Origin of the sequence: Phreatobacter oligotrophus, from assembly GCF_003046185.1 — a bacterium.
Taxonomy (GTDB): domain Bacteria; phylum Pseudomonadota; class Alphaproteobacteria; order Rhizobiales; family Phreatobacteraceae; genus Phreatobacter; species Phreatobacter oligotrophus.
Genome location: NZ_PZZL01000009.1, coordinates 53,902 through 109,551, shown reverse-complemented (window position 1 = coordinate 109,551; position 55,650 = coordinate 53,902). Strand labels below are relative to the sequence as shown.

General features: G+C 68.6%; 55 protein-coding genes and 1 pseudogene (2 of these 56 cut by a window edge). 35 read left to right on the top strand and 21 right to left on the bottom strand.

Annotation, left to right across the window (positions count from 1 at the left end; genetic code table 11):
• A protein-coding gene (locus C8P69_RS18505) for a PAS domain-containing protein (protein WP_108178924.1) crosses the window boundary here: on the bottom strand, positions 1–483 show its start. Its footprint begins 1,965 nt before the window's first position; only the first 483 of its 2,448 coding nucleotides appear in the window; it begins with the start codon at positions 481–483; its stop codon lies off the left edge, out of view.
• Between the two features lie 333 nt (positions 484–816).
• On the opposite strand from C8P69_RS18505, the gene C8P69_RS18500 reads away from it, so the two are divergent.
• The 3 genes from C8P69_RS18500 to C8P69_RS18490 all read left to right on the top strand — a co-directional run bounded on the left by C8P69_RS18500 (position 817) and on the right by C8P69_RS18490 (position 3,657).
• On the top strand, positions 817–990 hold the full coding sequence (locus tag C8P69_RS18500; protein ID WP_108178923.1) for a DUF1328 domain-containing protein: 174 nt from the start codon (positions 817–819) through the stop codon (positions 988–990).
• 145 nt (positions 991–1,135) lie between these two features.
• The gene (locus C8P69_RS18495) at positions 1,136–2,170 is read left to right on the top strand and encodes a sensor histidine kinase (protein ID WP_108178922.1); all 1,035 of its coding nucleotides are present in this window, start codon (positions 1,136–1,138) and stop codon (positions 2,168–2,170) included.
• Positions 2,167–3,657: a sensor histidine kinase gene (locus C8P69_RS18490; protein ID WP_108178921.1), complete on the top strand. Its 1,491-nt coding sequence runs from the start codon at positions 2,167–2,169 to the stop codon at positions 3,655–3,657. The genes C8P69_RS18495 and C8P69_RS18490 overlap by 4 nt, the downstream gene beginning before the upstream one ends.
• 173 nt (positions 3,658–3,830) lie before the next feature.
• Here C8P69_RS18490 and mtaB read toward each other — a convergent pair whose 3' ends face one another.
• Together mtaB and dapF are read right to left on the bottom strand one after the other, a co-directional pair.
• Positions 3,831–5,120, bottom strand: coding sequence for a tRNA (N(6)-L-threonylcarbamoyladenosine(37)-C(2))-methylthiotransferase MtaB (gene mtaB / locus C8P69_RS18485; protein ID WP_108178920.1), 1,290 nt, complete (start codon positions 5,118–5,120; stop codon positions 3,831–3,833).
• A gap of 5 nt (positions 5,121–5,125) precedes the next feature.
• Positions 5,126–5,992 (bottom strand): diaminopimelate epimerase, encoded by an 867-nt coding sequence (dapF, locus tag C8P69_RS18480; RefSeq protein ID WP_108178919.1) that lies wholly within the window; start codon positions 5,990–5,992, stop codon positions 5,126–5,128.
• A gap of 129 nt (positions 5,993–6,121) precedes the next feature.
• Between dapF and C8P69_RS23590 the strand changes: the two genes are divergently transcribed.
• The gene (locus tag C8P69_RS23590) at positions 6,122–6,958 is read left to right on the top strand and encodes a GyrI-like domain-containing protein (protein WP_146167376.1); all 837 of its coding nucleotides are present in this window, start codon (positions 6,122–6,124) and stop codon (positions 6,956–6,958) included.
• Positions 6,959–7,030: 72 nt separating this feature from the next.
• On the opposite strand, the gene C8P69_RS18465 is transcribed toward C8P69_RS23590, so the two are convergent.
• Both C8P69_RS18465 and C8P69_RS18460 read right to left on the bottom strand, forming a co-directional pair.
• On the bottom strand, positions 7,031–7,267 hold the full coding sequence (locus C8P69_RS18465) for a hypothetical protein (protein ID WP_108178916.1): 237 nt from the start codon (positions 7,265–7,267) through the stop codon (positions 7,031–7,033).
• Complete coding sequence (locus C8P69_RS18460; RefSeq protein ID WP_170118295.1) at positions 7,264–8,319, bottom strand: GNAT family N-acetyltransferase; 1,056 nt, start codon at positions 8,317–8,319, stop codon at positions 7,264–7,266. Before C8P69_RS18460 ends, C8P69_RS18465 begins: the two co-directional genes overlap by 4 nt.
• A gap of 198 nt (positions 8,320–8,517) precedes the next feature.
• Between C8P69_RS18460 and C8P69_RS18455 the strand changes: the two genes are divergently transcribed.
• The 3 genes from C8P69_RS18455 to C8P69_RS18445 all read left to right on the top strand — a co-directional run bounded on the left by C8P69_RS18455 (position 8,518) and on the right by C8P69_RS18445 (position 11,257).
• On the top strand, positions 8,518–9,549 hold the full coding sequence (locus C8P69_RS18455; protein ID WP_108178914.1) for a LysR family transcriptional regulator: 1,032 nt from the start codon (positions 8,518–8,520) through the stop codon (positions 9,547–9,549).
• Between the two features lie 109 nt (positions 9,550–9,658).
• Entirely contained in the window at positions 9,659–10,588 is a 930-nt protein-coding gene (locus tag C8P69_RS18450; protein WP_211353845.1) for a ring-cleaving dioxygenase, read from the top strand.
• Between the two features lie 51 nt (positions 10,589–10,639).
• Positions 10,640–11,257, top strand: a complete 618-nt coding sequence (locus tag C8P69_RS18445; protein ID WP_108178913.1) for an alpha/beta hydrolase — start codon at positions 10,640–10,642, stop codon at positions 11,255–11,257.
• Positions 11,258–11,314: 57 nt separating this feature from the next.
• Here the strand turns inward: C8P69_RS18445 and C8P69_RS18440 are convergent, their stop codons facing one another.
• Positions 11,315–11,845, bottom strand: a complete 531-nt coding sequence (locus C8P69_RS18440) for a L,D-transpeptidase (protein ID WP_108178912.1) — start codon at positions 11,843–11,845, stop codon at positions 11,315–11,317.
• A 295-nt stretch (positions 11,846–12,140) separates the two neighbouring features.
• Between C8P69_RS18440 and C8P69_RS18435 the strand changes: the two genes are divergently transcribed.
• Entirely contained in the window at positions 12,141–12,953 is an 813-nt protein-coding gene (locus C8P69_RS18435) for a hypothetical protein (protein WP_146167375.1), read from the top strand.
• A 104-nt stretch (positions 12,954–13,057) separates the two neighbouring features.
• A complete protein-coding gene (locus C8P69_RS18430; RefSeq protein WP_108178910.1) occupies positions 13,058–13,315 on the top strand; it encodes a hypothetical protein in 258 nt (85 codons plus the stop codon).
• Positions 13,316–13,357: 42 nt separating this feature from the next.
• Here the strand turns inward: C8P69_RS18430 and leuB are convergent, their stop codons facing one another.
• The 4 genes from leuB to C8P69_RS18410 all read right to left on the bottom strand — a co-directional run bounded on the left by leuB (position 13,358) and on the right by C8P69_RS18410 (position 17,836).
• Positions 13,358–14,470 carry a 3-isopropylmalate dehydrogenase gene (gene leuB / locus C8P69_RS18425; protein WP_108178909.1) on the bottom strand — a complete coding sequence of 371 codons (1,113 nt, stop codon included), beginning with the start codon at positions 14,468–14,470 and terminating at the stop codon, positions 13,358–13,360.
• Between the two features lie 122 nt (positions 14,471–14,592).
• Entirely contained in the window at positions 14,593–15,693 is a 1,101-nt protein-coding gene (locus C8P69_RS18420; protein ID WP_211353844.1) for a DUF4167 domain-containing protein, read from the bottom strand.
• 382 nt (positions 15,694–16,075) lie between these two features.
• Positions 16,076–17,131: an aldo/keto reductase gene (locus C8P69_RS18415; RefSeq protein ID WP_108178908.1), complete on the bottom strand. Its 1,056-nt coding sequence runs from the start codon at positions 17,129–17,131 to the stop codon at positions 16,076–16,078.
• 54 nt (positions 17,132–17,185) lie between these two features.
• Entirely contained in the window at positions 17,186–17,836 is a 651-nt protein-coding gene (locus tag C8P69_RS18410) for an arylesterase (RefSeq protein WP_245902125.1), read from the bottom strand.
• 93 nt (positions 17,837–17,929) lie between these two features.
• On the opposite strand from C8P69_RS18410, the gene C8P69_RS18405 reads away from it, so the two are divergent.
• The 4 genes from C8P69_RS18405 (at position 17,930) to C8P69_RS18390 (ending at position 23,255) form a co-directional block, all read left to right on the top strand.
• The gene (locus C8P69_RS18405) at positions 17,930–18,652 is read left to right on the top strand and encodes an ABC transporter ATP-binding protein (RefSeq protein ID WP_108178906.1); all 723 of its coding nucleotides are present in this window, start codon (positions 17,930–17,932) and stop codon (positions 18,650–18,652) included.
• Positions 18,649–21,228 carry an ABC transporter permease gene (locus tag C8P69_RS18400; RefSeq protein ID WP_108178905.1) on the top strand — a complete coding sequence of 860 codons (2,580 nt, stop codon included), beginning with the start codon at positions 18,649–18,651 and terminating at the stop codon, positions 21,226–21,228. The genes C8P69_RS18405 and C8P69_RS18400 overlap by 4 nt, the downstream gene beginning before the upstream one ends.
• A gap of 161 nt (positions 21,229–21,389) precedes the next feature.
• Positions 21,390–22,235 carry a Bax inhibitor-1/YccA family protein gene (locus C8P69_RS18395; protein WP_108178904.1) on the top strand — a complete coding sequence of 282 codons (846 nt, stop codon included), beginning with the start codon at positions 21,390–21,392 and terminating at the stop codon, positions 22,233–22,235.
• A 168-nt stretch (positions 22,236–22,403) separates the two neighbouring features.
• Entirely contained in the window at positions 22,404–23,255 is an 852-nt protein-coding gene (locus C8P69_RS18390) for a hypothetical protein (protein WP_108178903.1), read from the top strand.
• A 3-nt stretch (positions 23,256–23,258) separates the two neighbouring features.
• Here C8P69_RS18390 and prmC read toward each other — a convergent pair whose 3' ends face one another.
• The 4 genes from prmC to C8P69_RS18370 all read right to left on the bottom strand — a co-directional run bounded on the left by prmC (position 23,259) and on the right by C8P69_RS18370 (position 28,859).
• Positions 23,259–24,116, bottom strand: coding sequence for a peptide chain release factor N(5)-glutamine methyltransferase (gene prmC, locus C8P69_RS18385; RefSeq protein ID WP_245902124.1), 858 nt, complete (start codon positions 24,114–24,116; stop codon positions 23,259–23,261).
• Positions 24,113–25,186: a peptide chain release factor 1 gene (prfA, locus tag C8P69_RS18380; RefSeq protein ID WP_108178902.1), complete on the bottom strand. Its 1,074-nt coding sequence runs from the start codon at positions 25,184–25,186 to the stop codon at positions 24,113–24,115. The genes prmC and prfA overlap by 4 nt, the downstream gene beginning before the upstream one ends.
• The gene (gene ptsP, locus C8P69_RS18375; protein ID WP_108179017.1) at positions 25,186–27,450 is read right to left on the bottom strand and encodes a phosphoenolpyruvate--protein phosphotransferase; all 2,265 of its coding nucleotides are present in this window, start codon (positions 27,448–27,450) and stop codon (positions 25,186–25,188) included. Before ptsP ends, prfA begins: the two co-directional genes overlap by 1 nt.
• Before the next feature lie 170 nt (positions 27,451–27,620).
• Positions 27,621–28,859 carry an aspartate kinase gene (locus C8P69_RS18370; RefSeq protein WP_108178901.1) on the bottom strand — a complete coding sequence of 413 codons (1,239 nt, stop codon included), beginning with the start codon at positions 28,857–28,859 and terminating at the stop codon, positions 27,621–27,623.
• A 126-nt stretch (positions 28,860–28,985) separates the two neighbouring features.
• On the opposite strand from C8P69_RS18370, the gene ubiG reads away from it, so the two are divergent.
• The 4 genes from ubiG to C8P69_RS18355 all read left to right on the top strand — a co-directional run bounded on the left by ubiG (position 28,986) and on the right by C8P69_RS18355 (position 32,042).
• A complete protein-coding gene (gene ubiG, locus C8P69_RS18365) occupies positions 28,986–29,801 on the top strand; it encodes a bifunctional 2-polyprenyl-6-hydroxyphenol methylase/3-demethylubiquinol 3-O-methyltransferase UbiG (protein ID WP_108178900.1) in 816 nt (271 codons plus the stop codon).
• 282 nt (positions 29,802–30,083) lie between these two features.
• The gene (locus tag C8P69_RS23585) at positions 30,084–30,299 is read left to right on the top strand and encodes a hypothetical protein (protein WP_146167374.1); all 216 of its coding nucleotides are present in this window, start codon (positions 30,084–30,086) and stop codon (positions 30,297–30,299) included.
• 64 nt (positions 30,300–30,363) lie between these two features.
• A complete protein-coding gene (locus tag C8P69_RS18360; RefSeq protein WP_108178899.1) occupies positions 30,364–30,579 on the top strand; it encodes a cold-shock protein in 216 nt (71 codons plus the stop codon).
• A gap of 224 nt (positions 30,580–30,803) precedes the next feature.
• Positions 30,804–32,042 (top strand): ubiquinone biosynthesis hydroxylase, encoded by a 1,239-nt coding sequence (locus tag C8P69_RS18355; protein ID WP_108178898.1) that lies wholly within the window; start codon positions 30,804–30,806, stop codon positions 32,040–32,042.
• Here the strand turns inward: C8P69_RS18355 and C8P69_RS18350 are convergent, their stop codons facing one another.
• Positions 32,043–32,576: a gamma-glutamylcyclotransferase gene (locus C8P69_RS18350; RefSeq protein WP_108178897.1), complete on the bottom strand. Its 534-nt coding sequence runs from the start codon at positions 32,574–32,576 to the stop codon at positions 32,043–32,045.
• 84 nt (positions 32,577–32,660) lie between these two features.
• Between C8P69_RS18350 and C8P69_RS18345 the strand changes: the two genes are divergently transcribed.
• The 7 genes and pseudogenes from C8P69_RS18345 to C8P69_RS18315 all read left to right on the top strand — a co-directional run bounded on the left by C8P69_RS18345 (position 32,661) and on the right by C8P69_RS18315 (position 40,011).
• A complete protein-coding gene (locus C8P69_RS18345; protein WP_108178896.1) occupies positions 32,661–33,650 on the top strand; it encodes a DUF2125 domain-containing protein in 990 nt (329 codons plus the stop codon).
• Positions 33,650–34,333, top strand: coding sequence for a GntR family transcriptional regulator (locus C8P69_RS18340; RefSeq protein ID WP_425440768.1), 684 nt, complete (start codon positions 33,650–33,652; stop codon positions 34,331–34,333). Before C8P69_RS18345 ends, C8P69_RS18340 begins: the two co-directional genes overlap by 1 nt.
• A gap of 228 nt (positions 34,334–34,561) precedes the next feature.
• Positions 34,562–36,404, top strand: a pseudogene (gene atzF / locus C8P69_RS18335) (allophanate hydrolase).
• Between the two features lie 86 nt (positions 36,405–36,490).
• Complete coding sequence (locus C8P69_RS18330; protein ID WP_108178894.1) at positions 36,491–37,447, top strand: ABC transporter substrate-binding protein; 957 nt, start codon at positions 36,491–36,493, stop codon at positions 37,445–37,447.
• Between the two features lie 66 nt (positions 37,448–37,513).
• Complete coding sequence (locus C8P69_RS18325) at positions 37,514–38,365, top strand: ABC transporter permease (protein ID WP_108178893.1); 852 nt, start codon at positions 37,514–37,516, stop codon at positions 38,363–38,365.
• Positions 38,358–39,137, top strand: coding sequence for an ABC transporter ATP-binding protein (locus tag C8P69_RS18320; protein WP_108178892.1), 780 nt, complete (start codon positions 38,358–38,360; stop codon positions 39,135–39,137). The genes C8P69_RS18325 and C8P69_RS18320 overlap by 8 nt, the downstream gene beginning before the upstream one ends.
• Before the next feature lie 97 nt (positions 39,138–39,234).
• Complete coding sequence (locus tag C8P69_RS18315; protein WP_108178891.1) at positions 39,235–40,011, top strand: SDR family NAD(P)-dependent oxidoreductase; 777 nt, start codon at positions 39,235–39,237, stop codon at positions 40,009–40,011.
• Positions 40,012–40,017: 6 nt separating this feature from the next.
• Here the strand turns inward: C8P69_RS18315 and C8P69_RS18310 are convergent, their stop codons facing one another.
• The gene (locus C8P69_RS18310) at positions 40,018–40,566 is read right to left on the bottom strand and encodes a CAP domain-containing protein (RefSeq protein WP_245902123.1); all 549 of its coding nucleotides are present in this window, start codon (positions 40,564–40,566) and stop codon (positions 40,018–40,020) included.
• 218 nt (positions 40,567–40,784) lie between these two features.
• On the opposite strand from C8P69_RS18310, the gene C8P69_RS23935 reads away from it, so the two are divergent.
• Positions 40,785–40,961 (top strand): hypothetical protein, encoded by a 177-nt coding sequence (locus tag C8P69_RS23935; RefSeq protein WP_170118294.1) that lies wholly within the window; start codon positions 40,785–40,787, stop codon positions 40,959–40,961.
• 43 nt (positions 40,962–41,004) lie between these two features.
• Here the strand turns inward: C8P69_RS23935 and C8P69_RS18300 are convergent, their stop codons facing one another.
• The gene (locus C8P69_RS18300) at positions 41,005–41,772 is read right to left on the bottom strand and encodes a DUF1223 domain-containing protein (RefSeq protein WP_108178889.1); all 768 of its coding nucleotides are present in this window, start codon (positions 41,770–41,772) and stop codon (positions 41,005–41,007) included.
• A gap of 182 nt (positions 41,773–41,954) precedes the next feature.
• A complete protein-coding gene (gene acnA / locus C8P69_RS18295; protein WP_108178888.1) occupies positions 41,955–44,675 on the bottom strand; it encodes an aconitate hydratase AcnA in 2,721 nt (906 codons plus the stop codon).
• A gap of 181 nt (positions 44,676–44,856) precedes the next feature.
• On the opposite strand from acnA, the gene ccmA reads away from it, so the two are divergent.
• Both ccmA and ccmB read left to right on the top strand, forming a co-directional pair.
• Positions 44,857–45,480, top strand: coding sequence for a heme ABC exporter ATP-binding protein CcmA (gene ccmA / locus C8P69_RS18290; RefSeq protein WP_108179015.1), 624 nt, complete (start codon positions 44,857–44,859; stop codon positions 45,478–45,480).
• Positions 45,477–46,148, top strand: a complete 672-nt coding sequence (gene ccmB, locus C8P69_RS18285; protein ID WP_108178887.1) for a heme exporter protein CcmB — start codon at positions 45,477–45,479, stop codon at positions 46,146–46,148. Before ccmA ends, ccmB begins: the two co-directional genes overlap by 4 nt.
• A gap of 31 nt (positions 46,149–46,179) precedes the next feature.
• Here the strand turns inward: ccmB and C8P69_RS18280 are convergent, their stop codons facing one another.
• On the bottom strand, positions 46,180–46,788 hold the full coding sequence (locus C8P69_RS18280) for a glutathione S-transferase family protein (protein ID WP_108178886.1): 609 nt from the start codon (positions 46,786–46,788) through the stop codon (positions 46,180–46,182).
• Positions 46,789–46,945: 157 nt separating this feature from the next.
• On the opposite strand from C8P69_RS18280, the gene C8P69_RS18275 reads away from it, so the two are divergent.
• The 6 genes from C8P69_RS18275 to rpmF all read left to right on the top strand — a co-directional run bounded on the left by C8P69_RS18275 (position 46,946) and on the right by rpmF (position 52,469).
• On the top strand, positions 46,946–47,596 hold the full coding sequence (locus C8P69_RS18275; RefSeq protein ID WP_108178885.1) for a J domain-containing protein: 651 nt from the start codon (positions 46,946–46,948) through the stop codon (positions 47,594–47,596).
• A 151-nt stretch (positions 47,597–47,747) separates the two neighbouring features.
• Positions 47,748–48,737 carry a cobaltochelatase subunit CobS gene (cobS, locus tag C8P69_RS18270; RefSeq protein WP_108178884.1) on the top strand — a complete coding sequence of 330 codons (990 nt, stop codon included), beginning with the start codon at positions 47,748–47,750 and terminating at the stop codon, positions 48,735–48,737.
• A gap of 20 nt (positions 48,738–48,757) precedes the next feature.
• Complete coding sequence (locus C8P69_RS18265; RefSeq protein WP_108178883.1) at positions 48,758–49,201, top strand: GNAT family N-acetyltransferase; 444 nt, start codon at positions 48,758–48,760, stop codon at positions 49,199–49,201.
• A complete protein-coding gene (cobT, locus tag C8P69_RS18260) occupies positions 49,198–51,096 on the top strand; it encodes a cobaltochelatase subunit CobT (protein ID WP_108178882.1) in 1,899 nt (632 codons plus the stop codon). The genes C8P69_RS18265 and cobT overlap by 4 nt, the downstream gene beginning before the upstream one ends.
• Positions 51,096–52,127: an esterase-like activity of phytase family protein gene (locus tag C8P69_RS18255; RefSeq protein ID WP_108178881.1), complete on the top strand. Its 1,032-nt coding sequence runs from the start codon at positions 51,096–51,098 to the stop codon at positions 52,125–52,127. Before cobT ends, C8P69_RS18255 begins: the two co-directional genes overlap by 1 nt.
• A gap of 150 nt (positions 52,128–52,277) precedes the next feature.
• A complete protein-coding gene (rpmF, locus tag C8P69_RS18250; RefSeq protein WP_106750512.1) occupies positions 52,278–52,469 on the top strand; it encodes a 50S ribosomal protein L32 in 192 nt (63 codons plus the stop codon).
• A gap of 74 nt (positions 52,470–52,543) precedes the next feature.
• On the opposite strand, the gene C8P69_RS18245 is transcribed toward rpmF, so the two are convergent.
• Positions 52,544–52,975 carry a GlcG/HbpS family heme-binding protein gene (locus C8P69_RS18245; RefSeq protein ID WP_108178880.1) on the bottom strand — a complete coding sequence of 144 codons (432 nt, stop codon included), beginning with the start codon at positions 52,973–52,975 and terminating at the stop codon, positions 52,544–52,546.
• 222 nt (positions 52,976–53,197) lie between these two features.
• Between C8P69_RS18245 and ggt the strand changes: the two genes are divergently transcribed.
• Positions 53,198–54,787, top strand: coding sequence for a gamma-glutamyltransferase (gene ggt / locus C8P69_RS18240; RefSeq protein WP_342750207.1), 1,590 nt, complete (start codon positions 53,198–53,200; stop codon positions 54,785–54,787).
• A 3-nt stretch (positions 54,788–54,790) separates the two neighbouring features.
• On the opposite strand, the gene C8P69_RS18235 is transcribed toward ggt, so the two are convergent.
• Entirely contained in the window at positions 54,791–55,132 is a 342-nt protein-coding gene (locus tag C8P69_RS18235) for a hypothetical protein (protein ID WP_108178879.1), read from the bottom strand.
• Positions 55,133–55,363: 231 nt separating this feature from the next.
• Here C8P69_RS18235 and C8P69_RS18230 point away from each other — a divergent pair, with 231 nt between their 5' ends.
• On the top strand, positions 55,364–55,650 hold the 5' portion of the coding sequence (locus C8P69_RS18230; protein WP_245902122.1) for an EAL domain-containing protein. 1,444 nt of this gene lie beyond the right edge of the window; 287 of the gene's 1,731 nt are visible here — the first part of the coding sequence; the start codon lies at positions 55,364–55,366; the stop codon falls past the right edge of the window.

Genomic DNA, 55,650 nt, shown 5'->3' with positions numbered 1-55,650 from the left:
CCCCCGGAAGAGCGGGGAGATGGCCATGCGGTCGCTCGCCAGCGCCTCGCGGGCAATGGCGCCCCCGGCTGTTTCGGTGAGGGCGACACCGCCCTCGCCGAGGCTGAAATAGGTGTTGAGGATGCGCCGGCCTTCGGCATCGAGGATGGCCACGAAAGTGCCGGGGCGGGTGGAGCGCCGGGCCTGCTGGTAGAGCGCCAGCCAATCCCCGGCGGCGAGGGACGGCGAGGCCGCGACAGCCCGCAGATAGACCTCGGCATTGCTGAACTGACTGTCGACGGCGGAGGCCAGCGTACGCGCCTGATCGACGAGCCGGCCTTCCATGCGTGTGCGCTCGGAGCGGTTGGCCTGCCACACCGCGCCCATGGCAAGCACCATCAACGGCACGCTGATGCCGATGACCAGCAGGACGAGCCGCCGCCGGAGCATGGACAGCCGGCGCCGATCGTCGGTCTCCGCGATGGTGGCGGTGGCGGCTGTCACGCGCGGAGGGCCCCGGTCCTTGCAGGCTGCGCCGGTCGTGACGGGCTCAGCGGGCTTACGCGACGCGGGGTCCTCTCGATATCGCGCACCAGCCACTCCCTCGGCGCCACCGCTCGTCCGGACCGGCCGCCCATATGGCGGTCCGATCCGGAGACACGCTTCCGCGACCACAACGCCGCGCGTCCGAAAAAGTTCCTTCGCAGGCCAAACCGGTTGCGATGCCTACCATTGTACAGGTGCGGCGGAACCCGGAGGCCCATCGCCGGTTTGTTCGCTGACATCTCGATGTCGCCGGCCCATGCGGGCCCAAGCATCATTGTTCAGGAGCCAACCATGGGTAATCTTCTCTACTGGGCCGTCGTCTTCCTCATCGTGGCGGTGGTTGCCGCCTTCCTCGGCTTCGGCGGCGTCGCCGGCACGGCCATGAGCGGCGCGCAGCTGCTGTTCTGGGTCGCCATCGTGCTCTTCGTCGTCTCGGTTGTCGCCGGCCTGATACGGCGCGCCTGACCGACGCGGGGACCAGGGGACCCGCGGTTGACCGCGGGTCCGGACGAGGTCCGCGGCTTGCCGCGGGCTTCGCCCTTGCGTCTTTTGACATGTCCTCTCGGCGGTCTGATGGTACAGAGAGCTGGGGTAGCGTTACCGGAATGTCATGACGCAGGGTCATCTCGTCCAGCGGTTTGCGTTGGGTGTCGGGCTGTTCGCCGCGGCCCTGGGATTGCGCTTGGCCGCTGAACCGCTCCTCCCTCCGGGCTTTCCCTTTCTGACCTTTTTCCCGGCTGTGATCATCACAGCCTTTGTCGCGGGCGCGGGGCCGGCCATCCTCTGCGCTACGCTCAGCGGCATCGCGGCGCTGTATTTCTTCATCCCACCCGAGCGGTCCTTCGCCCTGGACCTGCAATCCGGCGTCGCCATTTCCTTCTTCGCGATCATCTGCGCCGTCGACATCCTCATCATCGACCGGCTGACCACGGCCCTCGCAGCTCTGCGGGCAGAGCGGGAGAAGGCCCTGCACCATGCCGGCCAGCGGGATACCCTGTTCAAGGAACTGCAGCACCGGATCGGCAACAATCTCCAGTCCGTCTCGGCTCTGCTCAACGTGCAGATGCGCGCCGTCTCCGATCCGGCGGCGAAACGCGCGCTGGCTGACGCCGTGCAGCGCGTCGGCATCATCGCCGACATCCACCGCATGTTCCACGATCCGGCGCATGCGGATGGCCGCATCGACGAGGACTTCGTGCGCGAGCTGGCGGAACGTTGCATCGCCGCAGCGGGAGCGGGCGACAAGGTCTCGCTGGTGACCTCGATCACCCCCATCGCCCTGCCGCAGGACAAATTCCTGCCCGTGGCGCTGATCATGACCGAGTGCATCAACAATGCGCTGGAGCACGGGCTCGGCGCGCGCGACCACGCCACCATCGAGGTGATGCTCAGCCGCACTGGCACGGATTGCGACCTGACGGTGCGGGATGACGGTCCCGGACTTGCCCCCGGCTTCGATGTCGCGACCGCCCGCAGCATCGGCATGACGGTCCTGCGGGCCTTTGCCAGCCAGCTCGACGGGCGTTTCAGCATGACGTCCGAAGGTGGCACAGTATGCCGCCTCACCTTCCGCGCGCCGGTCATTGAGGACCGCATGGAGGTCGCCTGGTCAGCTTCCGGATTGAAAGCAGCTCAGCCCTCATGACCCCTTCCAGCGACTGGGCCGGCCGATTGGCGAGCCGCGGCGGTGAAATGGGCCGCGCCATCGCCGACCATGACTGGGCCGCCACGCCGCTGGGGCCCATCGAGGGCTGGTCGACGACCCTCAAGGCGATCGTGAAGCTGATCATCGGCTCGCCCGTACCGCAGGCGCTGCTGGTCGGACCCAACGGTATCCTCATCTACAATGCCGGCTATGCGCAGATCTGCGGCGCACGCCATCCCGCGGTCCTCGGCACGCCCGTCTGCGAGGCCTGGGCGGAGGCCGCCGCCTTCAACCGCAATGTGCTCGACACGGTGCTCGCCGGCGCGACGCAGACCTATTCGGAACAGGCCTTCGTGCTCTACCGCAACGGCGGTCCGGAGGACGTCTGGTTCGACCTGAGCTACAGCCCCATCATCGAGGAAGACGGCGAGCGCATCGGCGTCCACGCCATCGTGGTCGAGACGACGGACCGGGTCCGTTCCCAGCGCGAGCTGGCCCGCAGCCGGGAGCGCCTCGCCTTCGCGCTGAACTCCGCGGGGATGATCGGCACCTGGGACTGGCACATCGGTTCGAACCTGTTCTTTCCCGATACACGGCTGGCAGAACTCTTCGTTTCAGACGTCGTGTCGCCGGAAGACGGCATGCCGGTGGAGCGCTATCTCGAGGCGATCCATCCCGAGGACCTGCCGCGGGTTCAGGCGGCCTTCCGGGAGGCGATCGCCGAGAAGGACAAGTATTCCGAGGAATACCGGCTGCGGGGGCGCGACGGCTCCTGGCGCTGGGTCATCGCCCGCGGCGAATGCCTCTACAACCACGCGGGGCGGCCGGCGCGCTTTCCCGGCGCCATCGTCGACATCACCGAGCTCAAGGAGTCGGAGGAAGCGCGGTCGATCCTGCTGCGCGAGCTCAATCACCGCGTGAAGAACATCTTCGCGGTGGTCTCAGGCCTCGTCTCGATGACGGCGCGAACGGCGACGACGCCGCGGGACATGGCGGAGGCCCTGCGGGGTCGCCTCGCCGCGCTCTCGGCAGCACACGACCTCATCCGCTCTGCCGTGCTCGGCACCGAGGCGGGCCAAGAAACGACGCCGCTCGCGGATCTCGTCAGGCGGATCCTGGCCCCGCATGTGGAGCAGGACGACCGGGTCTCCGTGTCGGGGCCGGCCATCCTGCTGGGGCCGACCGCGGCGACGAGCCTCGCTCTCGTTTTCCACGAACTGGCGACCAATGCCGCCAAGTACGGCGCGCTGTCGGGGGAAGCCGGAACGTTGCGGGTGGAGTGGGTGATCACAGCCGCCGACGTGGCTCTCACCTGGGCGGAGCAGGCGCCGGGCGGCCTTGTCTCGGCGCCCAGCCATCGCGGCTTCGGCAGCCAGCTCATCGAGATGAGCGTGCAGCGCCAGTTGAAGGGCGCGCTGACCCATGACTGGTCAGGCGGCGGGCTCACCGCCATGCTGGTCGTGCCAGCGGACCACCTCGCCCGCTGACACGCAGGCGATCGAGACCTCAGCGCCAGAACAGCGCGAGGAGGATGATGATCGGCAGCGGTACGCCGACAAGCCAAAGCAGTGCGCCGCGTCCCAGTCCCATGATGCGTCTCCTGTGTTCGGGTTCGAACCGGATAACGCCGGGGTTTTCGTGGGGTTCCGAAGGTGAGGGCTCAGGCGGCGAGGGCCTCGCGGCCGTCATGGCCACTCACCGTGACGGTGAGGATCGAGCCCGGCGCGACATCGCGGCGAAGGCGCACTGGCGTGAAATGGCCGGTGCGGGCAACGCGGTCCGTCTCGGCGAGCACGGAGAAGGCGCGGCCCACCATGCCATCGAGATGTGCGGCGAGGGCTGCCTCTCCCTTGGCCCGCAGGCGCTTCGCCCGCTCCTTCACGACGTCGCGCGCCACCTGCGGCATCCGCGCCGCGGGAGTGCCGGGCCGCGGCGAGAAGGGGAAGACATGGAGGTGGGTGAGCCCGCAATCGTCGACGATGGCGAGGGAGCGGGCGAACATCTCCTCCGTCTCGGTGGGGAAGCCGGCGATGATGTCGGCACCGAAGACCATGTCGGGGCGCAGCCGGCGCACCTCCTCGCAGAAGCGGATCGCGTCGTCCCGCAGATGCCGGCGCTTCATGCGCTTCAGCACCATGTCGTCGCCGGCCTGCAGCGAGAGGTGGAGATGCGGCATGAACCGCTCCTCCTCGGCGATCACCGCCATGAGGTCCGGATCGGCCTCGACGGAATCGATGGAGGAAATGCGCAGGCGCTCCAGCTCCGGCACATGGCGGAGGATCGCCCGAACCAGCGCGCCGAGCTTCGGCTCACCGGGAAGGCCCTGGCCGTAGCTGGTGATGTCGACCCCGGTCAGCACCACCTCGCGGTAGCCGTTCTCGACGAGCTTGCGCACCTGCGCCACGACCTCGCCCATCGGCACAGAACGGCTGTTGCCGCGGCCGAACGGGATGATGCAGAAGGTGCAGCGATGGTCGCAGCCGTTCTGCACCTGGACGAAGGCGCGGGAGCGGCCGGTGAGCCCGTCGACAAGGTGCAGCGCCTGTTCGCGCACCGCCATGATGTCGTTGACCGCGACCTTTTCGGAAGCGGCGATGCCGAAGTCCGGGCCCTGCGACAGGGCGCGCCGGGTCTCGCCCCAGGCCTCGGCCTTCATCTTCTCGTCATTGCCGATGACGCGGTCGACCTCGGCCATCTCGGCGAAGACCTCGGGCTCCGTCTGGGCGGCGCAGCCGGTGACGATGATGCGGGCGGCCGGGTTCTCGCGCTTCAGCCGGCGGATCGCCTGCCGCGCCTGTCGCGTCGCCTCGCCAGTGACGGCGCAGGTGTTGACGACAATGGCATCGGAGAGGCCCGCTTCGGCGGCGAGGCGCTGCATGACCTCGGATTCCGACGTGTTGAGCCGGCAGCCGAAGGTCACGACCTCGACGGAGGGGCGAGCAGCGGACATGAGCGTCAGGCGGCTGTCGCGAAGAGAGCCGGGTCGAAGCGGCCTTCGTGCTCCACCTCGGTCGGGCCGGTCATGACGACATGGTTGTCGTCGCGCCATTCGATGTGGAGGTCGCCGCCCGGAAGCGAGACGGTGGCGGCGCGCCCTGTCCGCTTGGTGCGGGCGGCCGCGACGAGCGCGGCGCAGGCGGCCGAGCCGCAGGCGCGGGTGATGCCGACGCCGCGCTCCCAGACCCAGAGCACGATGTGGTCGCGGCTCTTCACGCCGGCAAGCGAGATATTGGCCCGCTCCGGGAAGATCGGGTGGTTCTCCAGCATCGGCCCGATCTTCGGCAGGTCGTAGGCATAGGGATCGTCGACCCAGAAGATGGCGTGCGGATTGCCCATGGAGACGACCGAGGGCGAATGCAGGATCGGCGCGTCGATCGGACCGATCTGCAGCTCGATGGCCCGGGTGTCGCGAAACTCCTCGGCCAGCGGGATGTCCTGCCAACCGAACTTCGGCTCGCCCATGTCCACCGAGAAGGCGGCGGGGCCGACGCGACGGCAGGCGAGGATGCCAGCGACCGTCTCGACGAGGAAGCTCTCCGTGCCGTCCTCCTCGGACAGCACCCAGGCGACGCAGCGCGTGCCGTTGCCACAGGCCCCGGCAAAGGAGCCGTCGGTGTTGTAGATGCGGATGAAGCAACGGGTGCCGGGGGTGCGCGGCTTGTGCAGCACCATCATCTGGTCGAAGCGGGAGCGTTCGTCCGCCGCGATGGCACGCGCCTCCGCCGCGGTCACGACATGCGCGGAGGCGCGCAGATCGACCACGACGATCTCGTTGCCGGCGCCGTTCATCTTCCAGAACGGATGGTTGGCGAGCGGGCTCATACCTGAAGGACCGGGTCGGATGGCGTTGTGAGGGGCCTGTGACGACGGGGACACATTGCGTTGGGCCTATATAGGCTATCCTCGCGTTTGTCGAAATGCCCGGGGCGCATGACCCCGCGGAGGGGTGCCATGAGGACCAGCGCGATCATCACGACGGGCAACGTGGGACTGGTGGGCGGCGGGGGGCGGACCATGGCGGGAGCCGCGGCGTGGCTGGCGCTTGGTCTCGCCGCGGCTATGGCGCAGCCAGCGCCGAGCACCAATCCGCCGGCGGCCAGCGCCCCTGCCAGCGTGGCGCCCGGGCCCACAGCCCCGGCAACCGCCGCCGCGCCGAGCGCCGAGGCGCCAGCGCCTGCCGCTACCGCGCCGGCGGCTGCCCCCGCTACTCCTGCCGCCGCTCCGCCGCCTGCCACGGCGGCCCCCGTGACGCCCGCGCCCGCGGCACCCGCCGCCTCGGTCCTACCGACCGACGAGGCCATTGCCGCGGCGGGCTTCGCCGACGAGGTGATGCTGGAGGCAAAGCCCGCACTGGTGCGCAGCGGAAAGACCGTCTGGGATGACCTCTTCGGCGCCTTCCGCCGCACCATCGCCGAACTGAAGGCCGTGGCTGCGCGAGAGGGGGCCGAGATCACCGGGCCTCCCATGGTGCGCTTCCTGTCATCCTCCGACGACGCGGTGGATTTCGAGGCGATCCTTCCGGTGAAGGATACGGCCAAGCCGGCGGCCGCCTATGCGCCCGCCGCGCCTGGAACGACGCCGGCCGGCAAGACCCTGCGCTTCGTCCATCACGGCGGCTATGACACCATGGAACAGACCTACGACGAGATCGCCAACCATCTCGACGAGCGCAACATCCTGGCCGAGGACGCCTTCGTCGAGGAATATGTGAGGGATCCCGACACCACGCCGGAAACCGCCATGGCGATCTTCATCTACGTCTTCCCCAAGGCCACGCCGACACGCTGAGCCCAGCCGGCCGACAAGCGAGGGCCGGCGCCGCGGTTGCGACGCCGGCCTCCCATGCCCAAGCGGGAAGCGTCAGGCCTGATCTTGCGTCGGGCGCGTCGGGAAGATCTTCACGACGTTGCCGTTGCGCGACTGCCACTCCTTCTCAAGCTCCAGCACACCCATCTCCAGGCAAAAGGTGGCGGTGGCGCTGAAGCCCTTCGCCTCGTAGGCGACGGCTCGCGCTGCGCCGATGAGCGCCAGCAGCGCATCATCGGACGTAGTCGCATCGCCATTGAGGGGCGTGACGGGCTTGCGGTTCGTTCTCACGTATCGATCCTCCCTTCCAGATGTGACGGCTCGTGCCAGCGCCCCTCCGGCCGGATCAGCACGGCAGGGCCGGACTGCGGCGTCAGGGCGTCGGGTTTCGCGGAGACGATCAGGTCGCCCTCGAAATAGGTGGTGTCGGTGAGGTAGCGGATGCCCTCGCCGGAACGGCGGACGAAGCCGAAGCGCTCCCAGAGCGGCGCCACGTCAGCGGCGGCATGGCCATAGAAATGGGTGTAGCCCTTGGCCCGGCCGAGATCGATGGCCGCCTGCACCAGCTTGAAGGCGAGGCGGGTGCGACGGAAGCGCGGCAGGACCGCGAGCCGCTCGACCTTCGCGAAGCCGGCAAACCACCTGATGCGGATGCAGCCCGCCGGCTCGTCGCCGACATAGCCGATGAGGTGGGTGGCGCTGAGATCGTTGCCGTCCACATCCTCGCGATAGGGGATGCCCTGCTCGCCGATATAGGCGGCGGCGCGCATGGCGAGCACCATGGTGAGCTCGGAGAGGTCGTGGACCACCTTGATCCCGATCGCCGAGTCCTCGGCGCCGGGCACGTAGCTGTCGTAGCTCGCCACCGGCGGCGCCTGCATGGGCAGGTGCATGAGGTCCTTCAGGTAGTGGCGCTTGAAGCTGGCGCCCTGGACGAAGCCGATGTTGAGGAAGAACTGCAGCGCGCGCTCGTTGGCGGCGCGGCAATACATCGGCAAGCCACGGTACTTCGCCGAGGTCATGCGCTCGAAGACATGGGCGATGCCACCGGCCGTCTCCGGTCCGTTCATGACGCCCCAATGATAGACCGCCGCCGGGCGCTCATGTTGCCGGCAGATGAACTGCAGGTCCGGATCGCCCGTATCCAGGCGGCCGTCAAACAGCGCGGCATGGCCGTCCGCGGTCAGCGGCAGGAAGGCGAGGAACCCCATCGCATTGCCTGTGGTATCGTCGGTGTAGCCACCGCGCGCGAAGACGGAGATGCATTCGGGATTGTGGCGGAAGATCTCGAGGACCTTCTCGGTACTGGCGAGGCCCTCGATGCTGGTCCTCGCCTTGGCCATCAATTCTTCAATGATCGTAGGAGTTGGGGTGAAAGCGACGATGGAGCGAGCGTAAACAGCCGGCTGGAGACTGCGGGCATTCCTGCTGCGGTTGCGATTGCGGCTGGATGAGATAGGCTCTTTACTCTGGAACATGGCAGATACCCCTGGGTTACGCGGGAACAACACAGGGATGTTCGCAAATGAGGTTGTAGCTGCATGTCCTCAAAACGCGCCGACGTGGCCCATGAACGAGACCACATCGACACGGCCTTCAACTGGGACGATGTCCGCCTCTTCCTGATTCTCGCGCGGACCGGGAGCCTGCGGAGGGCTGCCGCGGAGGCCGCAATGTCGCGTAGCGCCTTGATGCGCCACATCGTTCACCTGGAACAGCGGACCAATTGCGTCCTCTTCCGCCGCACCAAGCAGGGAATGGTGCTGACCGAGGAGGGCGAGAAGGTTCGCACCGCCGGAGAGGCCATGCTGCAACAGGCGCGGCTGCTGAGCCACGTCTCGCAAAGGGCGAAACCCGGGTTGCGCTCGACGGTGAAGCTCGGGATCACCGAAGGGCTCGGGACCTTCTGGCTGGTGCCGCGCATCCTCGACTTCTCGCTGGCGGAACCGACCGTGCAGGTCAGCATCAAATGCGACATGCGCCCCCCCGATATCGAGGGGCTGGAGGTCGACTTCGCCGTGCAGCTGGAGCGACCGGCGGCCTCCGACCTCATCGTCACGCGGCTGGGCTGGCTGCACATCGCCTTTTTCGCCTCAGAGCGCTATGTGCGCAGCTACGGCGCGCCGGAGACGCGGGCGGATATCGCCGCCCATCCGTTCATCGAACTGGTCGCCAACCAGATCCCGAGCCAGGCACTGCAGGCGGACGTGACGCGGGAGGACCACCGCGCCTTCGTGGGCCTGCGCGTGAACACCAGCTCCGCCCAGGTGCTGGCCGTGACCAGCGGGGCGGGCGTGACGGCGCTGCCGACCTACGCGCGCGCGCTGGCGCCGAGCCTCGTCCACGTCGCCCGCGACTTCCACATCCCCCGCGACATCTGGCTCGTCTACCATCCGCGCGCGGCGGACCTGCCGCATGTGCGCAAGGCGATCGAGTGGGTGAAACGCTCCTTCGACCCGCAGCGCTATCCCTGGTTCGGCGAGGCCTATATCGAGCCCGACAAGATGCATCTGCTCGCAGCCGAACGCGGCTCGCTCTTCTCGGACTTTCAGGCGGCCGAAGCCTTTCGTTAGCCTCGCACGTCCCGCTTGCGGCGCTGCAAGCCGATTGCTGTGGCGGCGCCGGGGCCTACGCCTATCTTGGCCTCACGATACGCGGACACCGCGTCACCAGGAGGCCATCATGTCCCTCGGCATTCACCACGTCACCGCCATTTCCGGTCCCGCCCGCCGGACCCTCGCCTTCTACGGCGAGGTCCTTGGCCTGCGCCTCGTCAAGAAGACCGTCAATTTTGACGATCCCGGCACCTATCACCTCTATTTCGGCGACGAGGCCGGCAGCCCTGGCACCATCCTGACCTTCTTTCCCTGGGAGAATGCCGGTCCCGGCCGGCTCGGCATTGGCCAGACCCAGGAGACGGTGTTCCGCGTGCCCGCCGAGTCGCTGGGCTGGTGGACGCATCGCTTCGTCGAGAAGGGCGTGCCGCACGAGGCGATCGAGAAGCGCTTCGGCCGCTCCACCCTCGCTTTCCGCGACCCGGACGGCATGCGCCTCGCCCTCGTCGGCGTGACGGAGGCGGCGAGCGAGCCCGCATGGGCCGCCGGCCCCGTGCCGGCCGAGGCCGCAATCCGCGGCTTCGACGGCGTGTCACTGCTGGTCGAGAAGGGCGAGAAGACGGCGGCGATCCTCACCGACGTCTTCGGCTTCGAGCCGGCCGGCACGGAGGGCACCACGACGCGCTACATCGCGCCGGGCGTCGCCATGGGCGGAACCGTGGACATCCGCGTGGCCGGCGGGTTCCTGCCCGGCCGCGAGGGTGCGGGCTCGGTCCATCACATCGCCTTCCGCGCAGCGGACGACGCCGCGCAGGAGGCCATGGTGAAGCGCCTGCGGGAGGGCCACGGCCAACGGGTCACGGAGCAGCGGGACCGGAACTACTTCCGCTCCGTCTATTTCCGCGAGCCGGGCGGCGTGCTCTTCGAGATCGCCACGGACGTTCCCGGCTTCGCTGTCGACGAGCCGGCCGCGACCCTCGGCGAGGCCCTCAAGCTGCCCGCTGGCCTCGAGCCTATGCGCGCTCGCATCGAGGCGGTCCTCCCCGCCCTCACCTGACAGCCCAGCGGGGCCGCGCTTCCGCGGCCCCGCCTTCCGGGAGAGATCACCATGACCACCACCGCGACCGACTTCATCCACCGCTTCGTGCCCGGCACCACGGCCGGAGCGGCCCCGCTCCTGCTGCTGCACGGCACCGGCGGCGACGAGACCGACCTGCTGCCGCTTGGCCAGATGATCGCACCGGGTGCTGCCCTGCTGTCGCCGCGCGGCAAGGTGCTGGAGCACGGCATGCCGCGCTTCTTCCGCCGCCTGGCCGAGGGCGTCTTCGACCATGAGGACGTGGTCCGGCGCGCCCACGAACTCGCCGATTTCGTGGCCGCCGCCGGGGAACGTCACGGGCTCGGGAAGCCGGTCGCGGTCGGCTTCTCCAACGGCGCCAACATCGCGGCGGCGATGCTCCAGCTGCGGCCCGATGCCCTGGCCGGCGCCGTTCTGATCCGGGCCATGGTGCCTCTGCCGGTCGCTCCGGCGTCCGACCTCGCGGGCAAGCCGGTGCTGATCCTGTCGGGCGCCATGGACCCGATCATCCCGGAGGCCAATGCCGCCGAGCTCGCCCGGCAGCTGTCGGCGGCCGGGGCAGCCGTGACCCATGAGGTGCTGCCCGCCGGCCACCAGCTGACCCAGTGCGACATCACCCTGGCGCGGGACTTCCTCGCCGGTCGCTGAAACGAGGAGGGGCCGCCCCGGCGGAGCGGCCCCTCGAACTCTGACGAGCGGTTTGACTCAGCGGGTGACGACCACCTGCGTACCAACGCTGACGCGGTTCATAAGGTCGACCACGTCCTCGTTCAGCATGCGGAAACAGCCGAAGGACGCGGCCGTGCCGACGGAACGGCGCATGCCCTCCGTGGTGCCATGGATGGCATATTCGCCACCGGCCAGGGTCAGCGCGCCCTCACCCATCGGATTGTTCGGGGCACCGCCGGGGATGACATCCGGCAGGTTCGGATTGGCGCGGCGGACGACGGCCGGCGGCGACCAGGCGGGGCGCACGTGGCGGCCATTGACGACGGTGCGGCCCTCCCACTGCTCCGAGGCCCGGCCGACCGCGACGCGATAGCGGATCGCCATGCCGTTCTCTTTGATGAGATACAGGCGCCGCTCGGAATTGCGGATGACAATGGTGCCGGGTTCGGCATTGAAATTGACCCGGACGATCTCCCGGGCTTCGGCCTGATGCGGTGCCGAGATACCGGCCAACGCGCACAGAGAGAAAACAGCGGCCAGCAGAGGCCGCTTCCAGACAGTTCCCATGACCCACTCCCAAGCCGCCCTTTCCACCCGGCGGCACGCGCCGAGGAAGACGGGCGATCGGTTTCTCTTCCCTTGTCGAGAGAGGAAAAATCGCGGCGAGAGTCAACGAGTCCTTGCGCTCCTGACATGTCGTGGCGGCGACTCTGTTGCATAGCCGCAACGCTGCCGCGGCCAGCGGCGTGAACGGTCATAAACCATTCACCACACAACACATTCACCGACGGTCAACCATGTCCTTCAACCGCCCGCTGAAGGCTGGTCCGCCATGGTCTGCACAAGGCTGGAGGACGGGTCGGTGTACAGCGCCGTAGAGCCCAGACTGAAGATCCAGGACAGGCGGACGACATCCGCGCTGCTGGCCCTGTGCGGCTTCGTGGTCCTCGCCTGCCTGCCCATCGCGCTGTTCTGGTCGATCGCCGCCGGCGACGTCACCCCATCGGCCACCATCCGCCCGACGCTCGCACCGCCGCCCGTCGCCAGCGAGCCGCTGGAGCCGACCTGGCGCACCGTGGCGAACCGCCATGCCGGGTTCGACGTGGACGCGCCGCGCTGGCGCTCGCTTGGTCAGGAGACGCTTCTCCAGCGCCGCTCCGACGGCCTGTCGCGGGAGGTTTTCCAGTTCGGGAATGCCAGCGACTTCCGCCGCCACGCGGCCATCGTCATCGATCGCGGCGAGATCGATGCCGTCAGCCCGCTGGCGGGCCTCACCGCCATGTTCGCCGATCTCGGCGTGCCGGCAACGCGCGTCATCGCCAATCCGCTCCCACTCGTCACCAAGTTCGGCCCCATGGCCACTGCCGACATGGCGATCGAGACCGAGGACAACGGCAAGTCTTGTCTCGCCTTCGCCCTGCGGGAGGCGGAGGCCGGCATCGCCATCGCCGGATGGGTCTGCAATGGCGGGCCCGAACTGGTCAGCCGGCAGGAGGCGAGCTGCTTCGTCGACCGCGTCTTCTCCGTCGGCGTCCGCGACCAGCAGGTGGCGGCCATCTTCGCCAAGGCCGAGCTTGCCCGTCAGCCCTGCCCCGCGCCGCCCGCCGGAGCCCAGCCCGCGCCCGTCTCCGAGCGCAACGGCCGGCCGGCACCGCTCCGCCTCAACCGGCTCTGAGCCGTTTCGCGGCAAGCCAGTGCGTTAACGATTCGCTCACCGTTAACCACGCCTTAACCATAAAAATTGCAGGATCGCCGCCAACGCGACACGAGGAGGCGGCGATGGCTGTCGGATCGATCGGAACAGCAGGGACGGGCACGACGGGTGCTGCGGGCGATCGCGCCGGCGGCTCCAATGCCAGCGCCGTGCGCCCGGCCGAGACCGCTCCGAAGACGCGCGTCGCCAACGTCACCGTGACCCTTTCGCCGGAAGCCCGCCAGCACCTGTCGCGGCTCGAAGGCTTCACGGCCACCATCGGCACGTCGAAGCAGCCGAAGCAGATGACCAAGCCTGGCATCAACATCGACTTCCGGACCTGAGCGGACAGCCGCGGGCGCGAGGCCCGCGGCGCGCCCCGGCCTTTAGCCGGCGAGGTGCTGCAGCTCCTTGATGATCGCGTCGCCCATGGCGGCGGTGCCCACCACATGGGTGTTGTCGGACTTGATGTCCGCCGTGCGCAGGCCGCTGGCCAGCACGTTGGTGACCGCCTTGTCGAGCATGTCGGCCGCCTCGATCGCCTTGAACGAATAGCGCAGCGCCATCGAGAAGGACGAGATCGTCGCGATGGGGTTGGCCGCGCCCTTGCCGGCAATGTCGGGGGCCGAACCATGGACCGGCTCGTAGAGCGCCTTGCGCTTGCCGGTGGCCGGATCCTCGGCGCCGAGGGAAGCCGAAGGCAGCATGCCCAGCGAACCGGTCAGCATGGCCGCGACGTCGGAAAGGATGTCGCCGAAGAGGTTGTCGCAGACGATGACGTCGTACTGCTTCGGCCAGCGCACCAGTTGCATGGCGCAGTTGTCGGCGAGCACATGCTCCAGCTCGACCTCGGGGAACTCGGCCTTGTGGACGCGGGTGACGACCTGCTTCCACAGCACGCCCGAGCGCATGACGTTGTGCTTCTCGGCCGAGGAGACCTTGTTGCGACGGGTCTTGGCGAGCTCGAAGGCGACGCGGGTGATCCGCTCGATCTCCGAGGTGGTGTAGAGCTGCGTGTCGACGGCGCGCTGCTGGCCGTCCTCAAGGGTGACGATCTCCTTCGGCTCGCCGAAATAGACGCCGCCGGTGAGCTCGCGAACGATGAGGATATCGAGGCCCTCGACCACCTCAGGCTTCAGGGAGGAGGCGGCGGCAAGAGCCGGAAAGCAGATGGCCGGGCGCAGGTTGGCGAAGAGGCCGAGATCCTTGCGCAGGCGCAGGAGGCCCGCCTCGGGACGCTTGGAATAGGGGACATCCGCCCACTTCGGGCCACCGACGGCGCCGAAGAGCACCGCATCGGCCGCCTGCGCCAGCGCCATGTCACCGTTGGAGATGGCCTCGCCATGGGCGTCGTAGGCGGAGCCGCCCACAAGTCCGCGTTCGGTCTCGAAGGCGGCAACGCCCTGCTTGCCGAACCAGGCGACGACCTTCTCGACCTCCGCCATGACCTCGGGGCCGATGCCGTCGCCGGGCAGGATCAGGAGCTTGTGGGTGGCCATGGGCGTTAGTCCTCGCGTGAACGTCGCGCGGCTCTAGCGCCCCGCCTGCCCGAGGGCAAGCGCCCGAAAAGCAGAAGGGCGCCCCAACCGGAGCGCCCCTCGCCGATACGACGGCCTCGCCGTCACTCGGCGGCGGAGGTCTTCTCGTCCGGTCCACCGGCCGGATCGTCCTCGACCCGGGGGGTGCGGCGGCGGGCGCGGGGCGCCTTGGGCGCCGCCACCTCGTCGGAGGCCGCGACGGCCACCGGGGCGCCGCCGGTGATGAAGGAGGGCAGGCCGAGGCCGGCGGGCTCGTCACGGTCCGCCCGATCCTGACGCTCGGGCCGCTCGGCGCGCTCAGGGCGCTCGGGCCGGTCCGGGCGATCACCGCGGAAGTCCTGACGATCCTGACGCTCGGGGCGATCAGGACGGAACTCCTGACGCGGAGCCTCGCCCGCCGGGGCACCACCGCCCTCGCCGCCTTCGAAGCCGCCGGCCTCGCGGCGGGCCTGACGCTCGGCGAAACGCTCGGCACGACGGCGCTCGAAGCGCTCGCGGCGAGACTCGTAGGGACGGCCATCGGGACGCGGACCGTCACGGAAGCCCTCCTCGCCCTCGGCGCCCAGATCGGGCTGGTCACCGCCAGCCTGTTCGGGCTGGGGACGCGGGCGATCCTGGAAACGCTGGCCCTGGAAACGGTCGCCCCGGTCGCGATCCCTATCACGGTCGCGGTCGCGGTCGCGGTTCTGGCCCTGGAAGTCGCGCTGACCCTGGAAGTCGCGGTTCTGGCCGCCCTGATAGTCGCGCTGGCCCTGGAAATCGCGGGGCTGGCCACCGAAATCGCGCGGCGGCTGGTGCGGCTGCTGTGGCTCGGGCTTGGCGATGGGGGATTCGAAGCGCTTGTCGAAGAGCGAGGCGAAATCGTCGTCATCGTCGCCGTCGTCACCCTCCTCCTCGACCTGGCCCTCCTGGCGCGGCATCTGCTGCTGGCGAAGCTGCTCCTGCGCGGCGGCGATGAGGCGGAAATAGTGCTCGGCGTGCTGCAGGTAGCTCTCGGCGGCGACCGGGTCACCCGAGGAATGCGCGTCGCGCGCGAGCTGCAGGTACTTCTCGCCGATATGCTGGGCCGTGCCGCGGATCTTCACGTCCGGGCCATTCGACTCGTAGCTGCGCGAAAGCGGGTTCGGGCCCTTGCCGCCGCGGTTGTTGCGGCCGCGCATGCGCTTGTTGTTGCTGTTCCTCATGTCGGTCCTTTGTCGACCTCCTCAAGCGGAGCCCGCGACTGTCGCGCGGAGCGTCCGGATCCATCGGGCCGGGCCTTGCGGGTGTCACGGGCCATGAAGCCCGGCCTCGCGGCCTCGGCAGTCCAGTGATCTTCAGGGTTCGGGGCCGCGGTCCTCGACCGGGCCCTGCGGCGCGCCTCGGGCGCCGACGTCCTACTTCCGGGTGCGGATCACGGCGCCCCTCGCGCCCCTCCGACGTTTCTAGCCCGCCAGATCTGTTTGATGTTGGGATCGACGCGCGGATATGACCCCGGCCCGCATCGAATCTCGTCTTGAAAATTCTTAGCCCGTCCGTTGCGGAATTCCAAGCGCTTTTCTCGGGTGCCCGGCCACACCGCCCCGCTCAGGGTGCCGGATTGCCGCGCAGCTGATGGACCCGGTCGATAGCCTCCAGAACGGCGGGAGAGAGCAGCACCTCGCCAGCATCGATCGCCGTCTTGAGCTGTGCCATGCCCGTGGCGCCGATGATGGCAGAGGTGACGAAGGGGCGGCTCACGACGAAGGCAATGGCGAGGGTCGCCGGATCCAGGCCTGCCTCGCGGGCGATCCGCACATAGTCGCGTACAGCCTCCTCCGAGCCGGGCTTCTGGTAGCGCTGCTGGCGGTCGAAGAGCGTGACGCGCGCGCCTGCGGGGCGGGCGCCGTCGAGATACTTGCCAGTGAGAAAGCCCTGCGCGAGTGGCGAATAGGCGAGCAGGCCGACGCCCTCGCGCATCGACACCTCGGCCATGGCCGTCTCGTAGGTGCGATTCATCAGGTGATAGGCGTTCTGCACGGTCTGGACGCGCGGCAGGCCCCGCGCCTCGGCTTCCTTCAGGAAGGTCATGGTGCCCCAGGCGCTCTCGTTCGAGAGGCCGATGAAGCGCACCTTCCCGGCCTTGACGAAACCGTCGAGCACATCGAGCTGCTCGGCGATGGCGGTCTCGTCGGGACGCGGTGTCCAGAGCTCCGGGTCGAAGCGGGTCGGATTGGCACCGAAGGGCGCGGGACGCTCGGGCCAGTGGATCTGGTAGAGGTCGACATAGTCCGTGCCGAGCCGCGCCAGGCTCTGGTCAAGCGCCACCTGCATCTGCTGGCGTGTGAGCCGGGTCGGAGCGCCATCGGGGCGGAGCCAGGTCATGGCCCCTGCGCCGGCGACCTTGGTGGCGATCACGATGTCGTCGCGCTTGCCGCGCTTCTTCAGCCAGGAGCCGATGATCCGCTCGGTGGAGCCCCAGGTCTCGGCCTTCGGGGGGACCGAATACATCTCCGCCGTGTCGAAGAAGGTGATGCCGCGGGAGACGGCATAGTCCATCTGCTGGTGGCCCTCGGCCTCGGTGTTCTGCTCGCCGTAGGTCATGGTGCCGAGGCAGATGACGGGCACGGTCAGGCCGGAACGGCCGAGGGGACGGGTCTGCATGGGACAGGTCTCGCGGGGATGAGCCCTCGTCGTTAGGTGGGGTGCCGGTGGCCGTCAACCGCCACGGCGGGATCGCACCTGTGCGATCAGTTCCTCGACCTTCGGCAGGATGCGCCGGACGATGACGTCGACGCCGCGGCCGTTCGGATGCATCCCGTCGGCGAGGTTCAGGTCGCGCTCGGCGGCGACGCCTTCGAGAAAGAAGGGATCGAAGAGCAGGCCGTGCTTCGCCGCGAGATCCGGGAAGATCGGGTTGAAGGCCGCGCCATAGGTAGAGCCCATGTTCGGCGGGGCGATCATGCCGGTGAGCAGGATCGGGATGTTCCGCTCCTTAAGCCGGGTGATGATGGCGTCGAGGTTGCGGCGGGTGATCGCCGGGTCGATGCCGCGCAGGGCGTCGTTGGCTCCGAGCTCGAGGATCACCGCATCCACGCCGTCGCCCACGGCCCAGTCGAGCCGATCGAGACCGCCGGACGAGGTGTCGCCGGAAACGCCGGCATTCTCCACCGTCACCGCCACGCCCTTCGCCCGAAGCGCGGCCTGCAGCTTCACCGGAAAGGCATCGGCGGGCGGCAGCTGGTAACCCGCGGTGAGGCTGTCGCCGAGAGCGACGATGGTGACAGGCCGCGGCGTCTGGGCGGTCGCCGGCACGGCCACGATGAGGGCGGCGCAGGCGGCGGCAAGGCCGATCACGAACTGTCGCACAGGTGGTCCCTTCCCAAACAAGGCCATTCCCGCCATCTAGGGTTCCGTGTGCACCGCCGCAATGTGCGGCCTCTTCGATGGACCATCGCGCCGATGCAGCCCGCCGCAGCTCCTCCCGCCTCCCGCCCGGCCATTGTCGTCGACAAGGTCGAGCTGTCGCTTGGCCGCGGCGCTTCGCGCGTCCATATCCTGAAGGGACTGACGCTGAGCATCGCCCAGGGCCAGTCGGTGGGCCTCGTCGGGCCCTCGGGATCGGGCAAGTCGACCCTGCTCATGGTGATGGCGGGGCTGGAGAAGCCCGATTCCGGCACGGTGACCGTCGCCGGCACCGAGATCACCAGGCTGGATGAGGACGCCCTCGCCCGTTTTCGCGGCCGACATGCCGGCATCGTCTTCCAGTCCTTCCACCTCATCCCGACCATGACGGCGCTGGAGAATGTCGCCGTGCCGCTGGAACTTGCCGGCGAGGCCCATGCCTTCGAACGCGCCGCCGACGAACTTGCCGCCGTCGGCCTCGGCTCGCGGCTCGACCACTACCCGACCCAGATGTCCGGCGGTGAGCAGCAGCGCACGGCACTGGCGCGGGCGCTCTCGGTGCAGCCGGAAATCCTCTTCGCCGACGAGCCGACCGGCAATCTCGATGAAACCACCGGCCGCACGATCATCGACCTGATGTTCGCCAAACAGGCCGAGCGCGGCGCGACCCTCGTCCTCGTCACCCATGACCGCAGCCTTGCCGAGAGTTGCGATCGCGTCGTGCGGCTTCGCTCCGGCGTCATCGTCGAGGACAGCCGCGCCCCGGAGGCGGTGGCGTGAGCAACTTCGTCGCGCGTCCGTCGCGCTTCCCGACCGCCATTCGCCTGGGCCTGCGCGACCTGCGCGGTGGCATCCGCGGCTTTGGCACCTTCATCGCCTGCATCGCCCTGGGGGTCGCCGCCATTGCGGGCGTCGGTTCTTTCGCGCGGGGCCTCGTCGAGGGCCTCGAACGCGAGGGCCGGGTCATCCTCGGCGCCGATGCCTCGTTCCAGCTGCTCCATACGGAGCTGCCGGCTGCCGTGGTGGCGGCGCTGGGCGAACGCGGCACGGTCGCCACGATGGCGACCACCCGCGCCATGGCGCGCACGACGGCAACGGGCGATGCGACGAAATCCTCGCTGGTGGAGCTGAAGGCCGTCGATCCCGGCCTCTATCCGCTGGTCGGCAGGCTGGAGACGGAACCGGCCACCACCGCCGCCGCGGCGCTGGCCCCACGGGACGGCCTGCCCGGCGCGCTGGTGGAGGCTGCCCTCCTCGCCCGTCTCGACCTCAAGGTCGGCGACAGCCTCATCCTCGGCGACCGGCCGCTGCGCATTGCCGGCGTGATCCGCTCCGAGCCCGACCGGCTCGCCGGCGGGCTCGGTTTCGGACCGCGGCTCATCCTGTCGCTTGACGCCTTCCGGGCCTCCGGCCTCATCCAGCCAGGCTCGCTCATCCGCTGGATGTACCAGCTCGACCTCGGCTCCTCGCAGACCAGCGAGGCGGATATCCGCCGCGTCGTCGCCGACATGCGCTCCCGCTTCCCCGATGCCGGCTTCGAGGTGCGGACGCGGATGAACGCCTCGCCGCAGCTCGCCAGCCAGATCGAGCGCTTCTCGCAGTTCCTGACCCTGGTCGGCCTCACCGCGCTCCTCGTCGGCGGGGTCGGCGTCGCCAATGCGGTGGCGAGCCTGGTGGACCGCAAGCGCGACGATATCGCGACGCTGAAGGCGCTGGGCGCCACCGGCGGCCTCGTCTTCGCCGCGACCCTGACCCAGGTGGGCCTGCTGGCGCTGGTCGGCACGGCCATCGGTCTCGCTGCCGGCGCGGCATTGCCCAGCCTCGTTGTCGGCGCCTTCGGCAGCGTCATTCCGATCCCCGTCTCTACCACCGTGCAGCCGCTGGAGCTGGCGACCGCCGCCGCCTATGGGCTGCTCGTGGCGCTGGCCTTTGCGCTCTGGCCGCTCGGACGCGCCCACGACATCCCGGTCTCCGCGCTGTTCCGCGACACGGTCGACGGCACACGGCGCTGGCCGCGGCCGCGCTATCTCGCGCTCGTCGCCGGAACGCTGGCGGTGCTGGTCGGCCTGTCGGTCGCAACCTCCTTCAACCCGCGCCTCGCCATGGGCTTCATGGCGGGCGCCGCCGGCATCTTCGTGACGCTCCGGCTGGTCGCCGCCGGCATCATGGCCATTGCGGCGCGAATGCCGCGGGCCCGCAACACCAGCCTGCGACTGGCGGTCGCCAACCTGCACCGCCCCGGCGCGCTCACGCCCTCGGTGGTGCTGTCGCTCGGCCTCGGCCTGACGCTTCTCGCGGTCATCGCCCTTGTCGATGCCAGCTTCCGCCGGCAGATCGAGGACGCCCTGCCGGCCCGCGCGCCCTCCTTCTTCTTCGTCGACATCGTCAATGCCGAGGCGCCGCGCTTCGATGCCTTCATCGCCGAGAAGGCGCCCGACGCCGAACTCAATCGCGTGCCGATGCTGCGCGGCCGTTTCGTTCGCCTCGGCGGACGTCCGGTCGAGGAGATCCGTGCCCGCGACGACATCGCCTGGGCCCTGCGCGGCGACCGCGGCATCACCTATGCGGCGAGCGTCCCGCAGAATTCCCGCGTGGTGGAGGGATCGTGGTGGCCGGCCGACTATAACGGCCCGCCGCTCGTCTCGTTCGACGAGCGCATGGGCCAGGGTTTCGGCCTGAAGATCGGCGACGAGGTGACGGTGAACGTCCTCGGCCGCAACATCACCGCCCGGATTGCCAATTTCCGCAACATCCAGTGGGACAATCTCGGCATCAACTTCATCGTCGTCTTCTCGCCGAACACGTTCCGCGGCGCGCCCCATGCGCATCTGGCGACGCTGACCTATCGCCATGCCGCGACGGCGGCGGAAGAGATCGCCCTGCTCCAGCAGGTCGCCAGCGCGTTCCCCGCCGTGACAACCGTACGCGTGAAGGACGCGCTGGAGGCGGTCGGCCAGCTCGCCACCCAGATCGGCACCGGCATCCGCGGGGCGAGCATCGTCACGCTGGTGGCGGCGATCCTCGTCCTCGCTGGCGCGCTCGCCGCCGGTCACCGTGCCCGTGTCTATGACGCGGTGATCCTGAAGACGCTCGGTGCGCCGCGCGCCATGCTGATCCGAACCTATGCCACCGAATATGCCCTGCTGGGCACGGTGACGGCGCTGTTCGGGCTGGCGGCGGGATCGGTCACGGCCTGGGTGATCACCACCCGGGTGATGAACATTCCCTTCGCTTTCGCACCCCTGGAGGCCGCCCTCATCATCCTCCTCGCCATCCTTCTGACCGTCGGTTTCGGCCTTGTCGGGACCTGGCGGGCGCTCGGCGAGAAGCCGGCCCCGGTGCTGCGCAACATGTGAGGAAAGCCGCCCGGCGAGCCCTTGCGACAAAGGACCGCACCGGCAAACCCGCATGCGCCTGCGTCAATGAGGAAGCTTGTATCCTGCGCTGCGTCAGCCATATTTCGGACGAAGGGCGGACCAGTTGATGGGTCGCCCACAGGGAAAGCCAGAGGTTCTCCATGTCCTACTACGATCCGAACGCCCAGGCCTATGGCGGCTACGGCTACGGCCAGCCGACGGCCATCCAGCAGGCTCAGATCGACCAGGGGCTCCGCTCCTACATGCTGGGCGTGTACAATTACATGATGATCGGCCTGGCCATCACCGGCCTCGCCGCCATGGGCATCTACATGCTCTCGGTCACCGGCGATGCCTCGCTGGCCCAGCAGACGGCCCGCGGCGCCATGCGCGTCTCCGGCGGTCAGTATCTGACGCCCTTCGGCGCCTTCCTCTTCGCCAGCTGGTTCAAGTTCGTCGTCATCCTCGCCCCCCTCGGCGTGGTGCTGCTGCTGTCGTTCCGCGCTGACCGGCTCAGCGCTCCCGCAGCGCAGATGACCTTCTGGGTCTATGCGGCGCTGGTCGGCGTCTCGCTGACGACCATCCTGCTGGTCTATGCCCACACCTCGGTCGCCCGCGTGTTCTTCATCACTGCGGCCTCCTTCGGCGCCCTGTCGCTGTGGGGTTACACGACCAAGCGTGACCTCTCGGGCATGGGCACCTTCCTGATGATGGGTCTCTTCGGCCTGATCATCGCCTCGCTGGTGAACATCGGCATCGCTGCCTTCACCGGCCAGGGCTCGTCCATGCTGCAGTGGATCATCTCGGTGGTTGGCGTTCTGATCTTCGCGGGCCTCACCGCCTACGACACGCAGAACATCAAGAACGAGTACATCTACAGCCTGTCCTATGCCCAGGACGGCTCGATCATCCAGAAGGCCGCCATCTTCGGCGCACTCCAGCTCTACATGGACTTCGTGGGCATGTTCCAGTTCCTGATGTCCCTGCTGGGTTCGCGCGACGAGTGATCGTCACACCCTCCCAGGCCTTCCCGATCTGACGGAACCCCCGGCCACCGCGCCGGGGGTTCTGCTTTTGGGGCAAGCAACGTGGGAAACGCCGGCGTCTCGCCGGCGACATGCCGTGGAGCGTCAGGCGCGCGACAAGGGCGTGACACCCGCTCACGGACCCCTCTGATGCACCGTCTCCTCGCCTCTGCCTGCGTCGCGCTTCTCGCGATCGCTGGGCCACTCGCCGCCCGGGAGCTCGGGCAAGCGCCCGATCTGCGCTTCCTCGGCTTCTCGGCCGATGGCCGCCATTTCGGATTCGAACAGGATGGCAATGACGGCGTATCGGAACGCGGCGCCTTCGCCGTGGACGTCGTCGACGCGCTCACGGGCCTGTCGGCAACGGGCTTTCCCCGCGGCGCGACGCAACTCGCCTTCGAAAGCGAAGCGAATGATCCGCGACGGCTCGCCCTGCGCGGCTTCCGCTTCAAGGAGGACGACGAGGCCACCACCACGACGGAGGTCATCCGGCGCTGGACCCGCGCCGCCACCCGCCGGCCACTCCAGGCCCTGCGGCTGACGGATGCGGGCCGCCGCCTTGGCGGCCTCGCCCTGACCGACCTCACCGAGGCTGCCGGACCGGTGCGGGTGATGGACCAGCCCGACATCATCGGGGCCCATCCTGGGACGGCGATGAAATACACTGTCACCGCAGCCATGCCGGTGCCGGAAGACCCGGACCTTGCCTGCCGGGAGCGGGAGACAAGCGAGAACCACCGCCTGACGATCACCCTGGCACCGGAGATTCCGCCGTGGGATCCGGAAGCGGCGAACCGTTCCCCTCAGGCCTTCCGCACGCGAAGCGTCGAACTCGCGCACACCCTCCCGCCCAGGACCTGCTTCTCCCGGGCCCAGGTGACCGATGTCTACCGCAGCACCAATGGCCGCAGCATCGCCGTGGTCGTCGCCCTGATCTATGACGTGGGCGTCACGGATTCGGCCGAGTATCGGGCCACGATATTCCGCGTCGGCGCCAATTGACGCCTAGGCCAACGCGAAGACCAGAGCGCGCGGCACCGCGCCGAGATCCGAGTGCAGACTGATCAGCCGCAAACCGAGATGGCGGGCGATGGCCACGACATCCGGCGCCTGGCCGATGCCAATCTCCACCATCAGGCGACCACCGGGCGCCAGCAGGCGGGGCGCGGCGGTGAGGATGGCGCGATAGGCGTCGAGCCCGTCCGCACCCCCATCCAGTGCCCGGCGGGGGTCATGGAGCGCCACTTCCGGCTCCAGCGCCTCGCAGGTGGCGGAGGGAATGTAGGGCGGGTTGGAGACGACGAGGTCGAAGGTCTCGGTGATCCCTTCCGCCCAGGAGCCGCTGCGAAAGCGGACACGGCTGGCAAGCCCCAGGCTCGCGGCATTGGCCTCGGCTGCCGCGATGGCGTGGGCTGAGAGGTCGATGCCGAGGCCGGTCGCCTGCGGCCGCTCCGTGAGGAGCGCCAGCAGGATCGTGCCGGGTCCGGTACCGAGGTCGAGGATGCGGCGCGGTTCGCCGGTGGGGAGGACGGCAAGAGCCGCCTCCACCAGCGCCTCGGTGTCACCGCGCGGGATCAGGCAGTCCGCGTTGAGGATCAGCGGCAGGCCGTGAAACGCGGCGGCGCCGAGGATGCGGGCGATGGGCTCGCGGGCCAGCCGACGGGCGAGGAGCGCCTCGAAACGCTCAGCCTCATCGGCGGTGAGCGGGCGCTGCGCGGCCGAGCCGGGATGGGCAGGGTCCACGCCGCAGACGCTCATCAGCAGCAGCCGCGCGTCCAGCGAGGCGTCGGGAAGGCCCGCGACGCCGAGCCGCTCGGCCGCGGCGCGGCGGGCGGCGGCGATGGTGGCACCGGCGCCCGTCACGCCGCTTCCGCGGCGAGCAGGCCCGCCTGATGGTCGGCAACCAGGGCGTCGATGATCTCGCCCAGCGCGGTGCCGGCGATGATCTCGGGCAGCTTGTACAGCGTCAGCTCGATGCGATGGTCGGTGACGCGCCCCTGCGGGAAGTTGTAGGTGCGGATGCGCTCGGACCGATCGCCGGAACCGACCTGGAGCTTGCGGTCCTCGGCGCGGGTCGCGGCGAGGCGGCGGCGCTCCTCGTCGTAGAGGCGGGAGCGCAGGATGGCCATGGCGCGGGCACGGTTCTTGTGCTGGGAGCGCTCGTCCTGCACGACAACCACCGTTCCAGTGGGCACGTGGGTGATGCGGACCGCCGATTCCGTCTTGTTGACGTGCTGGCCGCCTGCGCCACCAGCCCGCATCGTGTCGATCCTGAGGTCGCTCTCGTCGATGGCGAGGTCGACCTCCTCCGCCTCGGGCAGCACGGCCACCGTCGCGGCGGAGGTGTGGATGCGCCCGCCGGATTCGGTGGCCGGCACGCGCTGGACACGATGGACGCCGCTTTCGAACTTCAGGCGAGCATAGGCGCCGGCGCCGCGAATCTCGGCAACAATCTCCTTGTAGCCGCCGACCGTGCCCTCGCTCGCCGAGATCAGCTCGACCTGCCAGCCCTGGAGCGCAGCATAGCGCTCATACATCCGGTAGAGGTCGCCGGCGAAAAGCGAGGCCTCGTCACCACCGGTGCCGGCGCGGATCTCGAGGATGGCGTTCTTGGCGTCGGCGGCATCCTTCGGCAGGAGGGCGAGGCGCAGCTGATGCTCGAGGGCGGCGAGGCGCTCTTCCAGCGCCGGCTTTTCCTCGTGGGCCAGGGCCACCATCTCGCGGTCTGTCGCGGGATCGGCAAGGATCTGGGCGATATCGGCAAGCTCCGCCTCCGCGGCGCGATAGGCGCGGATCGCCTCCACCACCGGCGAGAGTTCGGCAAACTCGCGCGACAGGGCGATGTAACGCTCCCCCTCCACGCCAGCGGACAGCTCCGCCTCGACGATGTCGCGGCGAACCACGAGGGCATCCAGCTTGGCGACGGGCAGCATCAGAGGCTCACGCCCTCCGCCTCGGCGAAATCGCGCAGGCGCTGGCGGATGGAGAGGCCCGGCTTCGGCTTGTCGATGAGATCGTCGACGAGGGCGGTGACGCGGGCGAGGTCGAGGTCGCGGATCACCGACTTCACCGGCCCCACCGCTGCGGGCGACAGCGACAGCGAGCGGAAGCCGAGCGCCGCCAGGATCATGGCCTCGAGCGGCCGCGAGGCCAGTTCGCCGCAGAGCGTGACGAGCTTGCCGTGCTCGTGGCCCTTGCGCGCGAGCAGGCGGAGCGCGCGCAGGATCGGCGGCGACATGGTGTCGAAGCGGTTGGCGACGCGGTTGTTGCCGCGATCCACTGCGAACATGAACTGGACGAGGTCGTTGGATCCGACCGAGAGGAAATCAACGCGCGGCAGCAGCTCGTCGAGCTGGAACAGCAGGGCTGGCACCTCGACCATGGCGCCGACCTGGACACGGTCGGGCATGCGATGGTCGTGGCGGCGCAGATGGGTCAGCTCGCGCTCGACGATGGCCTTCGCCGCGTCGAACTCCTCCACCGCCGCGATCATCGGGAACATGATGCGGATCTCGCGGCCGGCCGCGGCGCGCAGCATGGCGCGGACCTGGCTGCGCAAGAGGCCGGGGCGGTCGAGGCCGAGGCGGATGGCCCGCCAGCCCATGGCCGGGTTCTCCTCCTGGATGACCTCCATGTAGGGCAGGACCTTGTCGCCGCCGATATCGAGGGTGCGGAAGGTCACCGGGCGGTCTCCCGCCGCATCCAGCACCTTGCGGTAGAGGTCGAGCTGCTCGGCGGTGCGCGGCAGGGCATTGGCCACCATGAACTGCAACTCGGTGCGGAACAGGCCAATGCCAGAGGCTCCCGTCTCCTCGAGGAAGGGCAGGTCGACCATCAGCCCGGCATTGAGGTGCAGCTTCACCTCGACGCCGTCGCGGGTGACGGCGGGCAGGTGGCGGATGGCGGCATATTGCGCCTGCCGGCGGGCGCGGAAGCGCACCTTCTCGGCATAGGCGTTCTCGACGTCGCTGGTCGGGCGCAGGTGCACCTCGCCCGTCGCGCCGTCGATGATGATGGCATCGCCCGGATCGGCCAGACTGGTGGCGTTCTCCGCCTGGCCAACCGTGGGAATGCCCAGCGCGCGGGCGACGATGGCGACGTGGCTGGTGGCACCCGCCTCCTCCAGCACCAGGCCGCGCAGCTTGGTGCGATCATAGTCGAGCAGGGCGGCCGGGCCCATGTGGCGGGCGACGACGATGGCGTTGTCCGGCAGCTCCGCGGGCATGACGCCCTTGTCGCCGGTGAGCTGTCGCATCAGCCGGTTGGCGATGTCGTCCAGGTCGTGCATCCGCTCGCGCAGGTAGGGGTCGGTCTGGCGCATCATGCGGGCGCGGTTGTCCGACTGGACGCGCTCCACCGCCGCTTCCGCGGTGATGCCGGTGCTCACCGCCTCCTTGAGCCGGCGGACGAAGCCGCGGTCATGGGCGAACATGCGGTAGGCTTCGAGAATGTCGCGATGCTCGCCGCCGCGGGCCACCGCCTCGTCGTCCAGCATATCGTCGATCTCGGCGCGCAGGGCCTCGATCGCCGTTTCCATCCGCACCAGTTCGCGCGCCGGATCGTCGGCGATGAGCTTGGCGACATGGATGCGCGGCTCATGCAGCACGACATGGCCAAGGCCGACGCCATCGGCGAGGCCCTCGCCGGGCAAGTGAAGCGGACGACGCGCTACCGGTTCCTGGCCAGGCGGGGCGAGCGCCGAGAGCTCGCCCGAGGCGATCATCTCGGCGAGTACCATCGAGGTCGTCTGCAGCGCCTCGACCTCGTCTTCCTCGTATTTCCGGTGCGCCCTGTTCTGGACGACAAGGACACCGAGCGTGTTGCCGCCGCGCAGGATCGGCACGCCGAGGAAGGAGTGGAAGATCTCCTCGCCCGTCTCCGGCTTGAAGGAGAAGGAGGGATGCTCCTGGGCGTCGGAGAGGTTCAGCGCCTCGGCCGTCTGGGCCACCAGGCCGACGAGGCCCTCGCCGGCGCGCATGACCGTAAGGTGGACCGCCTCGCGGTTGAGGCCCTGGGTGGCATAGAGTTCGAGGGTCCCGTCGACGCGCAGCACATAGACCGAGCAGACCTCGGCCACCATGTTGGCCGCGATCAGCACCACGATCTTGTCGAGGCGTTCCTGCGCCGAGATCTGCTCCGCCATCACCTCGCGGAGGCGACGGAGCAGGAGGCGGGGTCCGCCGAATGCGGGGCGCATCGGCATGAGGTCAGGGTCTGGGGCGATCAAGCCCCGGTTGGGCGACGATGCGGCGGGCCTCCGCCGCAGAACCACCATTAAGGGCGCCGCTGCCGGTTTGCAAAGGCGACGACAAAGCAGCCTGTGGTTGCATCATTCACACGCCACACGGGACGGCGGCGGCCCGTTCGTCAGTTCGGCTTGTCGAGGCCGTAGAGGGTGTGCAGCGTGCGGGCAGCGAGTTCGGTATAGGCCGCGTCGATCAGCACCGAGAACTTGATCTCGGAGGTGGTAATGGCGCGGATGTTGATGCCCTTTTCCGCCAGCGCCTTGAAGGCGCGCGCAGCGACGCCCGCATGGGAGCGCATGCCGACACCAATGCAGGACACCTTCACGACGTCAGAGGCGGTCTCGATGGACTTGAAGCCGACGGCCTCCTTGGCGTCCATCAGGACGTGGCGGGCGCGCTCAAGGTCGGCCCCCGGACACGTGAAGGTGATGTCGGTGGTCGCGCCGTCGGCCGAGACGTTCTGCACGATCATGTCGACATTGATATTGGCCTCGGCGAGGGGACCGAAGATGGCGGCCGCGACGCCCGGCTTGTCGGCGACGGCGCGCACGCTCACCTGCGCCTCGTCCTTGGAGAAGGCGATGCCGGTCACGACCTGCTTTTCCACGATTTCCTCCTCGTCGCAGATGAGAGTGCCAAGTTGCGGGGTCTCGGGGTCGTCGAAGGACGAGCGCACATAGGTGCGCACCCCATGGATCATCGAGAGCTCGACCGAGCGCACCTGCAGCACCTTCGAGCCAAGGGACGCCATTTCCAGCATTTCCTCGAAGCCGACCTTGTCGAGGCGCTTCGCCTTCGGGACGATGCGCGGGTCGGTGGTGTAGACGCCGTCGACGTCGGTGTAGATGTCGCAGCGCTCGGCACGGATGGCGGCGGCAATGGCCACGGCCGAGGTGTCCGACCCGCCGCGACCGAGCGTCGCAATGCGGCCGCTCTCGCGGGTGATGCCCTGGAAACCAGAGATGACAGCGACCTCGCCCTTGGCGAAGGCCGCGTCGAGATTGGCCGAGGGAATGTCGGCGATGCGCGCGACCGAATGAGCCTCGTCGGTGAGGATCGGGATCTGCCACCCCTGCCAGGATCGCGCCTTGATGCCCATGGCATTGAGCACGACGGCAAGGAGGCCGGAGGTCACCTGCTCGCCGGAAGCAACAACCGTATCGTACTCAGCGAGGTCATAAAGCGGGGCGGCCTCCTTGCACCAGGCCACCAGCTCGTTGGTCTTGCCGGACATGGCGGAGACGACGACAGCCACCTGATAGCCGGCCTCGACCTCGCGTTTCACATGACGCGCGACGTTCTTGATGCGGTCGACAGTGGCGACGGAAGTGCCGCCGAACTTCATCACGAGACGAGGCATGGTGAGAGCGATCCGGCGCCCGTGGCGCCCCCTTGGGTCAAAAAGGCGCGTATGCATAACGGCCGAAGGGATGTAAGGCAACGGACAGGCCGTCGGCATTTCCGATGGCCCCGGGACATGGCACCGATGACCGCGACCGACACCCGACCAACCGACACCGACCTGAAGACGGAAGCGCGCCAGGGCGGCGCCACGCAGGGGGCCGCCGGCAGCTCGACACTCGATCCGATCGAGGTCGACAAGTTCTCGCGCCTCGCCAGCGAGTGGTGGAACCCCTCGGGCAAGATGGGGATCCTCCACAAGTTCAATCCGGTCCGTCTCGCCCATATCCGCGAGCAGGCCTGCGCCACCTTTGGCCGGTCGCGCGAGGCCGTGGATGCCCTGTCAGGTCTCTCCGTCCTCGACATCGGCTGCGGCGGCGGCCTGCTCTGCGAGCCGCTGGCGCGCATGGGCGCGGAGGTGACCGGCATCGACCCGGCACGGACCAATGTCGAGACGGCGCGCCTGCATGCCAAGACCTCGGGTCTTTCCATCGACTATCGCTGCACGACGGCGGAGGAGCTCGCCGCGGCCGGCGAGAGCTTCGACGTGGTCCTCGCCATGGAGGTGGTGGAGCATGTGGCGGACGTGCCGCTCTTTGTCGGGGCCTGCTCGCGTCTGGTGAAGCCGGGTGGCCTGCTCGTCATGGCAACCATCAACCGCACCATGAAGAGCTACGCGCTCGCCATCGTCGGGGCCGAGTACATCCTGCGCTGGCTGCCGCGCGGCACCCACGAATGGGACAAGTTCGTCACCCCCGAGGAACTGGCGGTTGCCATGGCCGACAATGGCCTCACCGTGGTGGACCGCAAGGGCGTCCGCTACGACGTGCTGCGCGACCGCTGGGTGGAGACCCCGGATCTCCAGGTCAATTACATGGTGACGGCGCATCGGGCGGGCTGAGGCCCATCCTGCCGCTGGACAGGGCGCGCCGCCCTGCTAGCCTTCGGCCATGCGTCGCGCGGCCCTTGTCCTTCTCGCCGTCGTCAGCGTGGGTCAGCCTCTGGCCGCGCAGGACCAACCTGCGCCCCAGCGCCAGCCCTTCACCCCCGGCCCTCCCGTGAGCCTGCCCCCCTGCACCTGCCGGGCGGCGGGCAAAAGCTGGCTCGTGGGAGAGACAATTTGCCTCAAGACTCCCGGCGGCGAGCGCCTCGCCATCTGTACAACCGACGAAAACGTTACAACGTGGCGTATATCGCCGGTGCCTTGCGCCACCTCTTCTTTGCGGCCCAACAGAACGGCGTTCTTGACGCAGGGAAACCACTGCTGATCAAGCAGATGGGGGCTGTGCATCCAGAAAATTCCTTGTTACGCTTCTTTTGGCTCTCAGATCCGGGCGGCAAGGATCTGGCGATGGCCAGCTTACCCGCGAGGGGAGCGAACCATCGCGGATATTCCTGATCAGGAGCCCGAGCAGGTTCGCAATCGTGCGGAACCGGCAGTGCATACGGAAAGGCTGACCGGCATGTCGATGACGGGGACCGTCAAGTTCTTCAACACCGAGAAAGGCTATGGCTTCATCAAACCCGACGATGGCGGCAAGGACATTTTCGTCCATATTTCCGCTGTCCAGAGGTCGGGACTGGCGAGCCTTGCCGAGGGGCAGAAGCTGTCGTTCGAACTGGAGCCCGACAAGCGGGGCAAGGGACCGAAGGCGGTAAACCTGGCCGTTCGCGGCTGATAGCTCCCTCCAGACGGCCACCTGATACCGCCCGATCGTTATCGTCCGGGCAGCATCGTTCTTTTGCCTGAAGACTGTCTCGCGCTCATGCGCCCGCGCCGAAGCGGTCATGCCGCGGGCTGCTCGATGTGATCCATCGGGACTGCCATTGCGTTGACAGGATGCGCGGCGAGGATCGCCGCGTCGGATTTCCCTGTGGACGCTGGCTGGGCTAGATTGCCGCCATGACCGAACCCGTTTCTGCCGCCGAGCGCAGCTCCGTCCTCATCGCCGGCGGGGGCCTTGCCGGCCTGTCGCTGGCCATGGCCCTCAAGACCGCCCTGGGGCGGGGCTTTGCGGTCCATGTGGTCGACCCCGCCATCGCAACCGCGCCCGCCGATCAGGGCCGGGCCTCGGCCTTCGCCGCAGCGGCGCGCCGGATGTTCGAGGCCACCGGGGTCTGGGACGCCATTGCTCCGCAGGCCCAGCCGATCCTCGACATGGTGGTCACCGACAGCCGCACGATGGACGTGGTGCGGCCGGTCTTCCTCACCTTCGCCGGCGAGATCGCACCCGGCGAGCCCTTCGCCCATATGGCGCCGAACGCCACCGTCACCGGCGCGCTCTGGGACCGCGCCAAGGAGCTGGGCGTCGGCATGATCGCCTCGACGGTCACCAGTTTCGAGGCGGAGGACGGTGTCACCCGCGTGACCCTCGCCAATGGCACCGTGGTCGAGACGCCGCTGCTGGTCGCCTGCGACGGTGGCCGCTCGCGCATCCGCGAGATGGCCGGCATCCGCACCGTCGGCTGGGACTATGGCCAGTCCGGTGTCGTCTGCACCGTGTCTCACGAATACGACCATGAAGGCCGGGCGGAAGAGCATTTCCTGCCCGCCGGACCTTTTGCCATCCTGCCGCTCACCGGCCGGCGCTCGTCCATTGTCTGGACCGAGGAAACGGGCCGGGCGGAGCGGCTCTGCCGCCTGCCGCGCGAACTCTTCCAGGACGAGCTCGAAAGCCGCTTCGGCCACAAGCTGGGCGCGGTCACGGTGCTCGACAAGCCCGCTGCCTATCCGCTGAAACTGCAGGTGGCGCGCGACTTCGTCGGGCCGCGGCTCGCTCTCGTCGGCGATGCCGCCCATGTCATCCACCCGATCGCCGGCCAGGGCATCAACATGGGTTTCCGCGACGTGGCGGCACTGGTCGAATGCGTCGCCGACGCGGCCCGGCTCGGCCTCGACCACGGCGCTGCCGACGTGCTCGCCCGCTACCAGCGCTGGCGGCGCTTCGACACGGCCCTGATGGGGGCGACGACGGACGGACTGAACCGCCTGTTCTCCAACGGCTCGCAGCCGCTGCGCTTCGTGCGCGATCTCGGCCTCGGTCTGGTCGACCGGATGCCGGGCCTCAAGGGCTTCTTCATGCGCCAGGCCGCTGGCATCGTCGGCGACGTCCCGAAGCTGTTGCGCGGCCAGCTGCCCTGATCAGCGCAGCTGCGCGGCGAGCCAGTGCAGGTCGGCGTCGCGGAAGCCGAGATCCTCGATAGCCTTCACCGTATTGACCACGTAGTCCGGATTGGCGCCGGAATGGCCATGGCCCTGCCGGACCATGTGCAGCTGCCGCTCGCGGTCGAGGCGGCCGGCATACTGGGGATGGCCGCGATCAACGAGATAGGTCAGCGCCCTGACCCGCGCGCCATCGGGACGTTCCAGCGTGACGTTCCGCCAGGCCTCGATATAGACGGAGGTCACCTGCTCGCGCTCACGCAGATAGGCGATGGTGGCCCCGGCTGTTGCCGCCTCGACGCGGAAGGCCATGCCGCGGCAGGCGCCGCCACGATCGAGACCGAGCACCAGGCCGGGCTTTTCCGGCGTGCCGCGGTGATGGTGCGAATAGACGCAGAGCGAGCGATGGAGGCCGATCAGGCGGGCCGGCCAGCGCTCGACGAAGTCGAAGCCGGGCCGCCACATGAGCGAGCCATAGCCGAAAACCCAGAGATCGCCGGATTGCTGTTCCATGCCATGTGCCAGGAGGGACGGGGCGCAGCGGTTCTGCTATAGACGCTGCCCTGCCCGCGCAAGCAGCCTTCCGGACGGAGCCCCATGCGTTTCAGGACCTTCGCGATTCCCGTGATCATCGTCGCCCTCGCCATTGGCGCCTGGAGCGCCATCTGGTCCTGGGGCGCCGGGCGCGCCGAGGATGCCATCCAGCGCTGGCTGACGGCCGAGGCCGCCAATGGCCGCGTCATCACCTGCGGCGAACGTAGCAGCGGCGGCTATCCGTTCCGCATGGAGATCACCTGCGTGAAGCCGACGGTGGAGTTGCGCGATGAGGCGCGGCCCTACCAGACCTATCGCTTCGAGCGGCTCAAGGTCGTCTCGCAGATCTGGAGCCCCGGCCACGTCATCTCCGAATGGACCGGCCCGATGACCGTGGTGACCGAGGGCGACCCCTCCGTGACGCGTGCCACGTGGCGCCTCGCCCAGGCCTCGGCCCAACTCGCCATCGGCGGCTACGACAGTTCGAGCGTCGTCATCGACGACCTCGAAGTGGTGCGCGACGGTGCGGTGCTGGTGAAGACGCCGCGCGCGGAGTTCCACACCCGCCCGAACCGCGGCGATCCGGTCAGCGTCGATGTCGTGGCCAAATTCAACGCCGCGAGCTTCGGCCTGCGGCCCATGGCGCCGGTGGACGCCGAGATCCAGTTCGTCGCACGCAAGCTGCTGCGCAACGCCAGCCGGCCGCAGCCGCTGCCGCTGCGCCAGTGGGTGGCGGCCGGTGGCGCGGTCGAACTCGTGCTGCTGCGCCTCGTCCAGGGCCAGGCGCTGGCCGTCGCCAAGGGCAATGTCCGGCTGACGCCCGACGGGCGTCCTGACGGCGAGATCGAACTGCGCGCCGTGAACCTGGAGCAGGTGCTTCAGGCGACGGGCGTCACCGCCAATCTCGGCCCGCTGGCTGCAGGCGCCATCACCATGGCGAGCCGGCCCACCGAGGTGGAGGGTCGCAACGGACGTCTCTTCACCCTTCGCGCCACGGACGGGCGGCTGCAGATCGGGCCGCTGCGGATCGGTCTGCCGGCCCTCCTGCCCTGATGCACGCGATGACCGACATTCCGCTCGCCCCGCGCGGCCGCAACACCCGCTCCGAAGAACTGCAAACCCGGCTCGCCGAGGCCATCGTCTCCGGCCGCCTCAAGCCGGGCGCGCCGCTGGACGAGGCGCAGATCGCGGCGGAGTTCTCGGTGTCGCGCACGCCGGTGCGCGAGGCGCTGCGGCAGCTGTCCTCCTCCGGGCTTGTCGATATCCGGCCACATCGGGGCGCCGTCGTCGCCAAGCCCGATCATGACCAGCTGCGCGACATGTTCGCGGTGATGGGCGAGCTCGAGGGGGTAGCGGCCGGACTCTGCGCGGTGAAGATGGATCGCGCCGAACGCGCCGGACTGGAGGAGTTGCACCGCGCCATGGCGCGGCTCGTCCACGATGGCGACCTCGACGCCTATAGCGCCGCCAACATCACCTTCCACGTCACCATCTATCGTGGCTCGCACAACACTTATCTCGCCGAGATGGCCTCGGCGACGCGGCGACGCCTCGCGCCCTTCCGGCGCGCGCAGTTCGAGGGGCGGGACCGCCTCGCCCGCTCGCACCACGAGCACGACCAGGTGGTCCAGGCGATCCAGCGCGGCGATGCCGAGCGCGCCGCCGCGGCCATGCGCGACCATATCGGGCTCTCCGCCCGGGCCTGGGAGACGATCGTCGCTCTCGGCCCGACATGAGGCATTTGCTTACTTATTAGGCAGTATCGCCTGCTGTAACCGGCATTGCATACAATTGTCCGCCCCCAGCTCCTGGCTGCCTGCGGCGTAGCCTTCTCGTGTTTTCTTTATCGTTTCAGCGCGTTGCGGCGAGAATTATCCCGCCATCCCGGTGGGTATGGTCGCCGCGGCTGGCGTTCCGCTCTTTGGCACGGCCGTTGCGTGGCAGGGTCCAGCACGAGCAGGATCATGCCTTCGCCAGCAGCACCGACGGTTTCCACCCTTCATGACGCCTATCGCCGCGGCACGCCGGTCGCCGCGGTGATGGCCGACGTCTATGCGCGCATTGCCGCCGTCGGCGACCCCGGCATCTTCATTCATCTGAGGCCGGAGGGGGACGTCGTTGCGGAGGCCGCGCGCCTGCCCGCCTTCGATCCGGCGCGCTATCCGCTCTGGGGCATCCCGGTCGCGGTGAAGGACAACATCGACGTGGCCGGCCTGCCGACCACAGCGGCCTGCCCGGCCTTCTCCTTCGTCCCGGCGCGCTCCGCCACGGCGGTCGAGAAGCTGATCGCCGCCGGCGCCATCGTCATCGGCAAGACCAATCTCGACCAGTTCGCCACCGGCCTCGTCGGCGTGCGCTCACCCTATCCGGTGCCGCGCAACGCGTTCGACCCCGCCCGTGTACCCGGCGGCTCGAGCTCGGGCTCGGCGGTCGCGGTGGCGCAGGGCATCGTGGCGCTGTCGCTCGGCACCGACACGGCCGGCTCGGGCCGTGTGCCGGCCGGGCTCAACGACCTCGTCGGGCTGAAGCCCTCGGTGGGCGCGATCTCGACGCGCGGTGTGCTGCCGGCCTGCCGGACGCTCGATTGCGTCTCCGTCTTCGCCCATGACGTCGCCGACGCCTTCCTCGCCTATGCGGTGATGCGCGGCCTAGATGCCGAGGACGCCTTCTCACGCCCCATCGTCGCCGACACGACAGAGACGGCCGCCCTCCCCACACGCGTCGGCCTGCCGCGCGCAGCCGACCGCCTGTTCTTCGGCGACAGTGCCATGGCTGGCGCCTATGACGCGGCGCTGGGCGTCCTGCGCCCGCTCGCCTCCGCGACCAGCGAGATCGACCTGACGCCGTTCTTCGCCGTGGCCAAGCTGCTCTACGACGGCCCGTGGGTCGCCGAACGCCACGCCGCCATGCGCGCCTTTCTCGCCACCAATGCCGACGACGTTCATCCGGTGACGCGACAGATCGTCGGCGCCGCCGAGCGTTTCTCCGCCACCGATGCCTTCGAGGGGCTCTACAGGCTCGCCGAGCTGCGACGGACCTGCGAAGCCGTGTGGGAGAGCGTCGACGTCATCGCCGTGCCGACTGCGCCCATCTTCCCGACGCTCGCGGACCTCGCCGCCGATCCCATCGGGCCGAACAGCCGCCTCGGCACCTATACCAACTTCGTCAACCTGCTGGACCTTGCGGCCCTCGCCGTGCCCGGCCCGTTCCGCGGCGACGGCCTGCCGGCCGGTATCACGCTGATCGGCCGGCGCGGGGCGGACGCCTCCCTGGCAAAGCTCGGCGCAGCCTTCATGGCGGCGGCCGGCGACCGTCGGCGACAGCCCGCGACAGCCGCCGCATGAGCCAAGCCATGAACCACCACCTGCTCCTTCCCGCCCTTCATCGGAGGCAGCCTTGAGCGACCTGATCGAGATCGTCGTCGTCGGCGCCCACCTCTCCGGCATGCCGCTGAACGGCGAGCTGACGAGCCGTGGCGGCGTCCTCCGACGGGCCGCGATGACGACCACCGATTACCGTTTCTATGCCCTCGCTGGCGGGCCGCCGAAGCGGCCCGGCCTCATCCGCGTCGCCGATGGGACGGGAGCGGCCATCGCCTGCGAGGTCTGGGCGCTGCCGGCCGAGGGTTTCGGCACCTTTGTCGACGGCATCCCCTCCCCCCTCGGCATCGGCACATTGCGCCTTGCCGATGGGACCCGCCCCAAGGGCTTCCTCGTCGAGCCGGAAGGCCTGGCAGGCGCCGAGGAGATTACCGCCCATGGCGGCTGGCGCGCCTACATGGCGGCGCTGGCCGGCCGCGCCGCATGAGCAGTCACGGCCGGCGGCCCATGTGGTCGGCGGCCCACACACACGACCGGGAGCCAACCCGCACCCCTTCCACAGGAGCAACGCACATGATCATTCGTCGTCACTTCCTCATGGGCGCCGGCCTCGCCGCTGGCGCGCTCTCGGCTCCCTCGGTGCTGCGCGCCCAGGAGCGCGTCATCAAGATGGGCTCGCTGAGGCTCATCCATTCGATGCCGCCGCACTTCTACGAGCGCTTCGCGCCGGCTGGGACCAAGATCGAGATCATCACCTTCGACTCACCCACCGACGGCAAGAACGCCGTCGTCACCAAGTCGGTCGATTTCGGCGCCTTCGGCATCGCCGCGGCGACGCTCGGCCGGGCGGCCGGCGAGCCGGTCGTCGTGGTCGGCGCCTTCTCCAACAAGGGCATGGGCGTCGTCTCCAAGGCGGGCTCCGACGTCAAGACCGTCAAGGACCTCAAGGGCAAGCGCGTCGGCATCTGGCCGGGTTCGACCCAGGAGGTCTTCATCATGGAGCGCCTGCGCATGGAGGGGCTGTCGATCCGCGACGTCACCGCGGTTCGCGTGCCCTTCGGCGAGATGCACGCCATGCTGTCGCGCGGTGACATCGACGCCTATGTCGGCGCGGAGCCGGGTCCGGGCCTGTCCATCTCCTCGGGCGTCGGTCAGCTGGTCGAGTATCCCTATGGCACCGCCATGGGCGGCCTGAACATGGTCTTCGCCACCCATGAGGACACGGTGAGCGGCAAGCCGGCCCTGGTGCGGGACGCGCTGACGATCCATCGCAGGGCGGTCGAGTTCATGCTCGCCAACAAGCCGGCCGTGGCCGAGATGACGGTGCAGCGCCTGGGCGCCAACCGTGCGGCTGTCGACCATGCGCTGGCGGCGAACAATGTCGAATATGCGTGGAAGCTCGACGAAACCGTGCTCAAGCAGGCCCGGACCTATGCCGAGCAGATGCTGTCGCTGCGCCAGATCCGTCAGCTGCCTGACTTCGACAAGTTCCTGAACCCGACCTTCTCGAACCAGATCGCGACCGCCTGACGGCGCTGGACCCGGCCGTCCGCTCCCGAGCGGGCGGCCACCGCTTTCCACTGGAGGACCCAAGACATGGCGATGGTCGAGACCGCGCCGCCGCCGGCGGCGGTACCGGTGGAGAAGCCGGCGGGCAAATCGTCCTGGGCGCGCGTGAAGCCGACTGTGCTCGCGCTGATCGTACCGGGGCTGTTGCTGCTGTTCTGGCATATCGCCACGACGCGCCGCTGGACGCGGCTGATCCCGACCCCCTACGAGGTCGGCGAGTACATGATCGATTTCGCCGTCGGCGGCATCTATGACGACGCCTTCTCGGCGACGCTGGTGACGCATCTCCTCGCCTCGATGAGCCGCGTCTATGGCGGCTTCGCGCTGGCCGCCCTCTTCGCCCTGCCGCTCGGTCTGATGATCGGTCGCATCCCGACGGCGCGGATGGTGCTCGACCCCTTCCTGCAGGTGATGCGCCCCATTCCCGTCACCGCCTGGCTGCCGCTGTCGATGATCCTCTTCGGCCTTGGGCCCCGCTCGGCCTTCGCCCTCGTCTGCCTTGGCGCCTTCTATCCGATCCTACTCAACACGATCTTCGGCGTGCGTTCGGTCGACCCCAAGCTGTTCGAAGCGGCCTCCATGCTCGGCTGCCAGGGCAATGCCCAGTTCTACAAGGTGGTGCTGCCGGCGGCCCTGCCGTCCATCTTCACCGGCCTGCGCCTTGGCCTCGGCCTCGCCTGGTTCGTCATCGTCGTCGGTGAGATGACCGGCGTGCCGCAGGGGCTCGGCGCCGTCATCATGGATGGCCGCACCCTGTCCCGCACCGAACTCGTCATCTGCGGCATGATCATCATCGGCATCGCCGGCTACATTTCCGACCGGGTCGTCGTGATGATCGGCAACCGGATGCTCAAGTGGAGCCCGACCCACCATGGCTGAGTCCAAGACGCCGATCATCGAGATCAAGCAGGTTTCCAAGGTCTTCAAGCTGCAGGACCAGACGATCAACGCCCTTCACGACGCCAACATCACCATCCGCAAGGGCGAGTTCGTCTGCCTGATCGGCGCATCGGGCTGCGGCAAGTCCACGCTGCTGCGCATCATCGCCGGCTTCGAGCAGCCGACCAGCGGCGAGGCGCTGATGTGGGGCATGCCGATCAAGGGGCCTGACCCGACCCGCGGCATGGTCTTCCAGGATTATGCGCTGTTCCCCTGGCTGTCGGTCCGCGACAATATCGGCTTCGGTCCGGCGTCGCGCGGTCTGGCCAAGCCAGTGGTGAAGGAGACGGTCGACAAGTTCATCGAGCTCGTCGGCCTCACGAAGTTCGCCAATGCCTATCCGCACCAGCTTTCCGGCGGCATGAAACAGCGCGTCGCCATCGCCCGGGTGCTGGCCAACGATGCCGAGATCGTGCTGATGGACGAGCCCTTCGGCGCGCTCGACGCCATGACCCGCGAGCGCCTGCAGGACGAGCTCCTCGACATCTGGCAGCGGACCGGGCTGACCGTCGTGTTCGTCACCCATTCCATCGAGGAGGCGATCTTCCTCGCCGACCGCGTGGTGGTGATGACACCGGGACCGGGACGGATCGAGAGCGACAATCCGCTGATCCTGCCGCGGCCGCGCGATGTTGCGAGCCCGGAGTTCAACGACATCCGCAGGGTGCTGGGCGCCAAGCTCCATAGCCATCACGGCAAGAAGGCGGCGTGACAGGCGTGTGACCCCGCCCTTGCTCTCGCGCAAGGCGGGCGAGATCCGGATCCCCTAGCCTCGTGGGCATCATCAGGCCCGCAGGCTGGAGGTTGCCATGACCGAACGCACATCCCTTCAAGGCAAAGTCGCGCTGATCACGGGGGCGGCGGGGGCCATCGGCCGCGCCACCGCCATCCTGATGGCCGAGCGCGGTGCGGCCATCGTCGCGGTGGACCGGGCCGGCTCCGACATGGCGGGACTAGCCGCCGCCCTGCCGGCAGCGAGCCGCTTCCATGCGGTGACGGCGGACGTCCGGCAGGATGCGGAGGTGGGCGCCTATGCCGCCGCGGCGGTCGCCGCCTTTGGCCGCATCGACATCTTCGTCAACAATGCCGGGGTGGAGGGTGTGGTCGCTCCGGTCGAGGCCTATCCGGTGGACGCCTTCCGGCAGGTGATCGACATCAACGTGATCGGCGTCTTCCTTGGCCTGAAGCACGTGCTGCCGGTCATGTACGGCCAAGGCTCCGGCGTCGTCGTCAACATGTCGAGCATCGCTGGACTGAAGGGTACGCCGGGCCTGTCAGCCTATACGGCGTCGAAGCATGCGGTCATCGGCATCACCCGCTCGGTCGCGGCGGAGGCCGGCCCGCGCGGCGTGCGCGTGGTCTCGGTCAATCCGGGCCCGATCGAGAGCCGGATGATGGATTCGATCAATGCGGGACAGAGCACCGACCGCGCCGCCGCCCATGCGGCAGTCGCCGCCATGGTGCCGCAGCAGCGCTATGGCCGGGTGGAAGAGGTGGCCGAGCTCGTGGCCTTCCTATCCTCCGATGCCGCCGCCTATTGCCACGGCGGCATCTACAGCGTCGATGGCGGCATGTGCGCGGTGTGAGCGCGATCAGGCGGCCGCGACCGGCTCCGCGAGCACCAGCGCCCAGAACACCCGGTAGCGCGAGCCCGGCCGGTAGCCGGTGGCGATGCCGAGGCGGGTCACGCCGGGATTGAGCATGTTGGCGCGGTGGGGCGGGGAATCGCGCCAGCCGGAGAAGGCCTCGGCGAGGGTGAGATAGCCGGCCGAGGTGTTCTCCACCGCCGCACGGTGACGATAGCCGGCGGTGGTCAGACGGGCGCCGACCGTGCCGGTGCGCACGCCGACCTGGTCGGCCTGGGTCATGGCGGCGGCCTGGGCCTCGGCCACAGCCATCAGAACGGGATCGACGGTGAGCGGCCCACGGCCGTTGTTGCGGCGGAATCCGGAGATCATCTCGGCGGCCATAGCGGCGTCCACGCGCGCGCCTGACTGGGCGAGATTGCGATAGAAGCTTGGCTGGCTCGGAGCCTGTACCGGCGGGGCTGAGCAGGCGGCGAGGAGGGCGGCGCCGCCGCCGACCAGGATCGCCCTGCGCCCGACGAGCATCGTCTCGCCATTCAGATACCGTTCAGCCATCGAACCATTTCCTCTGTCATCGCCACCCATGCCAAGACGCGCATGGATGCGCGCCAATGGTTAAGCAAACATCTCAACCTTCTCTCAACCTCGGCATGGTTGATGACGGTTTGGACAGGAAATGGGACGGGATCATGCCCTGGTATCGTTGTGACGCCCGCGGGGAGACCGACAACGCCGGACCGCGTTTCGCGGCCACGCGTTTCATCGAGGCCGACATGGCTGAAACGGCCGCGCTGAAGGCGCGCCAGAGCCTTGGCCGCGAGCTTGTACGCTTCGGCGTGTCGCCGCTGGAAGCGGAGAAGCATGTGGCGGTGGAGACCGTGCGCCGCATCGACGAGGAGGACGTGCCCGGCATCGTCGCCCCCGACATGGTCTGGCTTCAGCCGGCCTGATGTCGTCGCAATGGGGCGCGGGGCATGGTGCCCCCGCCCGAGGTCAGTGAACGGCGAGACCCGGCAGGTCGATCATCGACGCGCCGAGGATGACGCCGGGACGGCGCTGCGAGCCCGTCTGGACCAGGATCGCCAGCTTCTCGCAATCCGGCGGGACGAGTTCGCGGCGGGAAATCGTCACCGTGCGTGGACCGCCGCCCCATTCGCCGAGATTGGCGTGGGACCGGACGACATTGCGGTAGATCATGGTCTGGCCGCGATTCTCGCCGCGGGTGATGTCCACCGGCTGGCGCGACGAGACGCCGAACAGGAAGATGGTCGCCGGATTCTCCGGGCTGACCCCGTTGATGCTTGCGGGAAGGACCAGCGTGATGGTGTCCCCGGACACCCGCAGGCTCACCGGCACGGACAGCGCACCGGGCTGGCCGCGGCTCTGCTCGGTGACGCGCTGGATGGCGGCACGATCCGAGCCGATGGCGTGACCGACCCCGTTGATGATCATCTGCGGCGTGTAGATCTGCCGGTCGCCGCGCATATAGGCATAAGCCTTCTGGCGCTTGGCGTGGATGGGATTGGCCAGCGTGTCACGCCAGCCAAGATAGTCCCAGTAATCGACGGCGAGAGTGAGGGCGATGACGTCGGGACGATCAGCCATCTCGGCGATGTAACGATCAGCCGGCGGGCAGGACGAGCAGCCCTGGCTGGTGAAGAGTTCGAGCACTGCCGAGGGACGCTGCTGCGCCGAAGCCGGTCCGCCGACAAAGGCGACCATGGCCAGCACGAGCCCCACGCTCCATTTCACAACACTCATCGGAATCCGCCCCGATTTCGCGACCTTGCCGGCCCCGCGGCCCGTCTTTAGGCCTGCCGGCACCGTCAAGGCTACTCACGGTTGGGTGAATGTCCCGCAAACGCCCGTGAGCACCGCCCCTTCCCAAAAGATAACGGCGGCCCGGCAAAAGCCAAGCCGCCGTCGCAGGCGCTTGATCCGTATCAGGCGGCGAGGTCGCGCAGCACGTATTGCAGGATGCCGCCGTTCTTGAAGTACTCGATCTCGTCCAGCGTATCGATGCGGCAGAGGATCGGCACCTTCTTCACCTTGCCGTCGGCGAAGGTGACCTCAGCCTCCATCTTCTGGCGCGGCTTGACCTTCTCGAGACCCTTGATGCTGACCTTCTCGTCGCCCTTGAGGCCGAGGGTGGCCCAGGTGGTGCCCTCCTCGAGGGTGAAGGGGACGATGCCCATGCCGACCAGGTTCGAGCGGTGGATGCGCTCGAAGGACTGGGCAATGACGGCGCGCACGCCGAGGAGGTTGGTGCCCTTGGCGGCCCAGTCACGCGACGAGCCGTTGCCGTACTCGACGCCGGCAAAGACCACCAGCGGCACCTTCTCGGCGCGGTACTTCATGGCGGCGTCGTAGATCGACATCTCCTCCTTCGAGGGATAGTGGATCGTGTAGCCGCCTTCCTTGCCGTTCGGGCCCATCATGTGGTTGCGGATGCGGATGTTGGCGAAGGTGCCACGCATCATCACCTCGTGATTGCCGCGACGGGTGCCGTACTGGTTGAAGTCGGCGACATCCACCTTGTTGTCGATGAGGTACTTGCCCGCCGGGCTCGCCGCCTTGATCGAGCCGGCCGGCGAGATGTGGTCGGTGGTGATCTTGTCGCCGAAGAGGCCGAGGATGCGGGCACCCTCGATGTTGCTGATGGCGCCGGGCTTCATGCCCATGCCGACGAAATAGGGCGGGTTCTGCACATAGGTCGACTTGTCGTCCCAGGCATAGGTCTGGCCGCTGGGGGCCTTCACCTTGGCCCAGTTGGCGTCGCCCTTGAACACGTCGGCATAGCGCTCCTTGAAGAGCTTCTTGGTGACGTTCTTGGCGATGAAGGCGTTGATCTCCTGCGAGGACGGCCAGATGTCGCGCAGATAGACCGGGTTGCCCTTCTTGTCGGTGCCGATCGGCTCCTTGGTGAGGTCCATGGTCACCGAGCCGGCAAGCGCATAGGCGACGACGAGGGGCGGGGAGGCGAGATAGTTCGCCTGCACGTCGGGGGAGACGCGGCCCTCGAAGTTGCGGTTGCCGGAGAGCACGGCCGAGGCGATCAGGCCGCTGTCATTGATGGCCTTGGAGATCTCGGCCGGCAGCGGGCCGGAATTGCCGATGCAGGTGGTGCAGCCGAAGCCGACCAGGTTGAAGCCGAGCTTGTCGAGGTCCTTCTGCAGGCCCGAGTTCGACAGATATTCGGCGACGACCTGGCTGCCGGGGGCGAGCGAGGTCTTCACCCAGGGCTTGGTCTTCAGGCCCTTGGCGATGGCGTTGCGGGCCAGAAGACCCGCCGCGAACAGCACGGCCGGGTTCGACGTGTTGGTGCAGGAGGTGATGGCGGCGATGACTACGTCACCATGGCCGAGGGTGAAGTCCTTGCCCTCGACCTTGACGCGGCGGCCCATCTCGCCCGCCTTCTTGTAGTCCTTCTCCATGGCGTCGGCGAAGCCCGCGCCCACCGCCTCGAGGGCGACGCGGCCCTCGGGACGCTTGGGACCAGCCATCGAGGGCACGACCTCGCCGAGGTCGAGCGACAGCGTGTCGGTGAAGACCGGATCGCGCGAGCCCTTGGTGCGGAAGAGGCCCTGCGCCTTCGAATACTTCTCCACCAGCGCGATGCGGGCGGACTTGCGGCCCGAGGTGGTGAGGTAGTTCAGCGTCTCGTCATCGACGGGGAAGAAGCCGCAGGTGGCGCCGTATTCGGGGGCCATGTTGGCGATGGTGGCGCGATCGGCCAGCGTCATGTTGTTGAGGCCGGGGCCGTAGAACTCGACGAACTTGCCGACGACGCCCTTCTTGCGGAGCATCTGGGTGACGGTCAGCACGAGGTCGGTGGCGGTGACGCCCTCCTTGAGCTTGCCCGTGAGCTTGAAGCCGATGACCTCGGGCAGCAGCATGGACTGCGGCTGGCCGAGCATGGCGGCCTCGGCCTCGATGCCGCCGACGCCCCAGCCGAGAACGGCAAGGCCGTTGACCATGGTGGTGTGGCTGTCGGTGCCGACCAGCGTATCGGGATAGGCGATCTCGACGGTCTCGGTGACGGTCTTGCCGCGGACGGTCTTCTTCACCTTCTCCTTCTTCGTCCAGACGGTCTGGGCGAGGTACTCCAGGTTCACCTGGTGGCAGATGCCCGTGCCGGGCGGCACGACGGAGAAGTTCTTGAAGGCCTGCTGACCCCACTTCAGGAAGCGGTAGCGCTCGCCGTTGCGGGCATACTCGAGGTCGACGTTCTTCTTGAAGGCCTTGGGCGAACCGAACTCGTCAACGATGACCGAGTGATCGATGACGAGGTCGACAGGGACGAGCGGATTGATCTTCTGCGGGTCGCCGCCGAGGGCCTTCATGGCATCGCGCATGGCGGCAAGGTCCACGACCGCCGGCACGCCGGTGAAGTCCTGCATCAGCACGCGGGCCGGGCGGAAGGCGATCTCCTTGCCGGCCTTGCCCTTGTCCTTGATCCAGGCGGCGACCGCCTCGATGTCGGCCTTGGTGACGGAGCGGCCGTCCTCGGCGCGCAGCAGGTTCTCGAGCAGCACCTTCATGGAGAAGGGCAGGGCCGAAATGCCGGCAAGGCCGTTCTTCTCGGCCTCCTTCAGGCTGAAATAGACGTAGGACTTGGTGCCGACCTTGAGCGTCTTGCGGGCCTTGAAGCTGTCGAGCGACATGAAGCGGTGATCCCCTCGATGTGAGGCCGTCGACGCGCCCGGACAGGGAATGTCGGACGAAGCGGAAGACGCGGCGGCCGTTCGGCCGCGTTATAGAGGGATTCCAATCAGCCCGCCATATGGTTAGAAGCGCATATCGCCTCTCGCGGGTCACCCTTTCGTCGCGTAGGAATGCGGCATGTTGCGCCTCATCGCCGATGCCCTGACCTGCCAGCGCGGCGGCCGCGTCGTCTTCTCCCATCTCAGCTTCACCGTGACCTCGGGAGAGGCCGTCCAGGTCACCGGCCCGAACGGCGCCGGCAAGTCGAGCCTCCTGCGCCTGATCGCCGGATTGGTGCGCGCCGAATCGGGCCGGCTGGTTCTCGAGGGCGGCGACCCCGAGGCCTCATTGGGGGAGCAGTGCCACTATTGCGGCCACCAGGACGCCTTCAAGGGTTCGCTGACGGTCGCCGAGAACCTGGCATTCTGGACCGATTTCCTCGGCGGCGGCGGCATTGCGGCACCCGCCGCGATGGAGCGGCTCGGCATCGCTCATCTCGCCGATCTGCCGGCTGGCTATCTCTCGGCAGGACAGCGTCGGCGTCTCGCCCTCGCCCGTCTGCTGACCGTCAGCCGGCCGGTCTGGCTTCTCGACGAGCCTACAGCGGCGCTCGATGTCACGAGTCAGGCGGTCCTCGCCAGCGTCATGGCCGAGCATGTCGCCACCGGCGGCATCATCCTCGCCGCCACGCACGGACCGCTCGGCCTGCCCGTGCGCGACCTGTCACTCGGCCGCGCCGCTCCCGCCGCACCGGTCGCCGCATGAGATCGCCCCTCGCCGCCGTTTTTCGCCGCGACCTCATGCTCGCCACCCGAATCGGCGGCGGCGCCATGGTGGGCGTCGTCTTCTTCCTGGCGGTGGTGACCATCGTGCCCTTCGGCGTCGGGCCGGACATGAACCTGCTCGCCCGCATCGGTCCGGCCATCCTGTGGATCGGCGCGCTGCTGGCGACGCTGCTCGGCCTCGACAGGATCTTCCAGGCCGATGCCGATGACGGCTCGCTCGACATCATGATGATGGGCCAGACGCCTCTGCCCCTCGTCATCGCTGCCAAGGCCGCGGCCCACTGGCTCGCCACCGGCCTGCCGCTGGTGGCGGCGGCGCCGCTGCTCGGCCTCTTCCTCAACGTGCCGCTGGAGGCGATGGGCGCCGTGGCGCTGACGCTGGCTGCCGGCACGCCGGCGCTCAGCCTCATCGGTGCGGTCGGCGCTGCGCTGGCGGTAAGCCTCAGGCGCGGCGGCCTGCTCATGGCCATCCTCGTCCTGCCGCTCACCATCCCCGTGCTGATCTTCGGAGTCGCGGCAACGACCTCGGTGATCGTCGGGCCGCTGCCCTTCGGACAGCCCTTCGCCATCCTCGTTGCGCTGTCGCTCATGAGCCTCGTGCTCGGGCCGGTCGCCGCCGCGGCTGCCCTGCGCTTCGGGCTCGAGTGAGGCCGGACGGGTCCGGCCCCTCGCCTGAGCCTCAGCTCTTCGGCGCCGTCTGCTCCCAGGCCGCCGGCATCTGCGCGACAAAACGGTCCAGCCAGGCGACGAGGCTGGGATGGGTCTTGCGCCAGGCGCCCTCGAACCGGATGTCCTGATAGCCGAGCGCGCAGGCCAGCGTGATGGTGCCGACAGTGACGGCGAGCGCCGGGGGAGCGGCTTCCAGCGCCGCCATGGCGCGCTCGACCTTGCCACGCTGGTGGGCGACCCACTTCTCCGAGCGCGCAGCCTCCTCGTGGAACATCGCCTCGTAGCGGGTGAGAATGAGCGCATCCATGATGCCGTCGGCCAGCGACTGCAGGGTCAGCGCGGCGATGCGCGCCTTCGGCTCGGCGGGGAGGATGCGGCCGCCGCCGGCGAGGAGGTCGAGGGCCTCGAGGATGACGCGGCTGTCATAGACGACCGTGCCGTCCTCCTGCACGAGGGCGGGGATCTTGCCGAGCGGGTTGGCGCGGCGGATCGGATCCTCCGGGTTCATCGTGTCGGTGCCGACGACCGTGACGCGGTCCATGAGCCCGAGATGCAGGAGCGCCAGCTTCACCTTGCGGCCGAAGGGCGAGAAGGGCGAGGAGTGCAGCGTCAGGGCCATGGCGGCGTTTCCCGGTACCAGTCTTGTTGAGGCGCGGACCCTGCACAGGCCGTCGCATGGCGGTCAAGAGGCGGTGACGGAGGGGCCCGGCGCGCCTGCTCGCCTTGCCGCGACGCACCCTGGACCCCATAATCGGCGCTTCGCTTCGCATGGCTCCATGAAGACCGACTCACCCTATTTCGATCGCATCCGGGTCAAGCCCGAGGACGACCGGCGCGCCCGTGCGCGGCCCGGAACGCGGGTCTGCGCCCATCCGAACTGCGACCTCGAGGCGACCCATCGCGCACCGCTCGGCCGCGACCGCGAGGGCGAGTTCATCTGGTTCTGTCTGGACCACGTGAAGGAATATAACGCCAGCTACAACTACTTCGCCGGCATGAACGACGCCGCGGTCGCCGCCTATCAGAAGGATGCGCTGACCGGCCACCGGCCGACCTGGAGCATGGGCGTCAATTCCTGGACGAAGGAGGGTCGCAGGCCCGAGCCGCGTGCCTCGGCCGGCACCGGGGCGGGATTCGACCCCCGCAAGGGCGCCGACCCCTTCGGCCTGTTCGAGGATGCGGAATGGCGCCAGCCGGGCGCGCGGGCTCCCGAGCCCGAGGGGCGGATGATCCGCAATGCCGAGCGCAAGGCGCTGAGCACCCTCAATCTCGACATTCACGCCACTGCGGCCGAGATCAAGGCGCGGTTCAAGGAACTGGCGAAGCGACTCCACCCCGATTCCAACGGGGGCGATCGTTCGCACGAGGACAAGCTGCGCGAGATCATCCAGGCCTACAACTACCTGAAATCCGTCGGCTTCTGCTGATACGGGCCGCTCTGTCGATCGGACGCATCAGAATTTCGAATGGCATTCCCGCGAAGGGCACCCTTCCGGGCGCGCGCGACGATCTGGTAAGGTCGCCGCCGATCGTGAAGACAAGTCACGCTGCGCCGGGCGCGGCATCGGAGGTTCTTTCGTGACAGTGCAGACCGACAAGGTGTCCGGCGTCCCGGATACGACCCTTTCCGTGCGTCAGACGTTCGGCATCGATTCCGACATGCAGGTCCCGGCCTTCGCGGCCGGCGGCGACCATGTGCCGGACCTCGATCCCGACTACCTGTTCGACAAGCCCACCACGCTCGCCATCCTCGCCGGTTTCGCCCACAACCGCCGCGTCATGGTCTCGGGCTATCACGGCACCGGCAAGTCGACCCATATCGAACAGGTCGCCGCCCGCCTCAACTGGCCCTGCATCCGCGTCAACCTCGACAGCCACGTCTCGCGCATCGACCTCGTCGGCAAGGACGCGATCGTGCTGAAGGAGGGCAAGCAGGTCACCGAATTCCGCGACGGCATCCTGCCCTGGGCCTACCAGCACAATGTCGCGCTGGTCTTCGACGAGTACGATGCCGGCCGCCCGGACGTGATGTTCGTCATCCAGCGCGTGCTGGAATCCTCGGGCCGCCTCACCCTGCTCGACCAGAGCCGGGTCATCCGCCCTCATCCCGCCTTCCGCCTCTTCGCCACCGCCAACACGGTCGGCCTCGGCGACACGACGGGCCTCTATCACGGCACGCAGCAGATCAACCAGGCGCAGATGGACCGCTGGTCCATCGTCACCACGCTGAACTACCTGCCGCACGACAACGAGGTCGGCATCATCCTCGCCAAGGCCAAGAGCTTCGCCAAGACGGCCGAGGGCCGCGACCAGGTGAACAAGATGGTGCGCGTGGCGGACCTCACCCGCAACGCCTTCATGAACGGCGACCTGTCGACGGTCATGAGCCCGCGCACCGTGCTGACCTGGGCGGAGAACGCCGACATCTTCAAGGATATCGGCTTCGCCTTCCGCCTCACCTTCCTCAACAAGTGCGACGAGCTGGAGCGGGCGCTGGTCGCCGAGTTCTACCAGCGCTGCTTCGGCCAGGAGCTGCCGGAGAGCGCCGTCAACGTGGCGCTGAGCTGAGGGTCGGCGGAGGAAACACCATGGCCGGCCCGACGATCCCATCGCAGGCCGGCCTGGTCGTCACCGCCGAAACCCGCGTGGCCGAAACGGCCCGCGCGGTCGTTCGGGGCCTCACCGCCTACAACACGTCCAGGGCCGGGCCATCGAAGTGGAAGCGCTTCGCGGTCTCGGTGCGCAAGGACGGTGTCGTCCGCGGCGGCATCGTCGGCTCGACCATGTGGAACTGGTGCTTCATCGAACTCCTGTGGATCGATGAGGCGCTGCGCGGCACCGGCATCGGCTCGGAGCTGATGGCCAAGGCCGAAGCGCTGGCGGCCAAGCGCGGCGCACGCCACATCTATGTCGACACCTTCTCCTTCCAGGGAGACGGCTTCTACCAGAAGCTGGGATACGAGGTTTACGGCGAGCTCGGCGATTTTCCGCCCGGCCATCGCCGCATCTGGCTGAAAAAGGATCTTTCGTGAGCTCCAATTCGAAGGCCAAGCCGAACACCAAGGAGAGCCCGACCGAGCCGTTCAAGCGCTCGGTTGCCTCGTGCATGCGCGCCATCGCCCGCCGCGACCTGGAAGTGACCTATGCGCCGGACAAGCCGGGCCTCGCCGGCGACAAGGCGCGCCTGCCCGAGCCGCCGCGCAAGCTCTCGCCCAAGGATGCCGCCATCGTGCGCGGCCATGGCGACGCCATGGCGCTGCGCCTCGCGGTCCACAATTCCAAGGTCCATCGCGCGCTTGTGCCGGACGGCCAGGCGGCGCGGGCGATCTTCGAGGCGGTGGAGAATGCCCGCATCGAGGCCATCGGCTCCAACCGCATGGCCGGCGTCGCGCAGAATCTGACCGCGCGGCTGGAAGACCACTACCACCGCATGGGCAAGTACGAGGAGATCACCGACAAGGCGGATGCGCCGCTGGAGGATGCCCTTGCCCTGATGGTGCGCGAAAGGCTGACCGGCCAGACCGCCCCCGCCAATGCCGCGAAGATCGTCGACCTGTGGCGCGACACGATCGAGGCCAAGGCCGGCAAGAACCTCGAGGCGCTCGTCGGCCTCGAGCACAACCAGCGCGCCTTCGGCAAGGCGGTGCGCGACCTCCTGACCTCGCTCGACATGGGCGACGAGCAGGGCCGCTCCGACGACGATCAGGACGACGACAACTCCGAGAGCCAGGAGCAGGAGAGCCCGGAATCGGGTGAGAGCCCGGACAGCCAGGACGAGGAATCCTCCGAAGGCATGCAGATGGACGAGGCCGAGGAGATGGCCGACGAGGCGCCGGACGGCGCCCAGGAAGCCTCCGAGGCCGAGACCGCCGAACTCCCCGACGAGAACGATCTCGGCGATGCGGACGATGCCAGCGAGCCGTGGCGGCCGAAGAGCCAGCCGGCGGAGCGCAAGGGACCGGAATACAAGCCCTTCACGGCCAAGTTCGACGAGATCATCGATGCGCCGGACCTCTGCGATGCGGAGGAGCTGGACCGGCTGCGCGCCTATCTCGACAAGCAGCTCTCGCATCTGGGCCCGGTGGTGGCGCGGCTTGCCAACCGCCTGCAGCGCCGCCTGATGGCGCAGCAGAACCGCTCGTGGAACTTCGACCTGGAAGAGGGCATCCTCGACCCGGCCCGCCTGCCGCGCGTCATCATGGACCCGATGGCGGCGCTCTCCTTCAAGCAGGAGAGCGACACGAATTTCCGCGACACGGTCGTCACCCTGCTGCTCGACAATTCGGGCTCGATGCGCGGCCGCCCCATCACGGTGGCGGCCACCTGCGCCGACATCCTCGCCCGGACGCTGGAGCGCTGCGGCGTGAAAGTCGAGATCCTCGGCTTCACCACCCGCGCCTGGAAGGGCGGCCAGTCGCGCGAGCACTGGCTGCAGAACGGCAAGCCGGCCAATCCGGGCCGCCTCAACGACCTGCGCCACATCATCTACAAGGCGGCGGACGCCCCCTGGCGGCGCGCGCGCAAGAATCTCGGCCTGATGATGCGCGAGGGCCTGCTCAAGGAGAACATCGACGGCGAGGCGCTGGACTGGGCGCACAAGCGCCTGCTCGGTCGCTCCGAGCAGCGCAAGATCCTGATGATGATCTCGGACGGCGCCCCGGTGGATGATTCAACCCTGTCCGTGAACCCGGGCAACTATCTCGAACGCCACCTGCGCTGGGTGATCGAGGAGATCGAGACCCGCTCGCCGGTGGAGCTCATCGCCATCGGCATCGGCCACGACGTGACGCGCTACTATCGCCGCGCCGTCACCATCGTGGATGCGGAGGAGCTGGGCGGCGCCATGACCGAGAAGCTCGCCGAGCTCTTCGACGACGACGCCGCTGGCGCCGGCACCGCATCGGCCCTGCGCGGTCGCGCCGCCTGATGCGCGTCGCCACGCGGCGCCACGTCCTTGGCCTTGCCGGCGGCGCCCTGGCGCTGCCGGTCGTGGCGCGCCCGGCGGCGGCGCGCACGCCGGTGCCCTCGGCGCCCGTCGATGTCACCATCCGCTCGTTCCCGATCAATGCCTTCATGCCGCGCGACGCGGCGAAGACCGAGTTCGGCGCCTTCACCTATCGAGGCGGTCTGGAGCTGCAGTCGGACTATCGCGGCTTCGGCGGCCTGTCGTCGCTGCGCATGGACCCGACCGGGCGGCGCCTTACCGCCATTTCCGACCAGGGACAGTGGCTCACCGCGACGCTGGACATGGAGGGCACCCGCCCCTCGGGCCTGTCGCAGGCGCGCATGGCGGCGATCCTGGGTCCCGGTGGCCGGCCGCTGGCCGAGACCGGCAACTGGGACACCGAGAGCCTCTGGATCGAGGGCGGCACGGCCTATGTCGGCGTCGAGCGCACCCACCGCATCTTCCGCTTCGACACGTTCGGCCGCGATGGCGTCCTTGCCCGCGGCGTGGCGCAACCGGTGCCCATGGGCTCGGAACGGATGCCGGGCAATCGCGGCATCGAGGCGCTCGGCATCCTGCCGCGGCCCTCAGCCCTGGCCGGAACGCTCTGCGCCATCTCGGAGCGGGCGCTGAACGCCGCCGGCGACATCCGCGGTTTCCTGATCGGCACCGGCCCGGCGCGCGAATTCGCGGTGAAGCGCACCAATGATTTCGACGTCACCGATCTGGCCTTCCTGCCCGGCGGTGACATGCTGCTGCTGGAGCGCTGGTTCTCGGCCTGGCGCGGCGTGGCCTTCCGCATCCGCCGCATCGAACTCGCCACCATCCGCGCCGGAGCGACAGTGGACGGGCCGATCGTGCTGTCGGGCGACATGTCGGCGCAGATCGACAATATGGAGGGCATCGCCACCCATCGGAGCGCCGAGGGCGAGACCATCGTCACGCTGTGCTCGGACAACAATTTCTCGTTCCTGCAGCGGACGCTTTTGCTGCAATTCGCCTATCGGGCGTAACGGGCCGCGGGACCGGGGCCGTCACGCCTGATTCACAAAATGGGCGGCGGGCACTGGCATGGCCGCCCGAAAGCGTGTATAGGCCCGCGTCTCACGATTTCGCCTATCGCCCGGGGGGCTTCCTCCTGCGGCCCGCCAGAAGAGAGTTCCATGGCCGTTCCGAGAAGAAAGACGTCGCCCTCGCGTCGCGGCATGCGCCGCTCGCACGATGCCCTCGTTGCCCCGACCTATGTCGAGGACAAGGACTCGGGCAACCTGCGCCGCCCCCACCATGTCGACCTCAAGACCGGCATGTATCGCGGCAAGCAGATCCTGAAGCCGAAGACCACGACCAACGACTGATCGCATCCGATCGTCGGGAATGAAAAAGGCCGGTCCAGCGACCGGCCTTTTGTTTTGCACCCGGCGTGACCGGCTCACTCGCCGGTGTCGGCCTTGAGGCCGGCGGCGGCGATGCCGGCCAGCGCGCAGACCTCGTCATTGTCCGAGGTGTCGCCGGAGACGCCGACCGCCCCGAGCAGAACGCCCTCGGCATTGCGGATCAGCACCCCGCCCGGCACCGGCGTCAGGCGGTCGCGGGAGAGGCCGCCAAGGGCGCCGATGAAATGCGGCCGCTCCTTGGCCATGCGCTCCAAAGCACGTCCACCGACGCCGACCGCGACGCAGCCGAAGGCCTTGCCGTGAGCGATATCCGGCCGCAGGAGGGCGTTGCCATCCTCGACCAGGGTCAGGCGGACGGAGCCACGGGCGTCGACGATGACGATGCCGAGGGGCTTCATGCCCTTTTCGCGGCCCGTGGCGAGGGCGGTGTCGGCGATGATGCGGCAGGTGGCGAGGGTCAGGCTCATGGGCGTCTCCGGAAGGTCTCTCCTGTCCGGCGGACGGCGCCACTTGCACCCGGTCGCCGCGGGCTTGCGACAAGCCCTGCATTCCGTGCACAAGCACGACCCGCCGGGGTCGTGGCAGGCCGCCCGGATTTTGTGTTACCGGTAGAACAAGAATGCGGCCCTGCCGCCGGTGATGGCAGTTTTTGGGCCCGGGCGAAAGACCCGCGGCAGGAGGAACCTCCCTTGACCTATCCGATGCGCGACTTCCACGGCCCCGCCCGCTCCTCGGCCTATGCGACCGAGGCCATGGCGGCGACGTCCCATCCGCTCGCCACCGCTGCCGCCATCGACATCCTGAAGGCCGGCGGCACCGCGGCGGACGCCGCCATCGCCGCCGTCGGCGTCATGGCCGTTGTCGAGCCCCACATGACCGGCATCGGCGGCGACTGCTTCACCCTCATTTCCAAGCCGGGCAAGTCGATCTGGGGCTATAACGGCTCCGGGCGCGCCGCGAAGGCTGTGACCGCCGAGAAGCTGCGCTCAGCCGGCCTCACCTCGGTGCCGACCGACAGCGTCCATGCCATCACCGTGCCCGGCGCGGTCGAGGCCTGGGAGACCATCCTCAGGACGCACGGCCGGTTCGACCTCGGCCGCGTGCTGCAGCCGGCGATCCGCTACGCCAAGGAGGGTTGGCCGGTGACGCCGCGTGTCGCCTTCGACTGGCCGACCGATGCGGCCGCCCTGGCCAAGGACGCCGGCGCTGCCCGCCATTACCTCAAGGACGGCCGCGCGCCGACCGCCGGCGAGCGCATGACCAGCGCCGCGCTGGGCGCGACGCTCGAGGAGATCGCTGCCAAGGGCGCCAAGGGCTTCTACGAGGGCCGCGTCGCCGAGGACATCATCCGCACCACCAAGGCCAAGGGCGGCTTCCTGGAGCTCGAGGACCTCGCCAGCCATCGCGGCACGGTCGAGACGCCGGTGATCGGCGACTACAAGGGCGTCGGAGTCGCCGAGCTGCCGCCGAACGGCCAGGGCATCACCGCCCTGATCATCCTCAACATCCTTGAGCAGTTCGACGTGAAGGGCATGTCCCCGACCTCGCCAGAGCGGCTCCATATCGGCATCGAGGCGGCCCGCCTCGCCTACTCGCTGCGCGACAGCCACATCGCCGACCCCGCCGCGATGAAGGTGACGGTCGAGCAGCTCATCTCCAAGGACTTCGCCAAGGTGCTGGCGAAGATGATCGACCCGGCCAAGCGTACGCCGCGCCTCGTCCCGCCGCCGCCCGGCACCAACACGATCTACTGCTCCATCGTCGATCGCGACCGGATGGCTGTGTCGTTCATCAACTCGATCTTCCACCATTTCGGCTCGAAGATCTGCACGCCCGAGACCGGCATCCTGCTGCAGAACCGTGGCGCCAGCTTCAACGTCAACGATGACCACCCGAACTGCATCGGGCCCGGCAAGCGGCCGATGCACACGATCATTCCGGCGATGATGCTGGAGAAGGGTGAGGTCACCTGCTCCTTCGGCGTGATGGGCGGCAGCTACCAGTCGTCGGGCCATGCCCACGTCGTCTGCAACACGGTCGATTACGGGATGGACCCGCAGCAGGCGATCGACTCGCCGCGCGCCTTCTTCGAGGGCGAGAAGACCACCGTCGAGCCGACCTGGCCGGCCGCGACCATCGAGAAGGTCCGCGCCATGGGCCATGACGTCGACATCACCGTGAAGCCGATCGGCGGCGGCCAGATGATCCGGATCGAGAAGTCGGGCTTTCTGGTCGGTGGCTCGGACGCCCGCAAGGACGGCCTGGCGCTCGGCTACTAAGCCTCAGGCGTCGCGGCGGATGATGACGCCCGTCGCAGTGGGCTGTGCGGCGGGGTCAGCGGCGAGATAGCGCGCATCGACCTCCTGGCGCTCGGCCTGGCGGCGGCGCGGCACGTCCGCGAGCTTGAGCCGGTTGGCGAGCAGCTGGGCGATGAAGGAGGCTGCCGGGCGGATGGTCGGCCGGTCGCTGACCAGCGGCTCGTGCCTTTCGGTCGGCACCGGCAGGCGCTCCACCAGCGCGGCGAAGGCGGCACCCTCGGAAGACGCGCGGTGCGGGACGTTGCGCTCGTCGCGGCGCTGCCAGCGAAGGCTGTCGCTCGAAGAGGCGGGCCGGATCGTCGTCATGTGCCACTCCCGGTCAATCGGCGGCCGCGCCGCTTATCGATGATGGCAGGGTCGCAACCCGCGTGCCGGGGCGGCTGTTCCAGACTGGGACAGGCGGCAGGACTTTGTTTGCGACCATGTGCTTCCCTAACGGAATTGCGATTCCGAAGCGCATGATCGGCCGGTTTCAAAAGGTTTCCTTCACCCTTTTGCGGCCAGATGTCGGCCAACGGTTCGCAGAAGGCCAAACCCGTGCCCGCCCAGGACATGACCCCCTCCGACAGCGTTGCACCAGACGCCTCAAGCACCCCGGCCCAGGACATCCTGTCGTCGGTCGGCACGGCCACTTACGAATGGGCGATCCCGGCGGACCGGCTGGCCTGGAGCGACAACGCCGCGAACGTGCTCGGTGTGGAGGCGCGCCAGCTCGGCAGTGGCCGCGCCTATGCCCAGCTCATGACGCCCGACTCGCCCGCCGGCCGCTACGAGGCGGTGGTCAATTCGCCCCATGTCGATCGCGGGGAGGGCGTTGCCTACGC

Bases quoted from the DNA above. Each gene is read 5' to 3' on its own strand.
- C8P69_RS18500 (WP_108178923.1), top strand. From the start codon at position 817: ATGGGTAATCTTCTCTACTGGGCCGTCGTCTTCCTCATCGTGGCGGTG.
- C8P69_RS18495 (WP_108178922.1), top strand. From the start codon at position 1,136: ATGACGCAGGGTCATCTCGTCCAGCGGTTTGCGTTGGGTGTCGGGCTG.
- C8P69_RS18490 (WP_108178921.1), top strand. From the start codon at position 2,167: ATGACCCCTTCCAGCGACTGGGCCGGCCGATTGGCGAGCCGCGGCGGT.
- mtaB (WP_108178920.1), bottom strand. From the start codon at position 5,120: ATGTCCGCTGCTCGCCCCTCCGTCGAGGTCGTGACCTTCGGCTGCCGG.
- dapF (WP_108178919.1), bottom strand. From the start codon at position 5,992: ATGAGCCCGCTCGCCAACCATCCGTTCTGGAAGATGAACGGCGCCGGC.
- C8P69_RS23590 (WP_146167376.1), top strand. From the start codon at position 6,122: ATGAGGACCAGCGCGATCATCACGACGGGCAACGTGGGACTGGTGGGC.
- C8P69_RS18460 (WP_170118295.1), bottom strand. From the start codon at position 8,319: ATGGCCAAGGCGAGGACCAGCATCGAGGGCCTCGCCAGTACCGAGAAG.
- C8P69_RS18455 (WP_108178914.1), top strand. From the start codon at position 8,518: ATGTCCTCAAAACGCGCCGACGTGGCCCATGAACGAGACCACATCGAC.
- C8P69_RS18450 (WP_211353845.1), top strand. From the start codon at position 9,659: ATGTCCCTCGGCATTCACCACGTCACCGCCATTTCCGGTCCCGCCCGC.
- C8P69_RS18445 (WP_108178913.1), top strand. From the start codon at position 10,640: ATGACCACCACCGCGACCGACTTCATCCACCGCTTCGTGCCCGGCACC.
- C8P69_RS18440 (WP_108178912.1), bottom strand. From the start codon at position 11,845: ATGGGAACTGTCTGGAAGCGGCCTCTGCTGGCCGCTGTTTTCTCTCTG.
- C8P69_RS18430 (WP_108178910.1), top strand. From the start codon at position 13,058: ATGGCTGTCGGATCGATCGGAACAGCAGGGACGGGCACGACGGGTGCT.
- leuB (WP_108178909.1), bottom strand. From the start codon at position 14,470: ATGGCCACCCACAAGCTCCTGATCCTGCCCGGCGACGGCATCGGCCCC.
- C8P69_RS18420 (WP_211353844.1), bottom strand. From the start codon at position 15,693: ATGAGGAACAGCAACAACAAGCGCATGCGCGGCCGCAACAACCGCGGC.
- C8P69_RS18415 (WP_108178908.1), bottom strand. From the start codon at position 17,131: ATGCAGACCCGTCCCCTCGGCCGTTCCGGCCTGACCGTGCCCGTCATC.
- C8P69_RS18405 (WP_108178906.1), top strand. From the start codon at position 17,930: ATGCAGCCCGCCGCAGCTCCTCCCGCCTCCCGCCCGGCCATTGTCGTC.
- C8P69_RS18395 (WP_108178904.1), top strand. From the start codon at position 21,390: ATGTCCTACTACGATCCGAACGCCCAGGCCTATGGCGGCTACGGCTAC.
- C8P69_RS18390 (WP_108178903.1), top strand. From the start codon at position 22,404: ATGCACCGTCTCCTCGCCTCTGCCTGCGTCGCGCTTCTCGCGATCGCT.
- prfA (WP_108178902.1), bottom strand. From the start codon at position 25,186: ATGCTGCCCGTCGCCAAGCTGGATGCCCTCGTGGTTCGCCGCGACATC.
- ptsP (WP_108179017.1), bottom strand. From the start codon at position 27,450: ATGCGCCCCGCATTCGGCGGACCCCGCCTCCTGCTCCGTCGCCTCCGC.
- C8P69_RS18370 (WP_108178901.1), bottom strand. From the start codon at position 28,859: ATGCCTCGTCTCGTGATGAAGTTCGGCGGCACTTCCGTCGCCACTGTC.
- ubiG (WP_108178900.1), top strand. From the start codon at position 28,986: ATGACCGCGACCGACACCCGACCAACCGACACCGACCTGAAGACGGAA.
- C8P69_RS18360 (WP_108178899.1), top strand. From the start codon at position 30,364: ATGTCGATGACGGGGACCGTCAAGTTCTTCAACACCGAGAAAGGCTAT.
- C8P69_RS18355 (WP_108178898.1), top strand. From the start codon at position 30,804: ATGACCGAACCCGTTTCTGCCGCCGAGCGCAGCTCCGTCCTCATCGCC.
- C8P69_RS18350 (WP_108178897.1), bottom strand. From the start codon at position 32,576: ATGGAACAGCAATCCGGCGATCTCTGGGTTTTCGGCTATGGCTCGCTC.
- C8P69_RS18345 (WP_108178896.1), top strand. From the start codon at position 32,661: ATGCGTTTCAGGACCTTCGCGATTCCCGTGATCATCGTCGCCCTCGCC.
- C8P69_RS18340 (WP_425440768.1), top strand. From the start codon at position 33,650: ATGCACGCGATGACCGACATTCCGCTCGCCCCGCGCGGCCGCAACACC.
- C8P69_RS18330 (WP_108178894.1), top strand. From the start codon at position 36,491: ATGATCATTCGTCGTCACTTCCTCATGGGCGCCGGCCTCGCCGCTGGC.
- C8P69_RS18325 (WP_108178893.1), top strand. From the start codon at position 37,514: ATGGCGATGGTCGAGACCGCGCCGCCGCCGGCGGCGGTACCGGTGGAG.
- C8P69_RS18320 (WP_108178892.1), top strand. From the start codon at position 38,358: ATGGCTGAGTCCAAGACGCCGATCATCGAGATCAAGCAGGTTTCCAAG.
- C8P69_RS18315 (WP_108178891.1), top strand. From the start codon at position 39,235: ATGACCGAACGCACATCCCTTCAAGGCAAAGTCGCGCTGATCACGGGG.
- C8P69_RS18310 (WP_245902123.1), bottom strand. From the start codon at position 40,566: ATGGCTGAACGGTATCTGAATGGCGAGACGATGCTCGTCGGGCGCAGG.
- C8P69_RS23935 (WP_170118294.1), top strand. From the start codon at position 40,785: ATGGCTGAAACGGCCGCGCTGAAGGCGCGCCAGAGCCTTGGCCGCGAG.
- C8P69_RS18300 (WP_108178889.1), bottom strand. From the start codon at position 41,772: ATGAGTGTTGTGAAATGGAGCGTGGGGCTCGTGCTGGCCATGGTCGCC.
- acnA (WP_108178888.1), bottom strand. From the start codon at position 44,675: ATGTCGCTCGACAGCTTCAAGGCCCGCAAGACGCTCAAGGTCGGCACC.
- ccmB (WP_108178887.1), top strand. From the start codon at position 45,477: ATGAGATCGCCCCTCGCCGCCGTTTTTCGCCGCGACCTCATGCTCGCC.
- C8P69_RS18280 (WP_108178886.1), bottom strand. From the start codon at position 46,788: ATGGCCCTGACGCTGCACTCCTCGCCCTTCTCGCCCTTCGGCCGCAAG.
- C8P69_RS18275 (WP_108178885.1), top strand. From the start codon at position 46,946: ATGAAGACCGACTCACCCTATTTCGATCGCATCCGGGTCAAGCCCGAG.
- C8P69_RS18265 (WP_108178883.1), top strand. From the start codon at position 48,758: ATGGCCGGCCCGACGATCCCATCGCAGGCCGGCCTGGTCGTCACCGCC.
- C8P69_RS18255 (WP_108178881.1), top strand. From the start codon at position 51,096: ATGCGCGTCGCCACGCGGCGCCACGTCCTTGGCCTTGCCGGCGGCGCC.
- rpmF (WP_106750512.1), top strand. From the start codon at position 52,278: ATGGCCGTTCCGAGAAGAAAGACGTCGCCCTCGCGTCGCGGCATGCGC.
- C8P69_RS18245 (WP_108178880.1), bottom strand. From the start codon at position 52,975: ATGAGCCTGACCCTCGCCACCTGCCGCATCATCGCCGACACCGCCCTC.
- C8P69_RS18235 (WP_108178879.1), bottom strand. From the start codon at position 55,132: ATGACGACGATCCGGCCCGCCTCTTCGAGCGACAGCCTTCGCTGGCAG.